The 57,671-nt window shown below is 46.5% G+C and carries 57 protein-coding genes and 1 tRNA gene (2 of these 58 only partly in view); 54 read left to right on the plus strand and 4 right to left on the minus strand.

What is annotated here, in order from left to right; translation table 11 throughout:
- A protein-coding gene (locus tag LCM20_RS13420; protein ID WP_225195987.1) for a hypothetical protein crosses the window boundary here: on the plus strand, positions 1-22 show its 3' portion. The gene continues 488 nt to the left of window position 1, outside the view; 22 of the gene's 510 nt are visible here — the last part of the coding sequence; the start codon falls outside the window, past its left edge; it ends in the stop codon at positions 20-22.
- 142 nt (positions 23-164) lie between these two features.
- Here the strand turns inward: LCM20_RS13420 and LCM20_RS13425 are convergent, their stop codons facing one another.
- A complete protein-coding gene (locus tag LCM20_RS13425) occupies positions 165-467 on the minus strand; it encodes a hypothetical protein (RefSeq protein ID WP_225195988.1) in 303 nt (100 codons plus the stop codon).
- Positions 468-570: 103 nt separating this feature from the next.
- Between LCM20_RS13425 and LCM20_RS13430 the strand changes: the two genes are divergently transcribed.
- The 12 genes from LCM20_RS13430 to LCM20_RS13485 all read left to right on the plus strand — a co-directional run bounded on the left by LCM20_RS13430 (position 571) and on the right by LCM20_RS13485 (position 11,217).
- Positions 571-1,092 carry a protein kinase gene (locus LCM20_RS13430; RefSeq protein WP_225195989.1) on the plus strand — a complete coding sequence of 174 codons (522 nt, stop codon included), beginning with the start codon at positions 571-573 and terminating at the stop codon, positions 1,090-1,092.
- Positions 1,093-1,178: 86 nt separating this feature from the next.
- Positions 1,179-1,322, plus strand: coding sequence for a hypothetical protein (locus tag LCM20_RS13435; protein ID WP_225195990.1), 144 nt, complete (start codon positions 1,179-1,181; stop codon positions 1,320-1,322).
- A 292-nt stretch (positions 1,323-1,614) separates the two neighbouring features.
- Complete coding sequence (locus LCM20_RS13440) at positions 1,615-1,827, plus strand: DUF6199 family natural product biosynthesis protein (protein ID WP_225195991.1); 213 nt, start codon at positions 1,615-1,617, stop codon at positions 1,825-1,827.
- Between the two features lie 29 nt (positions 1,828-1,856).
- On the plus strand, positions 1,857-2,042 hold the full coding sequence (locus tag LCM20_RS13445) for a hypothetical protein (protein ID WP_225195992.1): 186 nt from the start codon (positions 1,857-1,859) through the stop codon (positions 2,040-2,042).
- A gap of 17 nt (positions 2,043-2,059) precedes the next feature.
- Complete coding sequence (locus LCM20_RS13450; RefSeq protein ID WP_225195993.1) at positions 2,060-2,371, plus strand: hypothetical protein; 312 nt, start codon at positions 2,060-2,062, stop codon at positions 2,369-2,371.
- 133 nt (positions 2,372-2,504) lie between these two features.
- Positions 2,505-3,563: a hypothetical protein gene (locus LCM20_RS13455; protein ID WP_225195994.1), complete on the plus strand. Its 1,059-nt coding sequence runs from the start codon at positions 2,505-2,507 to the stop codon at positions 3,561-3,563.
- 97 nt (positions 3,564-3,660) lie between these two features.
- Complete coding sequence (locus LCM20_RS13460; protein WP_225195995.1) at positions 3,661-4,065, plus strand: ion channel; 405 nt, start codon at positions 3,661-3,663, stop codon at positions 4,063-4,065.
- 110 nt (positions 4,066-4,175) lie between these two features.
- The gene (gene fbp / locus LCM20_RS13465; protein ID WP_225195996.1) at positions 4,176-6,107 is read left to right on the plus strand and encodes a fructose-1,6-bisphosphatase; all 1,932 of its coding nucleotides are present in this window, start codon (positions 4,176-4,178) and stop codon (positions 6,105-6,107) included.
- A 438-nt stretch (positions 6,108-6,545) separates the two neighbouring features.
- The gene (locus LCM20_RS13470) at positions 6,546-7,181 is read left to right on the plus strand and encodes a methanogen output domain 1-containing protein (RefSeq protein WP_225195997.1); all 636 of its coding nucleotides are present in this window, start codon (positions 6,546-6,548) and stop codon (positions 7,179-7,181) included.
- A gap of 84 nt (positions 7,182-7,265) precedes the next feature.
- The gene (locus LCM20_RS13475) at positions 7,266-7,442 is read left to right on the plus strand and encodes a hypothetical protein (RefSeq protein WP_225195998.1); all 177 of its coding nucleotides are present in this window, start codon (positions 7,266-7,268) and stop codon (positions 7,440-7,442) included.
- A 610-nt stretch (positions 7,443-8,052) separates the two neighbouring features.
- Positions 8,053-8,892: an ABC transporter ATP-binding protein gene (locus LCM20_RS13480; protein WP_225195999.1), complete on the plus strand. Its 840-nt coding sequence runs from the start codon at positions 8,053-8,055 to the stop codon at positions 8,890-8,892.
- A gap of 261 nt (positions 8,893-9,153) precedes the next feature.
- Positions 9,154-11,217: a PAS domain S-box protein gene (locus tag LCM20_RS13485; RefSeq protein WP_225196000.1), complete on the plus strand. Its 2,064-nt coding sequence runs from the start codon at positions 9,154-9,156 to the stop codon at positions 11,215-11,217.
- Between the two features lie 47 nt (positions 11,218-11,264).
- Here the strand turns inward: LCM20_RS13485 and LCM20_RS13490 are convergent, their stop codons facing one another.
- On the minus strand, positions 11,265-11,915 hold the full coding sequence (locus LCM20_RS13490) for a haloacid dehalogenase type II (RefSeq protein ID WP_225196001.1): 651 nt from the start codon (positions 11,913-11,915) through the stop codon (positions 11,265-11,267).
- 78 nt (positions 11,916-11,993) lie between these two features.
- On the opposite strand from LCM20_RS13490, the gene LCM20_RS13495 reads away from it, so the two are divergent.
- Positions 11,994-12,560 (plus strand): zinc dependent phospholipase C family protein, encoded by a 567-nt coding sequence (locus LCM20_RS13495; RefSeq protein WP_225196002.1) that lies wholly within the window; start codon positions 11,994-11,996, stop codon positions 12,558-12,560.
- 102 nt (positions 12,561-12,662) lie between these two features.
- Complete coding sequence (locus LCM20_RS13500; RefSeq protein ID WP_225196003.1) at positions 12,663-13,547, plus strand: COX15/CtaA family protein; 885 nt, start codon at positions 12,663-12,665, stop codon at positions 13,545-13,547.
- 200 nt (positions 13,548-13,747) lie between these two features.
- Here LCM20_RS13500 and LCM20_RS13505 read toward each other — a convergent pair whose 3' ends face one another.
- Positions 13,748-16,948, minus strand: coding sequence for a DEAD/DEAH box helicase (locus tag LCM20_RS13505; protein ID WP_225196004.1), 3,201 nt, complete (start codon positions 16,946-16,948; stop codon positions 13,748-13,750).
- Positions 16,949-17,244: 296 nt separating this feature from the next.
- Here LCM20_RS13505 and LCM20_RS13510 point away from each other — a divergent pair, with 296 nt between their 5' ends.
- From LCM20_RS13510 to LCM20_RS13680, 35 genes are all read left to right on the plus strand, one after another.
- Positions 17,245-18,828: a peptide chain release factor 3 gene (locus tag LCM20_RS13510; protein WP_225196005.1), complete on the plus strand. Its 1,584-nt coding sequence runs from the start codon at positions 17,245-17,247 to the stop codon at positions 18,826-18,828.
- A 331-nt stretch (positions 18,829-19,159) separates the two neighbouring features.
- Positions 19,160-20,818 (plus strand): diguanylate cyclase, encoded by a 1,659-nt coding sequence (locus LCM20_RS13515; protein ID WP_225196006.1) that lies wholly within the window; start codon positions 19,160-19,162, stop codon positions 20,816-20,818.
- Positions 20,793-21,152, plus strand: a complete 360-nt coding sequence (locus LCM20_RS13520) for a response regulator (RefSeq protein WP_225196007.1) — start codon at positions 20,793-20,795, stop codon at positions 21,150-21,152. Before LCM20_RS13515 ends, LCM20_RS13520 begins: the two co-directional genes overlap by 26 nt.
- A complete protein-coding gene (locus LCM20_RS13525) occupies positions 21,149-24,364 on the plus strand; it encodes an ATP-binding protein (protein WP_225196008.1) in 3,216 nt (1,071 codons plus the stop codon). The genes LCM20_RS13520 and LCM20_RS13525 overlap by 4 nt, the downstream gene beginning before the upstream one ends.
- 136 nt (positions 24,365-24,500) lie before the next feature.
- Positions 24,501-26,483 carry an excinuclease ABC subunit UvrB gene (gene uvrB / locus LCM20_RS13530; protein ID WP_225196009.1) on the plus strand — a complete coding sequence of 661 codons (1,983 nt, stop codon included), beginning with the start codon at positions 24,501-24,503 and terminating at the stop codon, positions 26,481-26,483.
- 7 nt (positions 26,484-26,490) lie between these two features.
- Positions 26,491-29,367 carry an excinuclease ABC subunit UvrA gene (gene uvrA, locus LCM20_RS13535; RefSeq protein ID WP_225196010.1) on the plus strand — a complete coding sequence of 959 codons (2,877 nt, stop codon included), beginning with the start codon at positions 26,491-26,493 and terminating at the stop codon, positions 29,365-29,367.
- A 74-nt stretch (positions 29,368-29,441) separates the two neighbouring features.
- Positions 29,442-29,813, plus strand: a complete 372-nt coding sequence (locus LCM20_RS13540; RefSeq protein ID WP_225196011.1) for a YojF family protein — start codon at positions 29,442-29,444, stop codon at positions 29,811-29,813.
- Positions 29,806-30,462, plus strand: a complete 657-nt coding sequence (gene bshB2, locus LCM20_RS13545; RefSeq protein WP_225196012.1) for a bacillithiol biosynthesis deacetylase BshB2 — start codon at positions 29,806-29,808, stop codon at positions 30,460-30,462. Before LCM20_RS13540 ends, bshB2 begins: the two co-directional genes overlap by 8 nt.
- Before the next feature lie 135 nt (positions 30,463-30,597).
- Positions 30,598-31,632 (plus strand): DUF4097 family beta strand repeat-containing protein, encoded by a 1,035-nt coding sequence (locus tag LCM20_RS13550; RefSeq protein ID WP_225196013.1) that lies wholly within the window; start codon positions 30,598-30,600, stop codon positions 31,630-31,632.
- 16 nt (positions 31,633-31,648) lie between these two features.
- Positions 31,649-31,993: a phage holin family protein gene (locus LCM20_RS13555; protein ID WP_225196014.1), complete on the plus strand. Its 345-nt coding sequence runs from the start codon at positions 31,649-31,651 to the stop codon at positions 31,991-31,993.
- A gap of 411 nt (positions 31,994-32,404) precedes the next feature.
- Positions 32,405-33,343: an HPr(Ser) kinase/phosphatase gene (gene hprK, locus LCM20_RS13560; protein WP_225196015.1), complete on the plus strand. Its 939-nt coding sequence runs from the start codon at positions 32,405-32,407 to the stop codon at positions 33,341-33,343.
- Positions 33,344-33,358: 15 nt separating this feature from the next.
- Complete coding sequence (gene lgt / locus LCM20_RS13565) at positions 33,359-34,195, plus strand: prolipoprotein diacylglyceryl transferase (protein ID WP_225196016.1); 837 nt, start codon at positions 33,359-33,361, stop codon at positions 34,193-34,195.
- A 14-nt stretch (positions 34,196-34,209) separates the two neighbouring features.
- Entirely contained in the window at positions 34,210-35,163 is a 954-nt protein-coding gene (locus tag LCM20_RS13570) for a nucleoside recognition domain-containing protein (RefSeq protein ID WP_225196017.1), read from the plus strand.
- Positions 35,138-35,776 carry a pyrophosphatase PpaX gene (ppaX, locus tag LCM20_RS13575; RefSeq protein ID WP_225196018.1) on the plus strand — a complete coding sequence of 213 codons (639 nt, stop codon included), beginning with the start codon at positions 35,138-35,140 and terminating at the stop codon, positions 35,774-35,776. The genes LCM20_RS13570 and ppaX overlap by 26 nt, the downstream gene beginning before the upstream one ends.
- A 4-nt stretch (positions 35,777-35,780) precedes the next feature.
- Positions 35,781-36,305: an acyltransferase gene (locus LCM20_RS13580; RefSeq protein ID WP_225196019.1), complete on the plus strand. Its 525-nt coding sequence runs from the start codon at positions 35,781-35,783 to the stop codon at positions 36,303-36,305.
- On the plus strand, positions 36,302-36,847 hold the full coding sequence (locus LCM20_RS13585) for a glycerol-3-phosphate responsive antiterminator (protein WP_225196020.1): 546 nt from the start codon (positions 36,302-36,304) through the stop codon (positions 36,845-36,847). The genes LCM20_RS13580 and LCM20_RS13585 overlap by 4 nt, the downstream gene beginning before the upstream one ends.
- A 106-nt stretch (positions 36,848-36,953) precedes the next feature.
- Complete coding sequence (locus LCM20_RS13590) at positions 36,954-37,766, plus strand: MIP/aquaporin family protein (RefSeq protein ID WP_225196021.1); 813 nt, start codon at positions 36,954-36,956, stop codon at positions 37,764-37,766.
- 13 nt (positions 37,767-37,779) lie between these two features.
- Positions 37,780-39,276 (plus strand): glycerol kinase GlpK, encoded by a 1,497-nt coding sequence (gene glpK / locus LCM20_RS13595; protein ID WP_225196022.1) that lies wholly within the window; start codon positions 37,780-37,782, stop codon positions 39,274-39,276.
- Between the two features lie 232 nt (positions 39,277-39,508).
- The gene (locus LCM20_RS13600; protein ID WP_225196023.1) at positions 39,509-41,176 is read left to right on the plus strand and encodes a glycerol-3-phosphate dehydrogenase/oxidase; all 1,668 of its coding nucleotides are present in this window, start codon (positions 39,509-39,511) and stop codon (positions 41,174-41,176) included.
- Between the two features lie 119 nt (positions 41,177-41,295).
- The gene (locus tag LCM20_RS13605; protein ID WP_225196024.1) at positions 41,296-42,120 is read left to right on the plus strand and encodes a hypothetical protein; all 825 of its coding nucleotides are present in this window, start codon (positions 41,296-41,298) and stop codon (positions 42,118-42,120) included.
- Positions 42,121-42,332: 212 nt separating this feature from the next.
- Positions 42,333-43,517 carry an ATP phosphoribosyltransferase regulatory subunit gene (locus LCM20_RS13610; protein ID WP_225196025.1) on the plus strand — a complete coding sequence of 395 codons (1,185 nt, stop codon included), beginning with the start codon at positions 42,333-42,335 and terminating at the stop codon, positions 43,515-43,517.
- Entirely contained in the window at positions 43,510-44,148 is a 639-nt protein-coding gene (hisG, locus tag LCM20_RS13615) for an ATP phosphoribosyltransferase (RefSeq protein WP_225196026.1), read from the plus strand. Before LCM20_RS13610 ends, hisG begins: the two co-directional genes overlap by 8 nt.
- Positions 44,145-45,419: a histidinol dehydrogenase gene (hisD, locus tag LCM20_RS13620; RefSeq protein ID WP_225196027.1), complete on the plus strand. Its 1,275-nt coding sequence runs from the start codon at positions 44,145-44,147 to the stop codon at positions 45,417-45,419. Before hisG ends, hisD begins: the two co-directional genes overlap by 4 nt.
- Positions 45,416-46,009 carry an imidazoleglycerol-phosphate dehydratase HisB gene (gene hisB / locus LCM20_RS13625; RefSeq protein ID WP_225196028.1) on the plus strand — a complete coding sequence of 198 codons (594 nt, stop codon included), beginning with the start codon at positions 45,416-45,418 and terminating at the stop codon, positions 46,007-46,009. The genes hisD and hisB overlap by 4 nt, the downstream gene beginning before the upstream one ends.
- Entirely contained in the window at positions 46,010-46,639 is a 630-nt protein-coding gene (gene hisH / locus LCM20_RS13630; protein ID WP_225196029.1) for an imidazole glycerol phosphate synthase subunit HisH, read from the plus strand.
- Between the two features lie 14 nt (positions 46,640-46,653).
- Positions 46,654-47,385 (plus strand): 1-(5-phosphoribosyl)-5-[(5-phosphoribosylamino)methylideneamino]imidazole-4-carboxamide isomerase, encoded by a 732-nt coding sequence (hisA, locus tag LCM20_RS13635; RefSeq protein WP_225196030.1) that lies wholly within the window; start codon positions 46,654-46,656, stop codon positions 47,383-47,385.
- Positions 47,385-48,143: an imidazole glycerol phosphate synthase subunit HisF gene (hisF, locus tag LCM20_RS13640; protein WP_225196031.1), complete on the plus strand. Its 759-nt coding sequence runs from the start codon at positions 47,385-47,387 to the stop codon at positions 48,141-48,143. Before hisA ends, hisF begins: the two co-directional genes overlap by 1 nt.
- Positions 48,140-48,763, plus strand: coding sequence for a bifunctional phosphoribosyl-AMP cyclohydrolase/phosphoribosyl-ATP diphosphatase HisIE (hisIE, locus tag LCM20_RS13645; protein WP_225196032.1), 624 nt, complete (start codon positions 48,140-48,142; stop codon positions 48,761-48,763). The genes hisF and hisIE overlap by 4 nt, the downstream gene beginning before the upstream one ends.
- Before the next feature lie 171 nt (positions 48,764-48,934).
- Positions 48,935-49,942, plus strand: coding sequence for a tetratricopeptide repeat protein (locus tag LCM20_RS13650; RefSeq protein WP_225196033.1), 1,008 nt, complete (start codon positions 48,935-48,937; stop codon positions 49,940-49,942).
- Between the two features lie 96 nt (positions 49,943-50,038).
- Complete coding sequence (trxB, locus tag LCM20_RS13655; RefSeq protein ID WP_225196034.1) at positions 50,039-50,992, plus strand: thioredoxin-disulfide reductase; 954 nt, start codon at positions 50,039-50,041, stop codon at positions 50,990-50,992.
- Between the two features lie 297 nt (positions 50,993-51,289).
- The gene (locus tag LCM20_RS13660; RefSeq protein WP_225196035.1) at positions 51,290-51,751 is read left to right on the plus strand and encodes an NUDIX domain-containing protein; all 462 of its coding nucleotides are present in this window, start codon (positions 51,290-51,292) and stop codon (positions 51,749-51,751) included.
- Positions 51,752-51,775: 24 nt separating this feature from the next.
- Complete coding sequence (gene rapZ / locus LCM20_RS13665) at positions 51,776-52,660, plus strand: RNase adapter RapZ (RefSeq protein ID WP_225196036.1); 885 nt, start codon at positions 51,776-51,778, stop codon at positions 52,658-52,660.
- A 3-nt stretch (positions 52,661-52,663) separates the two neighbouring features.
- Positions 52,664-53,623, plus strand: a complete 960-nt coding sequence (locus tag LCM20_RS13670) for a gluconeogenesis factor YvcK family protein (RefSeq protein ID WP_225196037.1) — start codon at positions 52,664-52,666, stop codon at positions 53,621-53,623.
- A 26-nt stretch (positions 53,624-53,649) separates the two neighbouring features.
- Positions 53,650-54,606 (plus strand): DNA-binding protein WhiA, encoded by a 957-nt coding sequence (gene whiA / locus LCM20_RS13675; protein WP_225196038.1) that lies wholly within the window; start codon positions 53,650-53,652, stop codon positions 54,604-54,606.
- A gap of 127 nt (positions 54,607-54,733) precedes the next feature.
- Complete coding sequence (locus LCM20_RS13680) at positions 54,734-54,985, plus strand: HPr family phosphocarrier protein (RefSeq protein ID WP_225196039.1); 252 nt, start codon at positions 54,734-54,736, stop codon at positions 54,983-54,985.
- A gap of 92 nt (positions 54,986-55,077) precedes the next feature.
- Here LCM20_RS13680 and clpP read toward each other — a convergent pair whose 3' ends face one another.
- Positions 55,078-55,668: an ATP-dependent Clp endopeptidase proteolytic subunit ClpP gene (clpP, locus tag LCM20_RS13685; RefSeq protein WP_225196040.1), complete on the minus strand. Its 591-nt coding sequence runs from the start codon at positions 55,666-55,668 to the stop codon at positions 55,078-55,080.
- A 219-nt stretch (positions 55,669-55,887) separates the two neighbouring features.
- On the opposite strand from clpP, the gene LCM20_RS13690 reads away from it, so the two are divergent.
- The 4 genes from LCM20_RS13690 to LCM20_RS13705 form a co-directional block, all read left to right on the plus strand.
- A tRNA-Arg gene (locus tag LCM20_RS13690) sits at positions 55,888-55,963 on the plus strand.
- A gap of 283 nt (positions 55,964-56,246) precedes the next feature.
- Positions 56,247-56,447, plus strand: a complete 201-nt coding sequence (locus LCM20_RS13695) for a hypothetical protein (protein WP_225196041.1) — start codon at positions 56,247-56,249, stop codon at positions 56,445-56,447.
- 74 nt (positions 56,448-56,521) lie between these two features.
- The gene (locus LCM20_RS13700) at positions 56,522-56,755 is read left to right on the plus strand and encodes a glutaredoxin family protein (RefSeq protein WP_225196042.1); all 234 of its coding nucleotides are present in this window, start codon (positions 56,522-56,524) and stop codon (positions 56,753-56,755) included.
- A 151-nt stretch (positions 56,756-56,906) separates the two neighbouring features.
- A protein-coding gene (locus LCM20_RS13705; RefSeq protein ID WP_225196043.1) for a sugar-binding transcriptional regulator crosses the window boundary here: on the plus strand, positions 56,907-57,671 show its 5' portion. It continues 264 nt past the right edge of the window; only the first 765 of its 1,029 coding nucleotides appear in the window; the start codon lies at positions 56,907-56,909; its stop codon lies beyond the right edge, outside the window.

Consider the following 57,671-nt stretch of genomic DNA (forward strand, 5'->3'; position numbering starts at 1 on the left):
TATGCTAGATATTTTTGAATGAGTAAGCTATTTAAATATGCATAGCATGAAAATTGAAGAGCTGTGGTCCTATTGACTTTTGTAGATAATCAGGTCTTTATTTGTTTCAATTCTCACTTCATAATTGCAATAGCAAGTCTTCATCTATTGTAACGGCTCCTATATTACTCTTCTAAAACCCTTAACCAATAACTGTCCTTTGGTTCATTTAAGAAGCCGGACTCTTTAAAGGTTACTGTAACTCGTTGACCAGGCTCCAGTTTGTTGAATTTCTCAGAATCAATACTGTTGAATTCAATGACACCATTCTCGTTGTTGACTGAAGTGGAGACGACTATAAGCTGGTCGTCGATTTTCTTTTCAATCGTACCTGTAATAGTCATCAGCTGGGTGCTAACGAAATATGCGATTGACCCAATCATAACAAGGAGTACGAGTGATAAGACGGTTAGGAACTTTTTAATCATTTAAACCTCCTTTACAATTTGTGTTGAATATCATAACTCGAATTTAGAGTTGTGGCAACAAAGTGGTAAGGAAGAAGATTTTTTTCTGGAGGGCGGTGCAACGATGTCTTTACGTACGCTCACACATATTTATTATTTGGGACTTGGTTGTGGTTTTTGGAATAAGGGCGATGTGATCAACTGGTCTGATAAAGTGATTGAACAGGTCGATGAACCACCAATAGAACTGATTGACGTTTCGATGATGTCGGAATCATATCTGGAAGATGTAGAGAGGAAGCTTGTTGAATTCTGTGGAGTAATGGACAAAGAGTACAGTGTGAAGATATTATGTTCCGCTATCTTGGATAAGGTAGAAAAACAAAAGTTGCCCATTGGAAACGCCATAACAATTGTAAATAAGCTTATGGTGAATACAGAATTGTATTTGGAAAACCAATATAATCATTTATATTCATTTAAATACTGCTATGATTTAGCCTTGGATCGAGTCGTGCAGAAACAGCCTTATGAAGTTGAGTCTGAGTTTGCTGAAGAACTAAAGGCTATGTCTGTTAACCTCAGTGATTTAGAGGAAATGTATGCTGAGTTAACAGGACAATCGTGGGGAGAGAATGAAGCTTAATAGGTGTTCACCCCAGGGCTGGACAGAGCCATTAATATAAAGGAAAGTATATGGGATATAGTACCGTAATAAAGAGGTGATAGGTCATGTGGATCTTTATAATCGGCTTTTTGGTGATCTTGATCATAGGCATCATCGGTCAAAATAAAGTAGAGCGCGATAAACGATTTAGAGAGCTTGAGGAAAAGGTAGAAGAACTGGAACGTCAATTAAAGAAACAGAGCGAATAAGACTGAGAAGATAGAAATTTTGGAAGAAAGGAAAAAATAATGGGACTATTATTTTTACTAGGCTTTTTTATAATTCTTATTATCGGTTTCACAAGTGAAAAAAGGAAGAATCGAGAGGGAGACTTAGAGGACCGTTTACGAGAATTGGAAGAAAGAATAGAACAATTAGAACATAGGCAAAAAGATTAAAAGTGGCATCCCCTTTCCATTAGGGATATGCCACTTTTCATTGAAACATTTTTTGGTTGGAAACGTATAGGTATGTAGAGGAATCATATATAAAGGAGTTCTTATGTCTATTTTCATCGGAAGTGTCTTATTGTTGGCAGGCTTTGTTTTTGTGAAGTTCCCGACCTTCTTTTGGTATATCACGGTCGGCTGGAAGCTTCAGGATGCAGAGCCGAGCGGAATTGCTTTAGGCTTTAATAAAGTAATTGGATATTTGATCATCATCACGGGAGTTGGATATCTATTAGACTTCTTCTTTCCCGGAACTGGAGGTTGATCTGCTATATTGATTGAAGAGGTGTGGATATGCTGCTGTTGCTCGTTATTATTTTGTCGATCATATTAATTGTCCTTATTGGAGCGATCCCTCTTCTTGTGGATACGAATCGCAAGGTGACGAGAATCGCGAACAAGATGGATTTATTCGATATTGAGGATCGTAAGGTATCAAATGAGGAAATTGAAAATGAGCTGGAGAAACGACTGAAATAGATGAGAGGTGATGTACGTTGGAATACGTGTCATTTGGGATGAGTCTCGCTCTTCTTTTTTACATAGGTTATCGGAATCGGAACGTCATCAACAAACTTACCCATCTTCAACTGGCCACAGCGCTTCTCGGCTATTTGGTGACCGTATCGATCGGCTTCGTTTTCATTTACTACGGTGGAAACTGGCTTGCGGGCGTTTTTTCAAATGTAGTGATCAAGTACGGGGTATTTGTTTCCGTCGTCCTGGTTACGTTGTATGTCTGTAAAGGGTTGCTTGGAAAATGGCTGCATAAAGCGACAGGCGGTGTGCTGCCGAAAGAGTGGAGATAGGACGTCGGGCGTATGGCTCTACGTCTTTTTTGTCCTTACCTATTGTGTATATTTTGTGCCAATGCAGCAGGAAGGAGGTCGCCACCACCTTTTTCCAGTATAATGAAAATAAAACTGGAAAGTGGGAATGGTTATGGTTGTGCCTTTTACGTTCCAACAGCTTCACCTGAAACGAATCTCTTTCCTCTTATTATTTATTCTCGTCCCGAATTATCTTGTCATGCGTGCTGGCATCGCCGGACCGATTGATGATCGTATCGGCGTAGCCACTGCACTGGATCTCTGCCTCATTCTCCCTCTATTGTTGTACTTCTTCGGATTTCGTCAAAGAGTTTCATGGGTGTACCTGATCACGTTTATTTTCTTGGGAGCAGTGATGGCCAATCTCATGATTCCAAATCATGCAGATGGTTACTTATCTTACTTTAATCACTCCGTTATTGTGCTGGAAGCTGCGGTTATCTTTGTGGAAATCCTCGTGTTGATGATGATTGTGAAACGATTCCCGACACTTGTTCGGAATTACAAAGAGAGTAGGCGGCATCATTACCACTTTCTATCCAGCTTATCAGCGGCGGTTCAGGATACATTCACGATCAAGCGTTTCAATAAGGTGAAGATCGGTCTTCGGATCCTGGCGACAGATATGGCTGCGATTTACTACAGCCTCTTCAGTTGGAGAAAGAAGCCGGCGCAAGGCTTTACTTTTCACAAAGACGGTGGCTACTTAGGTGTGTTTTTCATGCTGGTTCATGCGATGGTGATTGAAATCATCGCCGTTCATATGATGGTCGCCCAGTATAGTCATACGGCAGCATGGATTGTCACGGCACTCGATTTCTACGCACTGTTATTCATCATTTCCGATTATCAGGCGATCCGTCTATGTCCACTGGTGGTCGATGAGAAGGGCCTCCATTATCAAAAAGGCATTCGGGAGTATGGTTCTGTGCCGTGGGACAATATCGAGGGGCTCTACAAAAACAATGAGCTTGCTGGAAAAGAAAGTGTGGAACTGGCTTTTCATGGACTGGAGAAGGAACCCTCTCCATACGTGATCAAGCTGAATCGTCCTGTGGAAACGAGGAAGATATTCGGTTTGAAGAAAACGGTTGAAGCGGTCTTCTTGAAGCTGGATGATCCAGAAGCTTTCAGAAAAGAGTTCGATCGTTACGTCAAAATGGCCGAGTGAAAAAAGGTGCTGAGCATTCCTTCAGCACCTTTTTTTCTGTTTAACATTTGTTCATTTCGGTTAGAGAAAGAGACGAAAGACAGAAGGAGGGCTTTATATGGTCAACGTACTTATCATGCTTACATTTCTCCTGATTGGAGCGAGCATCGTTTACTTTTTTCAAAATAAAACCTTCAAACAGTCTTACTTCAATGCGGCTTTATTTCTAAAGCTGTTTGTTGTCATGGCCGTCGTGCTGATCGGCTTTACTTTCATCTATTACCTACTATCCCTTCGAGGTGTCGTCCTGGTTCAATCTCTCTCATCGATGACAGTGATTGAGCCGACGCTAGTAAACCTGCTTTATTTCAGCGGAGAAACGATTTTTTCTGTCGGGTACGGGGATATGCTGCCCGTTGGTCCCACACGCTTTTTTGCGATCCTTCAGTCGATGATCGGCATTCTACTTCCGACAGCTTACTTTGCCCGGACAATCAGTGAAGCGGGGAAACATAAGCAATGAACCAAAAAGTGGCACCGACGACCTGTCCTCTCTTTATAGAATGATGTTAGAATAAGAGATAAGAGAGACAGCGTCTGTTCATCTTGGAATTTTGAAAGGGGTACATACTTGTGAACTCAAAATACTTAGATCTACTCGCTCAAAAATATGACAGTCAGGAAAAAGTAGTAACAGAGATTATCAACCTCGAAGCGATTCTGAACCTGCCGAAAGGGACCGAACACTTCGTCAGTGATCTTCACGGGGAGTACCAGGCGTTCCAGCACGTACTACGGAACGGTTCAGGCCGTGTGAAGGAAAAGATCCGCGACCTTTTCAACGGAAATATTTACGAAAGGGAAATCAATGACTTGGCGGCATTGGTTTATTATCCTGAAGAAAAATTAAAATTGATCAAAAACAGTTTTGATAACGAAAAGGATCTGCACAGGTGGTACCGCCTTACGATCGAGCGGATGATCAAGCTCGTCTCCTATGCCTCTTCGAAGTACACGCGTTCCAAGCTTCGCAAGGCGCTGCCAGACCAGTTTGCCTACATTATCGAAGAACTGCTCTACAAAACAGAGGAATCCGCGAATAAGGAGCAGTACTATACGAAAATTGTCCAGCAGATTATTTCACTCGGTCAGTCGGATAAGCTGATTACAGGACTCGCCTACAGTACACAGCGGCTTGTTGTCGACCACCTGCACGTCGTAGGGGACATCTTTGATCGTGGTCCTGAACCGGACAAGATCATGGAAGCACTCATCAACTACCATTCCGTCGATATTCAATGGGGCAACCACGATGCCCTCTGGATCGGTGCGTTCTCAGGTTCAAAAGTGTGCCTCGCAAACATCATCCGGATTTGCGCCCGTTACGATAACCTCGATATCATCGAAGACGTCTACGGCATCAACCTGCGTCCGCTGTTGAATCTTGCCGAGAAGTATTATGAGGACAACCCGGTATTCAGACCGAAAGTCCACTCAGATAAGAAACCGTCTGATCTTGAAACTTCGCAGATTACAAAGATTCACCAGGCCATTGCCATGATTCAGTTCAAACTGGAGAGCCCGATCATCAAGAGACGTCCGGACTTCAACATGTCGGAGCGGCTTGTCCTTGAGAAAGTAGACTATGAGAAAGGTGAGGCGACGATTTACGGAAAAACGTACCCACTTGAAAATACGTGCTTCGCAACCGTAAACCCGGACCAGCCTGATCAACTGCTCGATGAAGAGGAAGAGGTCATCAATAAGCTTCTATTCTCCATTCAGCATTCAGAGAAGCTCGCTCGACACATGAAATTCCTTGTGAAAAAAGGCAGTCTTTATTTGAAATACAACGGCAACCTCCTGATTCACGGCTGTATACCACTTGATCAGGATGAAAATATGGAGAGTATGAAAATCGAAGGGAATACGTACGCAGGCCGCGAATTGCTCGATGTCTTCGAGCACTACCTGCGCTATTCCTTCGCCCATCCGGATCAAACGGATGACCTGGCGACAGACATGGTCTGGTATTTGTGGACCGGTGAGTATTCGTCCTTATTCGGAAAAAGGGCGATGACAACCTTCGAGCGTTATTTTATTAACGATAAAGCTTCCCACAAAGAAGTGAAGAATCCTTATTATTACCTGCGCGAAAACGAAGAAACGTGCCGCAAGATTCTAGAGGACTTCGGACTGAACCCTGATCAGGGACACATCATCAACGGTCACACGCCGGTCAAGGAAATCGAAGGAGAGAACCCGATTAAAGCCAACGGCAAAATGGTCGTCATCGATGGGGGTTTTTCAAAAGCCTATCAATCGAAAACGGGCATTGCCGGCTACACGCTTCTCTACAATTCGTTCGGCATGCAGCTCGTCGCCCACACTCATTTCAATTCAAGACAGGATGTCCTGCAGAACGGAACGGACGTCTTATCAGTGAAACGCTTAGTAGACAAAGAGCTTGAGAGAAAGAAAGTACGGGAAACCAACGTCGGTCAAGAGCTGTTGGAAGAGCTGACCATGCTCAACCAACTGATGGAATACCGCTATATGAAGTAACACGGAAAAAGCATCCGATCCAGGGTGCTTTTTTGCTGCCGCCTGGATTGGGACAGGTATCTCCACCTTCAGGGTCCGCCAGTCCCAATTATCAAGTATCGGGACAACCTCCTTGGTGAACCAAGCTCTGCTTGTCTTGATAAATCTTTATTGGGACAGGCAGCCTCTCTCAACAGTTTCAGGTAGTCCCAATAAGCGTTTAATGAGACAGGCATCCCCGCTGAGCAGGCTTTGCTAGTCCCAATAACATTCTAATGGGACAAGCTCCCTTGCTTAGGAGCAGCTGTCAGTCCCAATCAACCTCGATTGGGACAATGACCCCGATCAAAAGGTTCGAGATTGTCCCAATTCCTTCCTCATTCTGTAACCTATTAATAGAATTCCCTTGGCTCATGCACTATACTTGAGTCATAGAGATAGACTGGGGAGGGTACTAGTATGAATGAATCGCAGAACCTGTCAGCCACCGTCTTCTTATCCAAGCTCATCACGCAATATGCCCATTTGCACGAACGAACGGTCGGGCCGAAAGCGGAGGAGTATATCCGTCAGCTCGGGATTCGGACAGGAGAATGGATCGAGTCCTTTTATGATGAAAAAGGGAATACTTGGACGCCGGATCGGTACGCCCAGGTCATTGTCGATTTGAAAAACTCCATCGGCGGTCATTTTCACATTTCAGAGGTTCATGAAGATCATGTCATCGTAAAGGCGACAGCCTGCCCTTTCGGTGAGGTGGTGAAGGATGCACCGCATTTGTGCATGATGACCTCCAGTGTCTTTGGCGGGATTGCCTCGAGGAGGATGGGGTTCGGACAAGTTTCATTGAGAAAAAGGATTGCAGTCGGGGATGCAGGCTGCGAGGTCGCGATCTATTTCAGCCCGTCAGAAGAAGAGGGGGTTGTTTACGAGAACCTGCCGATCACGCCGGATAAAGGGGATCCTTTTGACTGGGAGGAAGAAACGATCGTCGCGTTAAATGAAGAATTGAGGAAGAGTGACAACATGGTGATGGAGTTGATCGATGAACTCGAACGCCTTCAAAAAGAAGTGGATGAACTCAAGGGCAAATGACCTAAATCTGCTCAGATAGGCATATAAATCCGCCATCCGGGAATACTAATAGTGTTACACAACACATTCCTAGGAGGTATCTTTATGGTCTGGCTCGTGTTGACGGTTCTCTTAACGATGGTCGTATTTTCAATTTACTTTGAACAACATGGAAAAAGAGATGCTGAAGCCAGGGTTACCGTTAAAGATCACAAACAGTTGGAACAGGAATTCCGGAATCGCGGAGCAGTTAATGAATCAGTCAAACATGAATATCTATAGAACATAAACCAAAAGCAAAGCCTCTCCTATCAGAGGCTTTGTTTTTGGTTTTGAAAAGGTTCTGTATGAAATGAAGTGCTCCGTGGGGTGGAAAATAGCTCGCTTTCCGCCAAGAACGGGAAAGCCTTCTCGGCTCCGCCTGCGGGGTCTTTCCTCTGTTCCTTTTTTGGCAGGAGTCTCCCCATTTTCCACCCCACTTTGTGATAGCAAAGTGTACAGAACATCACGACAATCAGATTCTGCAACTGCTTCTCTCCCTTTCCCTAGAGCACATAACTTGTTTTACAGATTGCCAAATTCGGTAGAACGTTTTCTCCACATTCGTGAGTTCCTACCTTACATAACAGCACATCATGATATATTTTATGAACTGAGAATCTTTACATCGAGAGATTTCATTTCAGGATATTGGCGTTCATATCCCTCCACCACAATGCATATCATCGGTGTAGGCTCCAATCTGGGACATGTGAATAAGTTGAAAATGCTGAAAATGATTCTCAAATTCATTGACAGACAACGGTCAAGCCCATAAACTTATAAGTATGGATAGAATTCGAACGTATTTGACATAAAGTATTGAGCTGGACACTAAAGGAGAGGTCAATGAATGGATACATCATTGTTAGCAAATGACCTGACACTAGGCTATGGCGATTCGATCATTATTGATTCATTAAATATAACGATTCCTAAAGGAAAGGTCACTGTACTGATTGGTGGAAACGGCTGCGGGAAATCCACGCTGCTGCGTTCGATGGCCCGTTTACTGAAACCGAAATCAGGAGAAGTGGTACTCGACAGTAAAGACATCTCGAAGATGAAGACGAAGGACGTTGCGAAGAAAATGGCGATCCTTCCCCAAAGCCCGACCACTCCTGAAGGTCTGACTGTGCATCAATTAGTGAAGCAGGGGCGTTACCCTTATCAAGGATTGACGAAGCGTTGGTCCAGTGACGACGAGGCAGCCGTTGAAAAAGCGCTGCATGATACAAACTTAGTAGAACTGAAAGATCGTACGGTCGACTCTTTATCTGGTGGTCAAAGGCAGCGCGCCTGGATTGCCATGACGCTGGCACAGGATACAGATACCGTGCTGTTGGATGAACCGACGACGTATTTGGATATGACGCACCAAATTGAAATTCTCGATCTGCTTTTCGATCTTAACCAAGACCACGGCAGAACGATCGTCATGGTCCTTCACGATATCAACTTGGCATGTCGCTACGCGGATCACTTGATTGCCGTGAAAGATAAGACCGTTTTCGATCAAGGGAAGCCGGAACAGGTGATTACGTGCGATCTTATGCAGCACGTATTCGATATGACGTGTGATGTACGGGAAGATCCGTTGTTCGGTACACCGATGTGTATCCCTCACGGTAAAGGACGCTGCTTAATCAAGCAGGCACAAGCAGAAGCTCAAGCACAGGCACAATCTATATAACTTACAGAAGAGCAATGCGGGAATGTCTCGCGTTGCTCTTTTTTAAATTCTTAAAACCTTGAGTCGAAGGTCATGCGAAAACGGAAGAGTTTTCAAAGGATGTAAAGGTCTTGTCTAGTTGGAAACAATCAAGCCGGTGAAGTTCGAGGGAAATCTCGAATCTAAAGGAATCTATGGTGTAGAATAAAAGCATGAAATGTTATCATGAAACTGTTGTATACACATTTGTAAACGACTCAGAATAAATGAGGGGTTAAGACTATGAATCAAGTGCGAGATCTTTTTGAGAAGGGCCATATGGCTTCTAGTGAGTATATGCTTCCTTTGATGCATATGCTGATGGATGGAATTTCGGACTATATTTTTCTTATGGAAGTTACAGCTCCAAGGCGCTTTAAGTATGTACTTGTCAATCAGTCAGCCAAGGTTCGTCACATGATGCCGGGTGTTCAATGGGAAGGTCGCTTCATTGAAGACCTCGTATCAGAAGACGAAGCTGAGTCTTTGATCAATCGGTATCAATGGGTGTTGGAAAATAAAGTACCGTTCACGTATGAGGATCAAATGGATTTGGACGGGACGGCCTTCTGTGGCCACACGTCATTGACACCGCTTGAGAGCGAAGACGGAGAAGTGAAGTACATTCTGGCGATTACTCGTGATATTACGGAAACGGTACAAAAAGAGCGGGAATTTAACCGAATTAATGCGATCTACCGTTCTTTAATGGAAAATACCGCCGATGCGATTCTCATCTTCAATCGGGAACATCAACTTGTCGAAATGAACGAGGCCGTGAAACAACTTTATGGCTTTACGAAACAGGAATTCCAAAACGGTGATTTTCCTTTTGTACCTGAGGATCGAAAAGAAGAAGTTTATGAACTGATCAGGCGTGCGCTTGATGGGGAGGAGATATCAGGCTTTCAAACGGAAAGAGTAAGAAAAGGCGGGGACAAGATCGACGTATCGATGACGGTGTCACCTATTCAGAATGATGAAGGGGCCATCATAGGCGTAAGCTCCATTGTCCGCGATATCTCATCTGTGAAAAAGAATGAGCGGAAGCTTGCTGCAAGCCGCTCCCGCTATCAGTCGCTGTTTGAACACAACCCGCATCCGATCCTTACGCTTCGCTTAGATGGGAGCGTTCACAAAGCAAACCCGGCAAGTCTTGAGATGATGAACACATCGTTTGATGAGCTGTCAGGATCGAACTTGCTGGAATGGCTTCCAGAGGAAAAAGCGGCTTGGGTCAGGAAGCACGTACTCGCTCATGATGTGCATGAAGATGTCCACATTCAGACAACCGTGCACGTAGGCGGCGATCAGCGCACAGCGATGCTTTATCTTGTGCCGATTATGTACAAGGAGAAGCGGGTTGGCCTCTATGCGATCCTCGACGATATTACGGAGAAGGAACGAGCGGTTGATGCGCTGCGCCAGAGTGAGGCGAAGTTCCGTTTAATAGCAGACAACTCCAATGATCTGATTTCGGTCTTTACGCCGTTTGGAGGGTTGTTGTATGCTTCCCCATCGATTGTCGATTTCTTTGGATTTGATCCTGCTGAGCTTGCTGAAGCAGAGCTTCAGCATACCCTAGGAAACAAAGACCTTGTGAAAGTCGTAAAAGCTTTTGAAGAATGTTACCGAACCGGTGTATCGTTTACGATCGCTCTCAGTCTAATGGGACGCTCTGGTCAGCCGGTCTGGTTCGAATGTAAAGGCACACCTGTGGAGTCAGATGAGGGCCGTGTGAACCGGATCGTCATCGTAGCCCGTGATATATCGGAACAAAAGAAATACGAGGACAAACTGAAGCGGATCGCCTTTTACGATTATTTGACCGGGCTGCCGAACCGCAGACTCTTCGAAGACCGTCTGGAACAGGCGATGCTCGAAGCCGATCGCAGAGAAAAAATGTTCGCGCTGCTCTATTTGGATGGCGATGGCTTTAAACGCATTAACGATCAATTCGGGCACGACATGGGCGACGACTTCCTGAAGTTGGTTGGAGATCGAATGAAGGAATGTCTCCGTGACAGTGATTCGATCGGACGTATTGGCGGCGATGAATTTGCGATTCTGCTTAAGGATGTCGAGACTTCCGACCAGGTACGTGAAATCGCCCAGCGGATTCTCGACGAGCTCCGTGCACCTTATGAGCTGAACGGCATGGATGTCGTTTCATCCTTCTCCATCGGGATTTCCTTCTATCCCGATAACGGGACAGCGCTCGACGATCTCTTCCGGAATGCCGATCAAGCTTTATATGCAGGAAAACGAAGAGGGAAAGATCAAATTTGGTTATATGAAGATCTCTAGTAATGAGAGGGGTGGGAAACAAGGGTTTTCCACCCCTCTTTATGGTTTCATTCAGGAATTTCGTTCAAGTCCTGGATGATGTACGTAGGTTCGATACCGAGCTCGGGCCACTTCTGATCGTTTCGGTTCACCCATGCGGTGTGAAAGCCGTAGGATGCGGCACCTGTTATATCCCAGGGGTTACTGGAGAAAAAGAGAATCTCCTCTTTTTCAAAACCGAGATTATCTTGAGCGAATTGATAAGCGTCAGGGTGGGGCTTGTACACCTTCGGCTCATCGGCGCTTAGTAATCCGAACTGGTCCGTCAGGCCGTTGTGCTGCAACAGAGGCTCCAGCATGCTTTTTGTCCCGTTCGAGAAAATCGTGAACGTGTGGTTCGGATATCGTTCATGAAGACTGTTCACTTCTTCATAAGGTGACAGCTTTTCATACTGCTTCATCAAGTCCTTCACTGTATTCTCGTGGATGTCAGCTCCGCTGAAATGGAGAGCATCTCTCAGCGCCCATTCCGTGATTTCGCTGAAGGGGCGGTACCCGTTTGCGAGCTGACGGACGAGAAAGTAGTGAATCTGCCTTTGGCGCCATTCCTGGCTGATACGGCTCCCTTTGTCAGGATAGTGTTCATGTATTTTTTCCATGACGGAATGTACATCAAATAAGGTTCCGTAAGCATCAAAAACGTAAGCGTGATAGGCCATTGTATTCCCACCTTTCTAAAGAATAGGTTTCCCTTCTGTGAAACGTGATAAACTGATAGGAAAGAAAGGGGGGAGGGCATGAATACTCTGCACCATGGGTATTGGACGTTCTTCGCTGCGAGAAAAAAGAATTTCCTAGGTTGGTTCATCTTTGGGAGTGTGCTGCCGGATCTGATCTATTATGTGATGTTCATTTACCTAGCCATTGAACGGAATGCCTTGCAAGTGCTGGGGGACCCCGATCCTTTGCGGTCTTTATTCTTCTTATCTCATGATCTATTTGACTATCAGGTTGTTATTATCCTTAGACAGGTGGGGCACTCGTTGTTCGTGTGGGGCGTCTTTATGGCTCTTGTCCTCCTCCTGAAGGGAAGGGCTCTGTCGAAATGGACAGCTCTTGCTTACGGGTGGCTTGGCCATGTTGTCATCGATATTCTCACGCACGCAGAGGATGCGGTGCCGCTTTTTTATCCGATCAGCGCCTTCACGTTTCACAGTCCGATTTCCTATTGGGACGATGATCATTATGCCGGGCTGTTTAACCTAGTGAACCGGACACTGATCTTGCTGTCTCTCCTTTACCTTTTTTCCAAATGGTGCTATAAAAGGTGGAAGCAGAGGGGTTCGTTCACAAAAAGTTCATGACAAGCCAGTCCTTCCCCGTTCTCTATCCTTTGTATTTCATGATATGATTTACTGAGGAATGCTAATGCTTTTTTGATTTTTATATAGAGGAAGGGTAAGGCAATGAAGAAATTCTCTATTCTTACAACGTTTGTGACGTTCCTTGCTCTCATACTCGGAAATCTTGTCGTAGCGACAGATTCCGGAGATGCATGTGGAACATCCTGGCCATTTTGTAATGGTCAAGTCATACCAGACTTTACAGATTATCATGTAATCATAGAATATTCACACCGGCTTATGGTCCCGTTATTGGTTGTCCTGACAGGGGTCAATGCGCTTGGGGCTTTATATAAACATCGAAAGCGCCGACCGGTTTTTATTCTCGCAATTTTGAGTTTGGCTGTTCTCGTTCTTCAATCTTTAGTTGGAGGATTCAATGTCCTGCTTGGAACACCACCAGGGTTCACGACGCTTGATGTGACGTTCAGTCAGATTCTATTGATCATTCTCGTGCTGCTGAGCTTCAGTCTACATGAGAAAAATATCGCGTTACCGCGAACGAGCCGGGATTCCCTGGCGATGAGCTATAAAGCGTTTGTCATCGGGTATATTGTTTATTTTGCCCAGGTCATTCTCGGGGCGTTCTTCAAACATAGTGCCGCGAGTAACGTGATGATGAACATTCCGGCAATGGAATACCTCGTGACGAGTGAAAACATCGCCAAAGCGATCTACTCTCTGCACTGGGTGGCTACGTTTGTGATCTTAGTCGCAGCGATTTGGTTTGTCATTTATGCGACGCGATTCAAGTATCACGTTACGCTATCCTGGCTCTATTTGATCTCGCTGTTGTTAAATGCTGTCGTTGGGTTTGTGATTGTTGCTACAGGGAATGTGGTCGAAGCTTCGTCCATCCACATGCTTCTATCAACGGTTACGATGACAATCGGTGCCAGCATTCTTGGCGGATACTGGTTCAGGTTTCAGAAAAAGCCTGAAGCGTAATCAAAAAGCAGACTGGACTCCTAGCGATTCCAGTCTGCTTTTTTTGATGCGAAAAACCCGTCCTGATGATGCTTCTCACTACTATTTCGAGAGTGGAAGTGGAGTGAAATGCACATGAAGGAATGCTTCTAGACCTTTTTGGAGCATATAAACATAAAAAAGCGTGGTGAGGATGTTTCTCACCACGCTTTTCTACTATCTTATTCAAATAAATTTCGGATCTCTTCTTCACTTAGTGACGTAATCATCGATTCGCCCGGTTGAATGACTTGGTCGACGAGGTCGCGTTTCTTTTGTTGAAGTTGGTAGATGCGTTCCTCGATCGTTCCTTCTGAGATCATCCGGATGACCTGTACGACGCGCTCCTGGCCGATTCGGTGGGCACGGCCTGCGGCTTGTTCTTCAATGGCCGGGTTCCACCATAAATCGTAAAGGATGACGGTGTCGGCGCCGGTCAAGTTCAAGCCGGTTCCTCCTGCTTTCAAGGAGATGAAAAAGGCGTCTTTTTCCCCTTCGTTAAACTGTTCGACCATCTCCATACGGTGTTCGGATTTGGTACTTCCATCCAAGTAGAAGGCATCGAGTCCGATGGCCGCAAGCTCTTCATGAAGAATCTTGAGCATGCTTGAGAATTGGGAGAAGATCAGCAGGCGATGGCCGCTGTCCTTCAATTCCTGTGCCAGTTCTTTCAACTGCTCGAGCTTTCCGGAGTCCCCTTCGTAGTTCTCGAGGAAGAGAGAAGGGTGACAGCAGATTTGGCGGAGGCGTGTCAGCCCTGCCAGGATCTCGAGCTTTCCTCGCTGAATCCCTTTGGTTGCAATGGTCTCTTCAATATCATTTTGAATACGCTCCAAGTACGCAAGGTACACTTCCTTCTGCTCGCGCGTCAGTTCAGAATACTGGACGGTATCGATTTTGTCCGGCAGTTCATCGAGTACTTCCTTCTTCATACGACGCAGGATGAATGGACGCGTCATGCGCGCTACTTTCTCTGGCTTCATTTGAAGAAACTTCTTCTTGCTCGTATAGAAGCCCGGCATCAGTGTTCTGAAAATCGACCAAAGCTCGGTAAGAGAGTTCTCGATCGGCGTACCACTGAGCGCAAAACGGTGCTGGGCGCGAATGGTGCGGACAGCGGCTGCCGTTTTGGTCGTTTCATTTTTGATGGCCTGCGATTCGTCCAGGACCATAGCGTGGAACTTGAGCTCTTTATAAAACTCGGCGTCCTGACGAATGAGTGGGTAGGACGTAATCCATACATCGGCTTCCTCTTTCGATTCGATCGCTTCCTGACGAGTGAACTTGTCGCCGGATATCATCCGTACGGCAAGCCTAGGTGCGAACTTCTCGACTTCCTTTTTCCAGTTGTACAAAAGAGAGGCCGGTGCAATGATCAGCGCCGGATGATTCATCTCGCCATTCTCTTTTTCGTAAAGGAGGAAGGAGATGGTTTGGAGCGTTTTACCGAGTCCCATGTCATCGGCCAGAATGCCGCCAAGACCGTATGTCGCGAGTGTCTTCATCCATCTGAATCCGGTCAGCTGGTAAGGGCGTAAGTCGGCGTGCAGCCCTAGAGGAGGATCGACCTCAAGCGTCTGTGGATTTTTCAACCGCTCGACAAGCTGCGTAAAGCGCGCGTCCCGCTCTTTTTCCTCCGGGTTCAGGACGTTCTCCACCTGCAGGCTGCGTGCTTGAGAAACGTGAATACCGTTTTCGCTCACATCACTCGCAGATAAATCGAGTTCATCGGCAAGGCGCTGGAATCGTTCGAATGATTCGGTCGTGAGTGATAAGAGTGCACCGTCTGACAGTCGGTAATATTTCTTTCGTTCAATGGCCGCTCGTAAGGCAGCAGAGATGTCGTCCTCTTTTATGCCATCGATCGTAAAGCTGATATCGAGCCAGCTTCCGTCGCTTTCCATCTGAACAGAAGGGCGGAGTTCCTGGTCGGACTGCTCGAGCATCGACCTTACGGATGAAGATAAATACACGTCCGCTTTCTCTTTCAGCATCGGCATGTATTCGTATAGGAAGGCTTCGAGTTCCTCTTCGTCTTCGATGTAGACCATATCGCCGTCAAACTTGAATTCTGCCGCTTCGATGATCTGCATGATCGCCTGCTCAGTAGCGCTGTCCCGCCTGATAATCGTCTGGGACTGCTCTTGGTTTTTGAAAGGATCGATCGTGACATCCCCGTAGTGGAATTTGACATCGACCGTCAGCGTCCAGCTTTGGAAATCCAGATACACCTTTGCTTTTAAGTCTTCCTGGACGATTTTCTCAGAGGCTGAAGCGTCAAGCTGCACGTCGGCAACCGTTTCAAGCTCAGGCAGGACGTGTGAAACGATTCCTTCCATATCGAAGTGACTGACCGTGTGGTTGCCGTTCGAGTTATACGGAAGCAGGCTGTACAGCGTCTCAAGTACGCCTTCCTTTTCACGGTCAATCGCATAGAAGGTGGCATCCTTATATAGCAGATGGTAATCCGCGAAGTATTCATACTCCTTCAAGTGACTCATGTGCATATGAAAAAGACCGCGTTCTTCTGAAATGTAGAAGGAGAAATTCGGTGTTTCAGGCTTATACGCTAAGTAACCTGCGTATTCTCCTCTCTCCATAACGAAGGCTTCCTTTTCAGCCAGCAGGGGAAGCAGTTCTTGTGCGAGCAATGGAGACAGCTTCAAGCGCTTCTTATCGGAATAGTTCCATTGCTGGTCATAGAAATGCTCCTGTTCGAACGCATCATGCAGAAGCTTGGTAATCTTCTGGTCTTTTTCATCCAAGGTGTGCTCGGACGGATCATAGGTGAACTTCTTCGTAATCCGGTATGCCTGCTTTTTCTGCATATACTCAAGCAGCTCACGGATATCTTTTATGACGTAAAGGTAGCTCTCGCCCATCTTCAGTTCGACGCTTAAGCTTTTCGTGCCGAGCAGAGACTGGACGTGAAGCTGGTATTGGATCGATAAAGGTTTTTTCAAATCTTCGGACTGGGTCTGTTCACGACGCTCGCGGAATGTTTCGTACAACCGCATTGCAAATAAACGATCGTGGTTGGAGGTCGTCTGTTTGTCACGGATACTCCGTTCGGCAAGCTTCGGAGACAGTTCTTCCAAGGCTTTCTCACGAATCGCAATCAGCACCGCGGCGATGTGCTTGCACGTATAATACGTGTGATAAGCCGGACACTCACATGTCGCTTCCACATCATCGTCTTCAAAGAAGAAGATGCGGACTTCGTAATCATGTGTTCCCGCAACGACCGCTCTCCACGAACGGATCGCGCTGTTGTGGGAAAGACCGTACACTTTGCCGGTGTCGTAATAATGCTTTCCTCTTGTATAAAAGGACTGACCGGTGATTTTCTTAATATCTTTGGGTTGTAATAAGTATGTCTGCATCATAAGCATCCTTACTTAGAGTATTTGAAATGATCATCTTATCATTATAACTCAACTTATCTTCCAGGAAAATGCTTAACAAACCCGGAAGTTCGTCGTCTGCATGTTGATTTTAGAAGGTGGTTGTGCTATTTTTCAGAGTAGAAACCATCCGCTTGCAAACGAGCGAGCGGTTTTTTTGTGGATATAAAATATAGAAATGACAAAGGTGTTCGAGGAGTGACACAGGATGACCGCCAGAACTGCCTGTATCCTCTTCGCATAAGGATACCTTTGAACTGAAAGGGATTTGTAAAATGACGATAAAAGATGAAATGAAAAGACGCCGGACATTTGCTATTATCTCCCACCCCGATGCAGGTAAAACAACAATGACGGAAAAAATGCTCCTGTTCGGTAACTTGATCCGCTCAGCAGGGACGGTAAAAGGGAAGAAGTCCGGTAAGTTCGCCACTTCCGACTGGATGGAAATCGAGAAGCAGCGTGGAATCTCCGTGACATCCAGTGTAATGAACTTTCCATATAAAGACTATCAGGTCAACATCCTTGATACCCCAGGACACGAAGACTTCAGTGAAGATACGTACCGTACACTGACCGCTGTAGACAGTGTCGTCATGGTCATTGACGGGACAAAAGGAATCGAGGCCCAGACCCTCAAACTATTCAAAGTATGTAAAATGCGCGGGATTCCGATTTTCACCTTCATTAACAAAATGGACCGTGAAGGCCGCGAACCGTTTGAATTAATGGAAGAAATTGAAGAAACGCTGAATATCGAAACGTACCCGATGACATGGCCTGCCGGTATGGGGAAACGTTTCTTAGGTGTGTTCGACCGTGAGAACGATCAATTTGTTCAGTACACAGGGAACGAAGAAGAAACATACATTCCGTATTCTGAATTGGATCAGCACCCGGAACTGACCGAACAGGCGACTTTCCAGGAAGCACAGGATGAAATGGCGCTTGTGGCAGAAGCGGGCGATGAATTCGATATGGAAAAAGTACTGAAAGGTGATCAGACGCCGGTCTTCTTCGGTAGTGCCTTAGCTCCGTTCGGTGTCGAGACATTCTTCAACTCGTTCATCGATATGGCGCCTGAACCTGCACCTAGAAAATCGACGGAAGGCGTCGTTTCACCGGACAACGAAGAGTTTTCTGGATTCATTTTCAAAATCCAGGCGAACATGAACCCGCAGCACCGTGACCGTATTGCCTTCGTTAGAATTTGTTCAGGTAAATTCGAGCGTGGCATGAACGTGACGCTTTCACGTACAGGAAAAACGTTCAAGCTGGCACAGTCCCAGCAGTTCGTCGCTTCCTCAAGAGGTACGGTGGAAGAAGGGTATGCAGGCGATATTATCGGAATTTATGACCCGAACGTCTACCGGATCGGCGACACCATCGTGACAGGTAAATCGAACTTTGAATACGATGAACTGCCTCAATTCCCGCCGGAACTGTTCAAGAAAGTAACGGCGAAAAACGTCATGAAGTCCAAACAGTTCAGAAAAGGGCTGGAGCAGCTCGTTCAAGAAGGAGCGATTCAGCTGTTCAAACGCTATCGTTTCGAAGATTATATCATCGGAGCCGTTGGTGAGCTTCAATACGAAGTGTTCGAATACCGCATGAAGAACGAATATAATGTGGACGTAGAATTGACACCGATGGGTGAGCGGATTCCTCGTTGGCTGAGAGAAGATCAGGTGGATGAATCGATGTTTGACGAGCGGAACATGCTTGCACAGGACAGAGAAGGCAATCCGCTTGTCCTATTCAAGAACGACTTCTCGCTCCGCTGGTTCCAGGATAAGAACCCGGATATTGAATTGACGGATTTATTTGAAGTGAATCAATACAACCAAACGTTTGAATGATTAAAGAAAAACCACTACAGCAGCTTGTAGTGGTTTTCTTTAGGTTGTGAAAGTTTTGGCTCGTCAAAGTAGTGAAGCGCGATTTTGGAGAAAGGCTGTTTGGGTATTTTCTAAAAAAAGTTTCAGCTGTGCCTGTTTCTATTACCACATATCGTGACTTTGCGTCCTTTTTGCTGGATAATATTCGTGTGGAGAGAGCGCTGAATCGCAATCTATTTTATAAAACTTTTTTTAATTCGAATCACAAGATAAATTTGGTAATGGCTAGTTATTTAGTCATGGTATTCAGTATAATAAGTATAGAGAATGATAAAGTTATAGGAGTGAAAGTGTGCAGTCATTTGAAAAATATCAAAGATTGTTTTTGAGAAACATTTCGAACCGTTTAGCAGATTGGCACCTTAAGACGAGTGTGCAAGAAAAGGACATCTATAAGTTATTACATACGATTAAAGGGACGGGGGCATCAATCGAACTGCACCGTCTTTCTTCTGAGGCAGAGTCAGCCTTGGATCAATTGAATCCGGAGTCAGAACGCTGGTGGAGTGGCGAGGAATGGGCGGAGTTGTTTCAACCCATCCTATTACACGTAGAATTTGATGAAGAAGCGGACACGGTGATCCCCGAGCGGGAGGAACCATCAGACCCGATAGCGGATCAGCCTACGATTCTTATTTTGGAAGATGATATGGAATTCCTTCAGCATTTCAGAGAAACGATGGAGTCTTACGGCTATAATATCCTGATGGCGACGACAGAAGAACGGGCGTTGAAGCTTTTTTACGATGAACGTCCGAATTTGATTGTAATCGATTATTACTTAGAAGGAAAAAATGGACTTGAAGTCGTTCGAGAGATTGAGGCGCAAGCGAATAGTAACCTGACGCCGATTATGGTGATCAGTGCCGACCGGTCCAGCCAGCTTATGCGCAAAGTATATGAAACGACTGCTCTCGATTTTTTCCCGAAGCCGCTGGATTATGAACTGCTGAATATCGTTATCAAGAATCGTCTGCTCCATGTCAACTCTTTAAAAAAACAGATTACGACCGATAAATTAACGAAAGCTTATAACCGAAGCTACCTTTATGAACTGCTCGATAACAAGAAGCAGAGCTTCAAGAGAACGAAAGAGCCTTTTTGTCTGGCCATCCTTGACTTGGATAACTTCAAGCAGGTGAATGATACATATGGTCATATCGTTGGAGACAAGGTGCTGAGAAAACTTGCCGACGTTCTTCAAGAGCAGACGAGACCTGAAGATGTTGTGGTTCGTTATGGCGGTGAAGAATTCATTTTGGTGATGCCGCAGATTGGACAAAAGGCGGCTAAAAGGCGTATTGAAGATGTCCTTCAACATTTCAAGAGAGTCGCGCATACAACGGAGGGGCAAACCTTTCATCTAAGTTTCACAGCAGGCGTGGCTGAAATGGAAGAAGGCATTAAGAAGATGGAGGACCTGATTGTCCAGGCAGATACGGCGCTCTATAAAGGAAAACATAATGGAAAGGGGATCGTCGTTAATTTCAAGCAAGGGCTTGAATTGACGCCTGCTCCTTCTCTTTCCAAGCACGTCCACATTTCGGTAGTGGACGACGACGAGACCATTCGTCAAATGCTGGAGGAAAGACTATCAAAGCTCAACTTTTATCAATCAGCAACGAAAGTCTCGACTTACGGAGAAGGGGAGCATTTTTTGGAGGAGCCGCAATCAGAAGCGTATAAGCACGTCGTCTTGCTGGATGGCATGCTTCCGGGGAAGGACGGTCTGGATGTACTGGCAGAGTTCAGGGAATTCGATCAAGACTCGATTGTCATCATGCTGACTGCACGTCAAAAAGGGGAGGACATTATCCGCGCACTCGACTTGGGTGCGGATGATTACATGACGAAACCGTTCAGCATGGATGAGTTGATTGCCAGAATAAACCGGATTGTCGAACGTCACAAAGGAGGAAAAGAATATGAAGCGAATACTGGTCGCAGATGATGAAGATGTACTGCGTATGTTGATTACCGATACACTCGAAGATGAAGGATATGAAATCGTGGAAGCGGAGGACGGGCAACAGGCCCTTTCCAAGATTGAGAAGGAGTCCTTTGATTTAGTCATTCTTGATTATATGATGCCGGAATATACGGGGATCGAGGTGGCGGCTCAATTAAGTGATGAGTGGAAGCAGCAGACACCGCTCGTTATGTTGACGGCGAAGACGCAGGAGTCGGACATCCAGCAGTCGAAGGATGTCGGCATCCATTACTTCATGGCAAAGCCTTTCAGTCCATTGGAGCTGATTCAAATGGTTGAGGAAATTCTCACATGATCGGCTATTTTCAGAGGTCAATCCGAGGTAAATTTCTGCTTGCGATGCTATCTGTCATGGTTATTACTTGTGTGGCAACTTCTGTACTTTTTATGATTCAGTACTCAAATAAAGAGCAGCAGCAATTAGAAGCGATTCAGCTTGCCGAAAAAAGAGACATCTTAAACGATATAACCCTTACCTATGAATCTATGGTGTTCAAGGTAAGGGGGTACCTTGCTTTTTCTAACCAAACTGAACTTGGGGATGCCAGGCAAGACAGGGTGGCACTGAAAGCTCAGATTAAAGAAGCTAAACAAATGAATTGGAGTACACAACAACTCCAACTTCTCGATTCACTTAATGAATTCGTTGATGCGTACTGGGAAGAGCGTTTCCCACCGGTTCAAGAGCTGATCGAGAATGAGAATTATGCAGCCATTCATCAAATCGGAGTGAACTCCACCACAACCGAAATAAACAGCTTAATAAATCAATTACGCGATATATCTCGCCAATCCCAAATTGAATTGAATGACACGAACGCGGCATTTTTAAGTCGTGTAGAAAATATTTCATACTTGATGTTCGGTTTGTTGGTCGTCGTTTTATTGATTTTGTCATTAACCTTTCGTAAACTCAGTCAAAACATCGGCAAGCCATTGGTTGAGTTGTCCGAGGCCTCTGAAGCTCTGGCTAAAGGTAGTTACCACGAGCTCCCTTCTTCGAAAAGCCATGATGAAATCGGCAAGTTAACGAGGTCGTTCCGTCATATGGCTGAACAAATTGCAGAACGAGAAGAGAGTTTATCTCAGCAAAACGAAGAGTTGGTCGCGCAGCAGGAGATGCTTGAATCCTATGTGAATGATTTGCGCTACAAAGACCTTGCTCTCAATGAATCCTCCATGGTCGCCCGCCTAGACAAAGACGGTTGGATCGTTTCTTGCAATGGCTACTTAGCAGACCTTTCGATGTACAGGGAGCGTGAACTGGAAGGGCGTCACTTCTTAAGCTTGATAAAAGGACAGGAAACAGAAAACCCGACAAACATCCAGAAAGCATTTCCTGGTTTGGAACAGGGGCGTGTCTGGAAAGGGGAGCTGACTTGTCTTCGTAAAGATGGCGAACCGTTCTATGCAGATACGGCGATTGTTCCACACATCAACGAAGAGGGTGAAACGGAGCAGTACATCGTCATTCAGCAGGATATTACAGAACGTGAACAAACATCGAAAAAGCTTAAGCAGACCTTGATGGAAATGGAAGAAGCAAAAGGAAAAGTCGAGAAAATGAATACACTGAACCACGACTTATCTGCGACGATGGATTCACGACAGCTGCTTGACGTGGTCATTCACCGCCTTTCCTACTTGTATCCATTTGAGCACGGCATGTTTGTTGTCTTGGATAGTGGAGAGGCGGCTACAATTGGTATGGGCGAGTGGAATCGTAATAAATATTCGAAAGACACGTTCGCTCACGTCATTGAACGCTTCAACGAGCACCAGAACTTCTACCTTCGTGAACGGAATGTAACCGCGGAAGAGCGGGGCTATCTTCCAGAAGGGACCGCCGCGTTTGATTTGCACGTACCGTTGTATAACTCCAACAAAGAGCTCATTGCCCTGTTCGTGGCAACACGTATCAGCAAAGGGTTTGAACAAAGAGAAATGGAAGAGATTTATACGATTCTGGAACGTGTATCCTTGTACATTGAACGGATTGAGTCCTATGAACAGACTGAAATCAATCGTCAATTGAACCAAGATATTATCGATAATATTAATGAGGGGATACTATTTGTGGATGATGAAGGCAGCATCATTCAGTACAATCAGAACTGGCTGCAATTCTTGAATATCCCAATCTATGAATCCCTTCAAACGTTGACGATTCACGACTGGATTAATAAAGTCTGTCATCATATTGTCGACTGCGAGTCGTTCATCTCCTTTTTCAAAGGAATGGTCTTCTCCGACGCCACCCCTTCCAACACACACCGGTTTGAAGTCGAACTGGAAGAAGAGAAGCGCGTGCTTGAGCTTTATGGTGAACCGATTTTCCATCATGAGGAGAAAGAAGGGACGTTATTCGTTTTCCGTGATATTACGACCGAGTATGAAGTGAACGAAATGAAAACAAACCTGGTCAGTACGGTCAGTCATGAATTGAGGACGCCGCTTGCGAGTGTGCTTGGCTACACAGAGCTGATGATTCACCGCGACCTGTCTGAAGACAGGCGGAAGAAATATCTTAATACGATTCATAGTGAAGCGAAACGTCTGACGAACCTAATCAACGATTTCCTTGATCTGCAACGGATGGAAGCAGGGAGAGAGACGTTTAAGAAAGAGCTTCTGAACTTGAATGAAGTGTTGGACTCGGTTACAGATAACCTTCAGGTCAGTAATCCAAAGCATAAAATCACGCTCTGCGATCAGGCGGCGAACGCTGTGGTGCAGGCGGATCGGGGTAAACTGATTCAGCTGTTCACCAATCTCATCGGGAACGCCATTAAGTTCTCCCCTGATGGTGGGGAAGTGGTCGTTGCACTGAACAATGATCACGATCAAGTGTATGTCCACATCTCAGATGAGGGAATAGGCATACCTGAACATGAGCTGCCGAAGTTGTTTACGAAATTCCACCGAATCGATAATTCGAGCCAACGGAAAATCGGAGGCACAGGGCTTGGTCTCGCCATCAGTAAAGAGATTGTCGAATCTCATAAAGGGCGAATTTCTGTTCACTCTGAACTTGGAGTCGGCAGTGTCTTTTCTATCATCCTTCCTCTTTTTGAACCGAAAAAAGGAGGGGAAAAGCAGACCAGTCATGCTCCTCAAGTCGTATTGATCGAGGATGATAAGACGCTCTCTGATTTAATCGTCGATGAGCTGGAAGATATTTCGATCAAGGTATCGCTGTATAACGAAGGTGCCACTGTATTAGAATCACTGGAAAATATGAAGCCGGATGCATTCATCGTCGATTTAACACTCGCCGATCAAGTCAGCGGGTGGGATGTCATCGAAGCAATCAAGACGAAGGATCACTTGAAAGATGTTCCGATTTTCATTTCAAGTGCGCTCAGTGAAACTGACCGGGCGACGGAACTTGAAGTGGAAGGGTATCTTGTTAAACCGTACCCATTGAGAAAGCTTTCAACCGTGATTCTCCAAACCATTTTCCATAACAAGAAAAACGGTCAAATCCTTATAGCGGAAGACCAATAGTAGGTAAGAAAACTCCTGAGATATCATCCCAGGAGTTTTTTTACATTCAAAAAACCGAATGTTTGTTCGTTAGAGGTTAGAATGGTAAGATAGTGTGGTAAACTAATGATGAAAAGTCTGAACGGAGGTTTTCGTCGTGGATCATAAATTCGAATTAGTCTCTCAATATTCACCTCAAGGCGATCAGCCGAAAGCGATCAAAGAGCTTGTCGATGGTATTAATCGAGGAGTTAAACACCAAACATTACTTGGTGCAACAGGTACAGGTAAGACGTTTACCATGTCCAATGTAATTCAACAAGTGAATAAGCCGACGTTGATTATCGCGCACAACAAGACGCTGGCTGGGCAACTTTACAGTGAGTTCAAGGAATTCTTCCCGAACAATGCTGTTGAATACTTCGTCAGCTATTATGACTACTATCAGCCGGAAGCGTATGTTCCATCATCTGATACGTTCATTGAGAAAGATGCGAGCATTAACGATGAGATTGATAAATTAAGACACTCGGCTACCTCTGCCTTATTCGAACGGAACGATGTCGTCATCGTTGCCAGTGTCTCATGTATTTACGGCCTCGGTTCCCCAGAAGAATACCGCAGTCAAGTTCTATCCATAAGAATGGGAATGGAAAAGGACCGCGACCAGCTTCTAAGAGACCTCGTGGATATTCAATATGCACGGAACGATATTGATTTCCAGCGCGGTACGTTCCGCGTACGGGGAGATTCTGTAGAGATCATTCCTGCTTCCCGTGAAGAGCATGCGATGCGTGTCGAGTTTTTCGGAGATGAAATTGACCGGATTCGGGAAATCGATGTTCTGACAGGTGAAGTAGTGGGAGATCGTGAGCATGTGGCTATCTTCCCGGCATCCCACTTCGTTACCCGTGATGAGAAACTGAAAAAAGCCATTGAGAATATTGAAAAAGAAAAGGAAGAGCGCGTCGCGGAGCTTCGTGAGCAGGACAAACTGTTGGAAGCCCAGCGCCTTGAACAAAGAACCAATTATGATTTGGAAATGATGAGGGAAATGGGCTTCTGCTCAGGCATCGAGAACTATTCCCGTCACCTGACGTTCCGTGAAGAGGGAGCAACGCCTTACACCTTGCTTGACTATTTTCCAGACGATTTTCAAATCATCATTGATGAATCTCACGTTACACTTCCTCAAATTCGGGGGATGTATAACGGAGACCGTGCCAGAAAACAGGTGCTCGTAGACCACGGATTCCGTTTGCCTTCAGCAATGGACAACCGTCCTCTGCAGTTCCCCGAGTTCGAAAAGCACATCAACCAGATTACGTATGTATCCGCAACGCCGGGTCCATATGAAATCGAGCATACTCCGAAGATGACCGAACAAATCATCCGCCCGACAGGACTACTTGATCCGGAAATCGATGTACGTCCGATCCACGGTCAGATCGATGATCTCGTCGGAGAGATTAATAAACGTAAAGAACAGAACGAACGTGTGCTTGTCACGACACTTACGAAGAAAATGTCCGAAGACTTGACGGATTACTTGAAAGACCTCGGAATGAAAGTGGCCTATCTTCACTCTGAAATCAAGACGCTGGAGCGGATTGAAATCATACGTGATCTGAGGGTCGGGAAGTACGATGTTATTGTCGGAATCAACCTGCTGAGAGAGGGACTCGATATACCTGAAGTCTCACTTGTCACCATTCTAGATGCCGATAAGGAAGGCTTCCTGCGCTCGGACCGATCGTTAATCCAGACCATCGGACGTGCTGCCCGTAACGAAAATGGACGGGTGATCATGTATGCCGATAAGATGACGAAGTCCATGCAGTTCGCGATTGATGAAACATACCGAAGAAGAGAAGCGCAGATTGCCTATAATGAGAAACACGGCATTACGCCGAAAACAATTATTAAAGAAGTTCGAGATGTCATTAAAGCAACGGCAGTTTCCGAGGAAGACGGTTCCTATGAAACAGAAGGTAAGCGTCCTTCCGAAATGACGAAGAAAGAGCGTCAGGAGCTGATCGATAACCTCGAAACAGAAATGAAACAGGCTGCGAAAGATCTCGACTTCGAGCGTGCAGCTGAACTGCGAGATGCATTACTTGAGCTGAAAGCGGAGGGATGATGGAACGATGGCCAGTAAATATATCAGTATTCGAGGGGCAAGAGCCCACAACTTGAAAAATGTCGATATCGATATTCCGAAAAACAAGCTGGTTGTAATGACTGGACTTTCCGGATCCGGAAAGTCTTCCTTAGCCTTTGACACCATTTACGCAGAAGGTCAACGTCGATATGTTGAATCCTTGAGTGCGTATGCGAGACAGTTTCTGGGTCAGATGGATAAGCCGGACGTGGATGCGATTGAAGGACTATCACCAGCCATTTCCATCGACCAGAAAACAACCAGTCGTAACCCTAGATCCACAGTCGGTACCGTAACAGAGATTTATGACTATCTGCGTTTGCTATATGCGCGTGTCGGAAGGCCGACCTGTCCGAAGCACGGGATTGAAATCAGCTCGCAAACCGTCCAGCAGATGGTCGACCGGATACTGGAGTATCCAGAGCGTACGAAGCTGCAAATCCTTTCTCCTGTTGTTTCGGGACGTAAGGGTGAGCACGTAAAGGTGTTCCAGCAACTTCAAAAAGAAGGATACATCCGTCTTCGTGTCGATGGCGAAATGCGGGAAATTTCCGAGGAAATAAAACTCGATAAAAATAAGAAACACTCGATAGAAGTCGTGGTTGACCGGATCGTCGTCAAAGAAGGCGTCGAAGGCCGCTTATCAGACTCATTGGAAACGGCGCTTCAATTAGGTGGCGGACACACACTTGTGGACGTCATTGGAGAAGAAGAGCTGAAGTTCAGCGAGCACCATGCCTGCCCGGTTTGTGGTTTTTCTGTGAGTGAGCTCGAGCCTCGTATGTTCTCGTTCAACAGTCCATACGGAGCCTGCAGCCGCTGTGACGGGCTGGGGACACAGCTTGAAGTCGACCTTGACCTTGTGATTCCGGACTGGTCCAGAAGTTTGAGAGATCACGCCATTGCGCCGTGGGAGCCGCAAAGCTCACAGTATTACCCGCAGCTTCTGCAAAGCGTTGCCGACCATTACGGAATTGATCTGGATACACCCGTTCAGGATCTTCCTGATGATCAGATGGAGCGGGTTCTGTACGGAAGCGGAGACGAAAAGGTGTATTTCCGTTATGAAAATGACTTCGGAAAAGTCCGTGAAAATGAGATCTATTTCGAAGGAGTCATTCCGAATATCTCCCGTCGTTACCGAGAGACGAGTTCAGACTACATCCGTGAACAAATGGAGAAATACATGGCGCAAAAGCCGTGTCCGAAATGTAAAGGGAACCGCCTTAATGAAGAAGCGCTGGCTGTTCTCATTAACGGGAAGCATATCGGAATCACGACTGATTACTCCGTTACAGAAGCGAAAGAATTCTTCGAAAGTGTAGAATTGACGGAAAAAGAAGAAGCGATTGCGCGTATGATTTTGAAGGAAATCTGCGAGCGTCTCTCCTTCCTTGCGAACGTCGGCTTGGATTACTTGACGCTTTCACGCTCAGCTGGAACTCTTTCCGGCGGGGAAGCTCAGCGGATTCGTCTGGCGACCCAGATTGGTTCTGCGTTGACAGGTGTTTTATATGTTCTCGATGAGCCGTCGATCGGCCTTCACCAGCGGGACAATGACCGCTTGATCAGCACGTTGAAACGAATGCGTGACCTGGACAATACGTTGATCGTCGTTGAACACGATGAAGATACGATGCTTGCGGCTGATTATTTAATTGATATCGGACCCGGCGCAGGAGCCCATGGGGGCGAAGTCGTCACACAGGGAACGCCGAAACAGGTGATGAAGAGCGGCAAGTCTTTGACTGGTCAGTATCTGTCAGGGAAGAAATTCATCCCGCTGCCGAAAGAAAGAAGAAAGTCTGATGGTCGCTCCTTGAAGATTAAGAAAGCTGAAGAGAACAACCTGAAGAAAGTCAATGCTGAAATTCCGCTTGGATTGTTTACCGCTGTAACGGGTGTATCGGGTTCAGGGAAAAGTACATTAATTAATGAGATTCTTTACAAGTCCCTATCCATGAAGCTGCATAGAGGGAAACAAAAGCCGGGTAAACACCAGGGGATCGAAGGAATGGAGCAACTTGAAAAAGTGATTGATATCGATCAGTCTCCGATCGGGCGTACGCCTCGCTCCAACCCGGCCACCTACACCGGCGTCTTTGATAACATTCGGGACGTATTTGCCCAGACGAACGAAGCGAAAATCCGTGGTTACAAAAAAGGACGGTTCAGCTTCAACGTAAAAGGCGGCCGTTGTGAAGCATGCCGCGGAGACGGAATCATCAAAATTGAAATGCACTTCCTGCCTGACGTCTATGTACCTTGCGAAGTTTGTAACGGCAAGCGCTACAATCGTGAGACGCTTGAAGTGAAATACAAGAACAAGAGTATCGCAGACGTTCTTGAGATGACGATCGAAGAAGCGTTGGACTTCTTCTCCAATATTCCGAAGATCAAACGTCGCTTACAGACGGTCGCGGATGTCGGATTGGAATACATCAAGCTCGGCCAGCCGGCGACTACTCTATCCGGAGGGGAAGCTCAGCGTGTGAAGCTTGCGAGTGAGCTTCACCGAAGGTCAAACGGCAAGTCGTTCTATATTTTGGACGAACCGACGACCGGTCTTCACGTCGATGACATCTCTCGTTTGCTTAAAGTATTGCAGCGTCTCGTTGAGAATGGGGATTCGGTCTTGATCATCGAGCATAACCTCGATGTCATCAAAGAAGCCGACCACATCATTGATCTCGGACCTGAAGGCGGAGAAAAAGGCGGTCAAATTATTGCCAGCGGTACGCCTGAACACGTAGCGGAGCAAAGCGGTTCTTACACAGGTAAGTACTTGAAGCCCGTTTTAGAACGTGACCGGAAGCGTATGGATGAAAAACTGAAGACGAAAGAAAAGGTGACCAGTAAGTAAATGTTTTGACACGCTCCCGCCTATTTCGTAACCTGTACTTCGAAGACAAAACGCTATAAAGGGGGATATGCGATATGAAAAAAATCGAACAAGAAGCTGTACAAAACAAAATTGACGCACTTGCAAAGAAAGATGTATATATCCACCTCGAAACGACAAACGGGGCGTATGCCAGTCATTTTGACGAAGAAGCTTACAATGTAGGGGCGTTTATCCGGAATGCGAAGGTCCGTTACCAACACGGGAAAATCATCAGTACGGGTGGCTCTTACCGAGTTGGACTGAAACTGGATATCGGCTGGGTGTATGCAGAAGGTGTGACCGATTTTGAAGTGGATGACAAAGGGCGTCTGCTGATGGCCGGTCATGACCGTGAAGGGCGTTTGATGGTCGCTCTTGAAATCAGTGAAACACCTTTCTCACATGAGGCGGATTTAGATGACTAAACAACATGTTGTTGTCATCTTCCCGCACCCTGACGACGAATCGTTCGGTGCATCTGGAACCATTGCGGAGTTTCGCAGCAAAGGGGTGCCGGTCACCTATTTATGTGGCACCCGCGGTGAGATGGGACGCAATATGGGGAACCCTCCCTTTGCGAACCGCGAGACACTTGCCCAGTTCCGTAAGAAAGAACTGGCTGATGCCGCTAAAGAACTGGACATCGAGGTAGAGTACCTGGGATACCGTGACAAGACGCTGGAATTCGAATCGAGGGAACAAGTAGCCAAACATTTGAAACGACGGATTTCCGAGCTTGGTGCTACGACTGTCATCACGCACTACCCGGGCTATGCGGTACACCCGGACCATGATGCCCTTGGTGCAGCCGTTGTAGAAGCCGTTCGTTTGATGGATTCGGATCAACGTCCTGAAATTTTGATGCATGCCATCACGAACAATCACGAAGAGGATCTTGGTGAACCGCACATTGTCCATGATATCACCCCATACTGGGATAAAAAACTTGCAGCCATCAAAGCCCACCTATCCCAGGCAGACGGGATGATGAGTCTTATCAAAGGCCAGGATCAGCACGCAGAACAACTGGAGCGTTTGAAGACCGAACGATTTTACAAATACAAATTTTCTTAATAAATGGTTCAATGAAAGTAGAGGTAAATCCACTTTCATTGAACCATTTTTTTCTACTTCATAAAGGGGGTTCGTTGTTTTTCTGTAAACACGATGGGGAATGATGAATATAGAAGGAAAAGGAGGGATCTTGTTATGGAAGATGAACGGATGAAGATACTTAAAATGATTGAACAAGGAATTATCTCAGCTGAAGAAGGAGCTGAGTTATTGAAAGCAACCTCTGATGCTCAGTCCCATACGCAGACTGGTGACTCGAAAAAATATGGGATTCGTCATTTCTTTGACGACGCAGTAGAAAAAATAAAAAACGTAGACCTGGACTTTAAATTCGGCGAGTCGGTGCAATTCGACACGACGATGGAACTCGAGCCTGGTGAGATCAAAGATATGGACTTATGGATTGCTAATGGTTCATTAAAGTTGGTCCCTACAGATCAGGAGAACGTTCAAGCGAAGTACCGAGTCAAAGTGTATCAAGTTCAATCCGAACGAGAGGCTAAAGAACGCTTTCGAGATGACGGAGAATTTTCGCTTCAGTCCGGTCTTTTGAGACTTGCAAGTCCATCAAAGCAGGTAAAAGCAGACATCGAACTGAAGGTTCCGAATCAGTCCTACGAATTTATTAAAGCGCATTTGACGAACGGACACTTGGAATCCTCGTCCTTAAAGAGTCACCACCTTCAAATTAAAACCTCTAACGGAAAAGTCGAGCTGCAGGACATAAGGGGAGAAAGCTGTAAGGTCGAAACGGGTCATGGTGCTGTATCGATTCGTAAAGCGGACCTTGAAACGTGTCATGTGGAAACTGTACATGGTGAAATTACGCTCGACGGACAGATTGGAAAAAGTGAAGCTTCCGCCATTAGCGGCCTTGTGACCGTGAATCATGTAGGGGATCGTGCTTATCAAGGCTACTATAAGGCTTCAACAGGTCAGGTGCAGGTCACAGTACCAAGTCAAAAACAGATCAATGGAGTGCTGCGCTCTCATTTAGGAAAGCTCAACTGTCGACTTGAGGACCATGTAGTCTTGAAGCAGAAAGATGAATTTATGAATAAACTTGTAGAGTTCGAAGCCTTTGCCGAATTTGAAAACTCGTTCCACTTGGAGGCAGAAGCTAAAACGGGCTCTGTCACCGTAAATACAGGAGATAAACAATTCAGCTAGGAAGTTGGTGGTCTGTATGAAAAGTTGGTTTCTTCACATTATCGTTAACGCTATTGCTATTATCGCAGTAGGAGCGCTGCTTGACGGCGTGCAGATTTCGGGGATCGGAGGTGCACTGCTGGCGGCTTTCATTTTGTCGATTCTGAATGCGATTGTCAGACCGATTCTCGTGGTGCTCACCCTGCCCATTACGATTCTATCGCTTGGGCTGTTTCTATTCGTGATCAACGCCATTACGCTTGGTTTGACCGATCTATTACTTGGCAGCACGTTCGAAATGGCAAGCTTCGGTATCGCCATCCTCGCCGCCATCATCATCTCCCTCATCAACCTTGTGCTCAATAGTTTGATCAAGGAGTAGGAGTTTTGGGGAGGGGTCTGTATCAGGTGAGGAGAATCGTGGGGTGGGAAACAACTCGCTTTCCATGGGCGTGTGCCGAGCTTCCTCGCTCGCTTCGCTCACTGCGGGATGCACGGACCACGGCGAGATCCTAACTAAAGTAAACAAGGATGTTCGAACTAAAACCGCCATGTCCTATGGCAACGTCGAACGACCCAACGTCCTGTTGGGCCGCGGAAAGCGAAGTGTTTTCCAGCCAGCTGCTCTCTGCATTATGAAAACAGAACAAACCATCCTAAGGTCGAGTAAGCTGATGCTTATTCGACCTTTTTCGTGTTTCCGGAGGTTTTTGGATTTAGACAGAAGGCTCGGTATGGAAAATATGCTACAATAGGGGCTAGTGATTGACCAAGATCAAGGAGGCAGACGTGAATGAGTAAGGTTCGAACTGAAGATTTGCTTGAACAATTTGCTTTGGAATTAGTTGCAGGTGAGGATGGAATTCACCGTGAAATACATACAAGTGATATTTCCAGACCTGGAGTAGAGATGACAGGTTACTTTAAGTTTTATCCTAAAGAACGACTTCAACTGCTCGGCAAAACCGAAATGTCCTACTTCAATGAGTTATCAAAAGAACAGCGTGAAGAACGTGCAGCTAAATTGTGCACGGATGTGACACCAGGAATTGTCATTACGAGAGGAATGGATATTCCGGCCGAGCTGCATGAGGCGGCTCGTGAAGCGGGCGTTCCTTTAATGATCTCTCCTTATAAAACGACGCGGGTGATCAGCCGTTTGACGAACTTCTTAGAGACGAAGTTTGCCCCGTTTACAGCCATCCACGGAGTACTTGTGGATATTTACGGAATTGGTGTACTCATTACAGGGCAAAGTGGTGTTGGTAAAAGTGAAACAGCGCTTGAACTTGTGAAGAGAGGGCACCGCCTTGTAGCGGATGACAGCGTGGAAATTCGTCAGGAAGACTACGATACGCTGATCGGAAACAGCCCGCCTTTGATTGAGCACCTGCTTGAGATCCGTGGACTTGGCATCATTAATGTGATGACATTGTTCGGTGCGGGAGCAGTTCGCAGCTATAAACGGATTACGCTTGTGATCAACCTGGAGTTGTGGGATAAGAACAAGCAATACGACCGTCTCGGCCTTGAGGAAGAAACGATGAAAATCATGGATGTTGAAGTGCCACAGGCGACCATTCCAGTACGTCCGGGACGTAACTTAGCTGTCATTATCGAAGTGGCAGCCATGAACTTCCGTCTGAAGCGGATGGGTGTGAACGCGGCAGAAGAATTTTCTGAGCGCCTCACGAAAGTCATCGACCAAGATCAAGATCAGCAAGATATATAAAGGAGGGCCAGAGCCATGGCTTGTTCAACGGAAGCATTAGACCGGGTATTTTTGCAATTAGGTCCGATATCGATTTATTGGTATGGCCTGATTATTGCGACAGGAGCGTTTCTAGGGTTACTTCTTGCCACGAAAGAATCGGAACGTCTCGGTCTTAAGAAAGATTATATGATTGACATTGTCGTCTATGCGATTCCCGCTGCGATTATCGGAGCGCGTCTTTACTACGTTCTCTTCGAGTGGGATCGATATATCGGCGAAGGTCCGTGGTGGGATGTGTTTGCCGTCTGGGAAGGCGGAATCGCGATTCACGGTGCCTTGATCGCCTCTGTTTTAACAGCATACATTTACACAAGAGTCCGTAATATCTCATTCTGGCAGATTGCGGATATCGCAGCACCGAGTATCATCCTCGGTCAAGCGATCGGCCGTTGGGGGAACTTCATGAACCAGGAGGCTCATGGCGGTCCTGTTTCAGAAGCGTTTTATAATAATTTCATGCAGTATCTGCCTGGTTTCATCAACCAGCAGATGTGTATCGGTGGAACGTTATATCACCCTACGTTCTTGTATGAATCGGTATGGAACATTATAGGATTTGCACTTCTTCTAGTATTGCGTCACAAGTTTAACCCGCGCCGTGGTGATGTGTTCTTAAGCTACGTCATTTGGTACTCTGTCGGTCGTTTCTTTATTGAAGGAATGCGGACGGATAGTTTATACGTAGTCGGACAGCTTCGTACAGCCCAGTTGATTTCCGTTCTTCTTGTCATTCTGGCAGTCGGACTGATGATCTATCTTCGTAAGGCTGGATATGCGAATCGACATTACAACGGGAAAAAAGTGAAATAAAGGAGAATAGCATCATGAAAGGGATCATACTAAGAGGAGGAAAGAAAGGGCTTGAGTTAACGTGGACGCTCGGAAAGGTCATCTTTCCTGTGACCTTGATCGTGACCATTCTCCAGTACACGCCGTTTCTTCCTTTTGTGATGGAGCAGCTGGAACCGTTCATGAGTTTGATCGGATTATCCGGAGAGGCAACGGTGCCGCTTGTCATCGGTAATTTTCTCAACTTATATGCCGGAATCGGTGCGATCTTATCGTTTGAGTTTACAGTGAAAGAAGTGTTCATCCTTGCCATTATGATGTCCTTCTCTCACAACCTGATCATCGAATCGACGGTTGCGAAACGCGTGGGTGTCAGCTGGTGGATCGTCGTCGGTGTCCGTCTCGCCCTTGCTTTCATCTCTGCTTTTGTCATCAATCTGTTTTGGAAAGGTGGGAATGAGATCGCCAAGTACGGTCTCGCTCCTGCTAAAACTACCGATCCAGATGGCTGGACAGAGATTGTACTGCAAGGCTTGCAGACGGCTTTCATGGGGATCGTGCAGCTGGCCTTGATCGTGATTCCTTTGATGGTGTTCATGCAATACCTTCGTGAAAAAGGGTGGCTGGATCGATTCTCTGGATGGGTGGCTCCGGCGACGAAGTTTCTCGGGATGGAGCGGAATACGTCGATGACCCTGGTAGCAGGTCTCACCATCGGTCTAGCTTATGGTGCAGGGTTGATGATCCAGGCCGTAGAAGAGGACGGCGTATCCAAGAAGGATATGTATCTCGCCGTTCTGTTTCTCGTCTCCTGCCATGCGGTCGTCGAAGACACGCTGGTATTCATTCCGCTCGGGATCCCTGTTTGGCCGCTATTGATTATCAGACTTCTGACAGCCATCGTCTTAACGGCGTTAGTCGGATTGATTTGGAATAAGTTACAGCATAGAAAGGAAGTCGCAAATGAGCATTCGTACCATTCTCTTTGATTTAGACGGAACATTAATCGATACCAACGAATTGATCATCGCCTCGTTTCAACATACTATCCGCCAATACGGGGATCGCGAATACAAGCGGGAAGAGGTGCTTGATTTCATAGGGCCTCCTCTTAAAGAGAGCTTGGAGAAAATCAACCCTGATCGTGTAGGAGATATGATAGAAACGTACCGCACGCATAACGTCGAGCACCACAATGAATATGTCAAAGCGTATGACGGAGTAGTCGAGACGGTAAAAAAATTGAAAGACGCAGGCTTCAAGCTGGGCATCGTAACGACAAAAATGCGCTATACGGTGAACATGGGTCTTGAGCTTACAGACCTCGATGGACTGTTCGAAACGGTCGTCACCTTAGATGACGTCGAGCATGCGAAGCCCCATCCAGAGCCGATCGAAACAGCTTTGAAGGCGCTTGGATCAGAACCTGCTGAAACCATCATGGTCGGGGATAACACCCATGATATTGAAGCGGGACAGAACGCCGGCACGAAGACAGCGGGCGTTGCCTGGACCGTCAAAGGCCGTGAGGTGCTCGATCGACTGGAGCCTGATTATATGCTTGAACAGATGAGTGACCTTTTAGCCATTACAGGGAGCTGAAACCATGAGAAACACAGAGCGCTATCCGGTAAAGGGTGCCAACTCGCTCTGGCACATTTATAAAACAGTCCCATTTTTCAAAGTCGTAAAGAACTTCATCGTCATTCAGCTGGCACGCTATACGCCACTGCTCGGAATGAAAAATTGGTTGTATCGCACCTTCCTCAGAATGAAAGTCGGAGATCAGACGGCATTTGCCCTGATGGTGATGGTCGACATCATGTTCCCTGAACGGATCCAAGTGGGGAGAAATACGGTGATCGGCTACAATACGACCATCCTTGCCCATGAATACTTGATAAACGAGTATCGCTTGGGGGATGTTATCATTGGTGATGAAGTCATGATCGGAGCGAATACGACCATTCTCCCCGGGATTACAATCGGAGACGGTGCTGTCGTATCGGCAGGCACTCTTGTCCATAAGGACGTTCCCCCTGGTGTGTTTGCCGGTGGGAACCCGATGAGGATCATTTATACGAAAGAAGAGATGGAAAAGCGAATGAGCAAGGAGGAGAAGCTGATATGAGCATTGAACAGTCTGTCCTGCCCGCTGTGAAATCGATCAAGGACTTTGAATCCCTGCTTGAGCGCGATACAGAATATATCGTTCTTCTCGAAACACGTCTCGGGCTGCTTCGCAAATTGGTGAGAGTGGCGCACAAGGCTGACAAGAAAGTGCTGATTCACATCGATCTTGTGCAGGGCTTGAAAGCCGATGATTATGGCATGGAGTATATTGCCCAGGAAGTGAAGCCGGACGGGATCATCTCGACAAGAGCGCATATTATTAAACTGGCGAAAAAACAAAAAATGCTGTCGATACAGCGGCTATTCCTCATTGATAGTCAAGCTGTCGAGCATAATCTGAACATCATTAAGAAGACGCAGCCCGATTATGTGGAAGTTTTACCAGGACTATTGCCGGGTATGATAAGAGAGATAAAGGATCAAGTGGGTGTCCCTGTTATTGCAGGCGGTCTCATTAGGAAACCTGAAGAAGTCTCTCAGGCATTCGAGTCCGGAGCTTCTGCTATTACGACTTCACGCTCTGAACTATGGTCATTTTAAGCCGGTGGTACATAACGGTTAACGTGAAGCGGGCAGAAGCCACACAGTAGACCACTGTGTGGTTTTTTACTGCGCAGATCCGTACAGGAAAGGGGTCCCTTTTTACATGAGTGAATTCATGGGGGAACTGATAGGTACAATGATTCTCATCATACTCGGTGGAGGTGTCATCGCCGGGGCGAATTTGAAAGCTACGAAAGCTGAAGGGAACTGGGTGCTCATTACGTTAGCCTGGGGACTTGCGGTGGCCATGGGTGTGTATGCGGTCGGAAATGTAAGCGGTGCCCATATTAACCCTGCTGTAACACTCGGCTTTGCCGCAATCGGAGATTTCCCGTGGGCGAAGGTACCGCTCTACATTACAGCGCAGATGATCGGCGCCTTTGTCGGAGCGACGATTGTGTACTTTCATTACCTGCCGCATTGGAAGGATACAGAAGACCAGCTTGCCATCAAGTCGATCTTCTGTACAGACCCTGCCATCCGAAGTCCGATCTCCAACCTAGTGAGTGAGATGATCGGGACGTTCGTACTGGTCATGGGGCTCTTGTTTATCGGGGCCAATGAATTTACAGACGGATTGAACCCGTTCATCGTTGGTTTGTTGATCGTGGCCATCGGGATGTCTCTCGGTTCTACGACTGGTTATGCCATCAACCCGGCTAGGGACTTGGGTCCGCGAATCGCACACGCGGTGCTCCCGATTCCAGGTAAGGGGGGATCAGACTGGGGTTATTCATGGATTCCGGTGCTGGGTCCTGCTCTTGGCGGTATTTACGGCGGTCTGTTTTATCAGGCGGTCTTTCAAGCGAGTCCGAATGTATGGTTCTGGATTGCGACGATTGTTGTCATCGCAATCTTACTAGCATCGATGAGAAAAGAGTTAAGAAAGGCAAGTCTATCACCTAAATCTTCATGAGGGAGTGGAAATAATGGAGAAATACATTTTATCAATTGATCAGGGGACGACAAGCTCAAGGGCGATTTTATTCAATCATGACGGTGAAATCGTGGAAACCGGACAGAAAGAATTCGAACAGCACTTCCCTAAACCGGGCTGGGTCGAGCATGATGCCAATGAGATTTGGACGTCTGTTTTGTCGTGTATTGCCGACGTGCTGAGAAAAGCAGATGTAGAAGCACGCCAGGTCGAAGGAATAGGAATTACGAACCAGCGCGAAACGACGGTCGTCTGGGATCGAAATACAGGAAAGCCGATTTATAAAGCGATTGTGTGGCAGTCCCGCCAGACTCAGGAAATTTGTGATGAATTGAAGGAGCAGGGACATGAGGACTTGTTCCGAAATAAAACAGGGCTGCTGCTCGATCCTTATTTCGCCGGAACCAAAGTGAAGTGGATTTTAGATAACGTGGATGGTGCCCGTGAGAAAGCGGAAAATGGCGACCTGATGTTCGGGACCATCGACACGTGGCTGATCTATAAGCTTTCAGGTAAAGCTGAGCATGTCACAGATTACTCCAATGCATCCCGGACTCTTATGTACAACATCTTCGATTTGAAATGGGATGACGAGTTGCTGGATATTTTAGGGGTACCGAAGAGCATGCTGCCTGAGGTTAAGCCTTCGTCTGAAGTATATGCTCATACAGTGGATTATCACTTCTTCGGACAGGAAGTTCCGATTGCCGGTATTGCCGGAGACCAGCAGGCTGCTTTATTCGGTCAGGCCTGCTTTGAAAAAGGGATGGCGAAGAATACGTATGGAACCGGTGGCTTTATGTTGATGAACACAGGTGAAGAAGCCGTGAAGTCAGATAACGGTCTGCTGACGACAATCGCCTGGGGAATCGACGGCAAAGTCCACTACGCACTGGAAGGAAGCATCTTTGTTTCAGGATCCGCTATCCAATGGCTGAGAGATGGCCTCGAAATGATCAAGAGTGCGCCGGAAAGTGAAGAGATTGCCGGTGAAGTCAGCTCTACGGACGGCGTCTACGTCGTACCAGCCTTCGTCGGATTAGGCACTCCTTACTGGGACAGTGAAGCGCGTGGTGCTGTTTTTGGATTAACACGTGGTACGAAAAAAGCACATTTCGTACGTGCGACGCTGGAATCACTCGCTTATCAGACGAAGGATGTTGTCAATTCCATGGTTGAAGACTCAGGTATCGAATTGAAAACGTTACGAGTTGATGGTGGAGCAGTCAAAAATAATCTCCTTATGCAATTCCAAAGTGACCTGCTGGATGTCACAGTTGAACGACCAGAGATTAACGAAACGACAGCACTCGGTGCCGCTTACCTGGCTGGGATTGCCGTCGGGTTCTGGAAGGACCGTGAAGCGATCGGCAGCCAGTGGAAGCTTGAGAGAGAATTTGATCCTCATATGAACGAAAATAAGAGCGAAGATCTGTATAAAGGCTGGCAGAAAGCAGTTGAAGCTACAAGAGTATTTAAGAAATCCTAACCTTTTGACATCTGCCTCAATACTGATATAATAAAGGTAAGTTAATATTTGGTCGGAGATGAGGAGAGACTGCGTACCTTTATGCATATAGGCATGAAGTGTATCGTGGTCTCTTTTTTTATCTCTTTAGGCAGGAAGAATCAAAACTAAAAACATTCAGGCACATACTTCCTTGGAAGAATGGGAATAAACCTATTAGGCGAATGGATTCTAATGAAGGAGAGATATAATGATGAATAAGTTCTCTAGCTATGATCGCAAAGCACATTTTGAAAAGTTAACACAGGAAGAGTGGGATGTCCTCGTCGTTGGAGGAGGCATCACAGGCTCTGGTATTGCACTGGACGCTGCCAGCCGCGGTATGAAAACAGCCGTCGTCGAAATGCAGGACTATGCAGCAGGAACATCGAGCCGTTCTACGAAGCTCGTGCACGGTGGTTTGAGATACTTGAAGCAGTTTGAAGTGAAGATGGTTGCAGAAGTCGGGAAAGAACGTGAAATCGTATATGAAAATGGCCCTCACGTAACGACTCCGGAATGGATGATGCTTCCGTTCCACGAGGGTGGTAACTTCGGACCGCTTTCTACAAATGTCGGACTTCGCGTCTATGACTATCTTGCCGGTGTTAAAAAATCAGAACGACGTACAATGTTCTCTCCAGAAGAAGCGATTGAACGTGAACCACTTGTGAAGAGAGAAGGATTGAAAGGGGCAGGCTTCTATGTAGAATACAAAACAGATGATGCCCGCCTGACTCTTGACGTCATGAAAAAAGCTGTCGATTATGGTGCCCTTTCTACAAACTACGCAAAAGTTGTAGACTTCATCTATAATGAGCAAGGGAAAATCACTGGTGCGAAGGTGGAAGATACAGAGTCCGGTGAACAGTACCACGTGAAAGCGAAGAAAATCATCAACGCTGGTGGTCCATGGGTGGACGACCTACGCGAAATTGATGGCTCGAAAAAAGGTAAAACGCTGCAGCTGACAAAAGGGGTACACCTGGTCTTTGACCAAAGTACGTTCCCGCTTAAGCAGGCGATTTATTTTGACAGCCCGGACGGTCGCATGATCTTTGCGATTCCACGTGATGGAAAGACGTATGTTGGAACAACTGATACGACGTACGAAGAGGAAATCGCTCATCCGACTATGACAGAGGCAGACCGTGATTATATCTTAAACGCCATTCACACGATGTTCCCAACTGTCGAAGTAACAGCAACGGACGTCGAGTCGAGCTGGGCTGGGGTAAGACCGCTGATTCACGAAGACGGAAAAGACCCATCTGAAATTTCCCGTAAAGACGAAATCTTCGTTTCCGATTCTGGATTGATTTCCATGGCCGGTGGTAAATTGACAGGTTACCGTAAGATGTCCCAACAGGCTGTGAACCTAGTTCGTGATCAAATCGCTGAAGAGTACGGCATCCGTTACTCCGATTCCGAAACGAAAAAGCTTCCTATCTCAGGTGGTGAAGTCGGCGGATCGAAAGGGTTCAAGAAATTCCGACTTGAGCGCATTCAAATGGGTACAGCACTTGGACTGGACGAAGAAAAAGCTTCCCAACTCGTACAGCTTTACGGATCCAATGTAGATAAAGTGTTCGATATCTACAAGAACCGTCAAGACGATGCCAAAGAAGCTGGTGTAGATCCGGTTGTATTCGCGCAGCTTGTGTACGGAATGGAGCACGAATTGACGTACAAGCCGGTTGACTTCTTTATCCGTCGTACCGCTGCGTTGTTCTTCAACATTCAGTATGTAAGAGATCACAAAGAATCGGTGATTGATTACATGGCGAAAGAACTGAACTACAGCGATGAACAGAAGAAAGCATATACGGAAGAGCTCGAGCAGCTTATGGAAGAAGCCGTGAAACCAATCGAATACGCATAAATTGAAAAAAGTTCCGATCATCGATGTGGATGGTCGGAACTTTTTTTATTGAACGATTTAGAGGGAAAATGAAACATAATGAAGAGAGTATACGTATAGAAGGAAGGAGGTGGAAAACCATGCAGAACGTACAATATATGATTCAGTCTGACGGGAAGAAGCAGATGATCACCGGAGGCGCGTTGATGGCGGTATCTGCTTTATTCCTTGCCGGGCTTTTGTTCAATTTTACATTAGGGACATTTTTTAATGTTATTTTTGTCGTACCTTTTACCATCAGCGGCTTGGTCTTAATCGTGACCGGCTACAGTGACTGGTTGAAATCGCAGAAAGCCTTGACGCTTTCAAGAGATATGTCGACAGAAACGGTTGCCGCTCTTCCGCCGAGAATGTACTTAGGAGTGAAATGGAAGGACCGTCAGCAGGTGAACTTATATGATTTATCCGGAAAAGCTCATTATTACGGGACTGAGCAGTTCAACGTGAACTATAAGGGACTCGCTTTTCTAAGCCAGTTTACATCGGACGGTGTGATCCGACCTGCTCAGTACACCGTCCATGGAGAGGACGGTCAGCCACTTTACGAAGTTGAGAAAAAAGGCGGCTTTACAACGAAGAGCTATGTGAAAAACGGTGATGGAAAGTACGTCGCCTATACGGTGCGTACAAAGAACAAAACGACGGGGCAGCAGATTTTCCACTATGTTGAGCGTAGTGAAGAACGCTGGACGGCTGAGGGAGACTATTATATCGGCCATTACACGGTGAAAGATGCGAGTGGTAAGGTGTGGGCTGTCATCAAGCGTGGAGCGATCATGAAAGACGCACCTGAAGAATTCCAGAAAATGTCGACAGGATATGCTGTGGAGTGGGTTGAAAAAGAAGACGTACCGGTTTCTCTGATCACTTTCCTGTTTATTGTTCAATCTCACGACAATACGTAATAGAAAGATGTCGAATCTTGATGTAGAATAGTAGTTAGAATTTTCTAACGTAATTTCAGCGCGGCCTTTTTATAAGAGCCGCTTTTTTCATATTCATAACCCTTGTTTTAAGGCGCCGGGAGAGGGAAGTATAACTGAAGAAACGATTTGACGAGGTTTCTTTATTTTGTTAGCATATTAGCAAGCTAAAGGATTTGTGGGAGGTTGTACGGATGGCAAAACGGTTAATGTTCGAAAAACCACTGGGAATGCGGGATACGCTTCCTTTTTTCTATAATCAAAAACAAAAAGCTGGAAAGCGATTGTCGGACTCGATCCTTTCCTATGGGTATTCCTTTATGGACACCCCGTTGATGGAATATCACGAAACGGTCGGGAAGGTGAGTGCCACACTTGATCAGCAACTGTTCAAATTGTTGGATCAGCAGGGACACACCCTCGTCCTTCGCCCGGATATGACGGCACCGATTGCACGTGTGGCGGCATCGCAATTGAAGAGTTCGGAGTTCCCGCTCCGCCTCGCTTACGGTGGACCGGTCTTCCGTGCCCAGCAGGCAGAAGGCGGCAAACCTGCCCAGTTTGAACAAGTCGGGACCGAATTGATTGGAGACCATTCTTCTTATGGAGACGCTGAGGTCATCGCACTTCTTGTCGAATCATTGAAGTCAGCAGGTCTTGATGAATTCGTCATTACCATCGGTCATATCGGTTTTGTAAAAGCGTTCTTCCGTGACGTATTAGGGGAAGATACGGAAACGACCGAGCGCCTGCTGCAGTACTTATATCGTAAAAATTATGTTGGATACCGTGAAGCTGTGAAGGTGCTCACGGTTGGAGAAGACAAGAAGTCAGCTCTTCTTCAGCTGCTCACGCTGCGCGGGGGAGAAGAAATCTTTGAATCCAGCCGTTCGCTTGCGCGCAATCAGACGTGTATGCAGGCTGTGAATGAACTGAAGCAGTTATTCAGGTTATTGAAAGACTATGAGGTTGAAGGCTTTGTACAGTTTGACTTGAATCTGATCAGCCACATGGATTATTACACAGGCATCCTGTTTGAAGGGTACGCCCCGAATCTAGGAGCGCTGCTCTGCAACGGCGGTCGTTATGATGCACTCCTTCCTTCTTTCCAACTGAATGCCTCTGCGACAGGGTTTGCGATTCACTTAGAACGCCTTGTCGAAGCATTGAATGAACAGGCGGATGAGGACAAGCGTATCGGAATCATCGTCGATAACGATTCGTATGCAAAAGGGATTAAGAAGGCGAAGGAGCGGCGTGAAGAGGGACATTCCGTTCTTCTGCAGCACCGTGATCAAATTCCAGATGTCGAAGCTTTTCGATCACAGTTATCGGAAACCATTGATTTAACGGTCGAAGGAGGTGCGGGCGATGAGTAACCCACTAACGATTGCCATGCCGAAGGGACGTATCTATGAAGAAGCGGCAGAATTGATGAAAAAAGCAGGCTATGATCTGGGAGCGGACTTGGACGAGTCCAGAAAGTTGATCCTCGATTTTCCGGAGCAGAACATCCGCGTCATGATGGCGAAACCGATGGACGTTGTGACCTATGTCGAATACGGAGCGGCTGATATCGGCATCGCGGGGAAAGATGTACTTCTTGAGCAGGATCGTGACGTTTATGAAGTGCTCGATCTCAAGATCAGTCCTTGCTATGTAGCGGTTGCCGGGCTGCCGGACCAACCCCTCAGTCGGATTGCACCGAAGATCGCTACGAAGTACCCGAAAGTAGCGTCTGATTATTTCAGAGAACAGGGCGAACAAATTGAAATCATTCCCCTGAACGGCTCTATTGAACTGGCGCCGATCATCGGCCTCGCCGACCGGATTGTCGATATCGTGTCCTCAGGCCGCACGTTAAAAGAGAATGGACTTGTCGAATATGAAAAAATCACGGATATCACGTCGAGGTTAATCATCAATCCTGTCAGCTATCGTCTGAAAAACGTAGAAATTGAGGAAATGGTTTCGAAGCTCAGTGATGTGATGGAGGAGGTCAACGCATGAAAATCATACAAAAATCAGACCGCCCCTCCTTAAGAAGAAGTGTCGATCAGGGGACGGAAGAACAGCGTAAGGCGGTCCAGTCCATCATTGAAGATGTGAAGCAGCAGGGGGACGAAGCGGTGTTTCGTTACACGGAGCGGTTCGATGACGTTTCCCTTTCCAGCCTTCGCGTCACAAAAGAAGAATTCGATGCTGCCTATGATCGGATGGAGGGAGAGTTCGTCACGATTTTGGAAGAGGCGTCAGCGAATATTCGTTCATTTCACGAAAAGCAGCTCTCAACTTCCTGGTTTGATACATCGCCGGACGGAACCATCCTCGGGCAGAAAATCACACCCCTTGATGCTGTCGGGGTTTATGTACCAGGCGGGACAGCCGCTTATCCGTCTTCTGTTTTCATGAACATCATTCCGGCTCAAGTGGCCGGGGTCGACCGGATTGTGATGGCGACACCTCCAGGGAAAGATGGAAGCGTACCGGATGGCGTACTCGTTGCAGCCCGCATTCTTGGCGTTTCGGATGTTTACAAAATCGGAGGAGCCCAGGCTGTAGCGGCACTGGCCTATGGGACGGAAAGCATCCAACCCGTCGACAAAATTACCGGTCCCGGGAATGTGTTCGTAGCTTTAGCGAAGCGAGAAGTGTTCGGAGATGTGGATATTGATATGATTGCAGGGCCGAGCGAAATCGCGGTCTTAGCAGACGAAACAGCCAGAGCGAAAGAAGTAGCAGGAGACCTGTTGTCTCAGGCTGAACACGATGCCCGTTCTTCGAGCGTCCTCATTACGACGAGTGAACAGCTCGCCAAGCAAGTGCAGGAGGAAGTGGAAGTGCAGCTTCAGACACTGCCTAGGGAAGATATTGCTCGTAAAAGTGTGGAAGACTACGGAATGATCCTCATGTGTGACACATGGGAAGAAGCACTCGACACGGTCAATGAAATCGCCCCGGAGCACTTGGAGGTCATCAGTGAAGACCCGTTCCAAAGCCTCGCGAAAATCAAGCACGCGGGTGCTATTTTCTTAGGACCATACAGCAGTGAGCCGGTTGGGGACTACTTCGCAGGACCGAACCACGTCCTGCCGACGAATGGTACAGCCCGCTTTTCAAGCCCGTTGAACGTAGACGATTTCGTCAAAAAATCGAGTGTGATTTCGTACAGTCAGCAGGCATTGAAAGAGCATTCAGATAAGATTGCCCGTTTTGCCAGGTTAGAAGGACTAGAAGGACATGCAAGAGCGATTGAATCACGCAAGGAGAGATGGACATGACAAAAGAGCGAAAAGCACAATTAACACGAAAAACGCGCGAGACGGACATTGAGTTGGCGTTCTCTGTAGATGGACAGGGGAACGCTGACTTGGACGTCCAGACGCCGTTTCTCAGCCATATGCTAGAACTGTTCACGAAGCACGGCTTGTTCGATTTGACGCTGAAAGGCCATGGGGATGTCGAGGTGGATGACCACCATTTGACGGAGGATATCGGCATTGTGCTTGGACAGGCTTTCCGTGAAGCGATCGGCGACAAATATGGAATGGAGCGCTATGGTTCCATGACGCTTCCGATGGACGAAACGCTCGTAACCGTAGCGGTCGATTTGAGCGATCGTCCGCATTTGGAATGGCGTGCGGAACTCCCGAAGGACCGCGTCGGTACGTTTGACACGGAGAATGTTCACGAATTCTTCTGGAAGTTTGCACTCGAAGCAAGAATGAATTTACATATCGTTCTGCATCATGGTCACAACACACACCACATTATCGAAGCGATGTTCAAAGCGCTTGCCCGGGCCCTTGATGAAGCGACTCAAATCGACCCCCGCGTAAAAGGGGTGCCGAGCACGAAAGGAAGTTTGTAAATGATCGGTATCATTGATTACGGCATGGGAAACTTATTCAGCGTCTCGAAAGCACTCGAACGATTGGACGTGCCTTACAAGCTGGGCGACCGTCCGGCTGATTTGGAAGGGTGCGACGGATATATCCTTCCGGGTGTCGGCGCTTTTCCGGATGCTATGAAGGCGCTGAAGGAACACGGGTTCATCGAGTTCATCCAGTCCAAAACAGCAGCAGGCGTTCCGCTTTACGGCATCTGTCTCGGCATGCAGCTTTTGTTCGAATCCTCTGAAGAGGGCGGCGAAACGAAAGGACTCGGATTATTTCCTGGGAAAATCGTACGCTTTCCTGGTGTAAATGAAGAAGGGAAGTCCTACAAAGTTCCGCATATGGGCTGGAACCAGCTGGACGTCCATCAACCGGATCAGCCTTTGTTGAAAGGCGTCGGCAATGAGTATGTCTACTTCGTCCACTCTTTTGTCGCTCAAACGGACGATTCATCGGTTTTATATGCGACGGCTGACTACCATTTGGATGTACCGGCGATTGTCGGACAAGGAAACGTCGTGGCGAGTCAGTTCCACCCAGAGAAAAGCGGGCAGCCAGGCATGAAGCTGCTTGAGAATTTCTGCAAAGTAATGGTTAAACAGTGAGGAGTCTATAAATTATGGCATTTACTATCTACCCAGCGATTGATATGAGAGGCGGAAAGTGCGTCCGCCTTGAGCAAGGAGATTTCAATAAAGAAACGGTGTACGGAGAGAATCCTTTTGAAGTAGCTAAAGAATTCGCAGAGGCAGGGGCTTCCTGGATTCATATGGTGGACCTGGACGGAGCAAAAGAAGGTTCCAAGCAGAATGCGGAGCACGTGCTGCGCGTAGCGGAAGAACTGGACTGCCGCGTTCAAATTGGCGGCGGGATACGGAAAGAAGAGGACGTCCGCTATTACTTAGACCGCGGCGTTGACCGGGTGATTATCGGTTCGTTGGCAGCCCGTGATCCCGAGCGGACGAAAGACCTGTTGAAACAGTTCGGTGGAAGAATCGCCATCGGCTTAGATGCAAGAGACGGGTTCGTGTCGACAGAGGGATGGTTGGAAGCGTCTGAAATTAAAGCGGTTGACCTTGGCCGCGAATTGGCAGAAGCCGGCGCCCAAACGTTCATTTACACCGATATTGCTAAGGACGGGATGCTGGAAGGACCGAATGTTAAAGAAATCGTTCGCCTTGCAGAAGAAACGAAGGTGGACGTCATCGCTTCTGGTGGAATTAAGGGGCTTGAGGACTTACAGGAGCTGAAGCAGTATCAGACGGAGCATGTTATCGGTTCTATCGTTGGTAAAGCTCTTTATGCCAACCGATTCACGCTGAAAGAAGCGCTCGAAGTGGAGGAATCGTAATGCTGTCAAAACGAATCATTCCGTGTCTGGATGTAAAAGATGGCCGCGTTGTGAAGGGAATTCAGTTCGTTGAAATCAGAGACGCCGGGGACCCTGTAGAGCTTGCGAAAGTGTACGATGAACAAGGGGCTGATGAGCTTGTGTTCTTAGACATTTCAGCAACGCATGAAGGGAACAAAACGATGATTGACGTCGTTCGCCAGGTAGCCTCCGAGCTTGCGATTCCTTTTACTGTCGGCGGGGGAATCCGTACACTTGAAGATATGAAGGAGACGCTCAGGAACGGTGCGGACAAAGTATCACTCAATTCTGCTGCTGTCAATCGACCGGAGCTCATCACAGAAGGAGCGGACTACTTCGGGAGTCAGTGTATCGTCGTTGCGATTGACGCGCGGTATGATGAAGACCGTGGAACGTGGGTCGTGTACACACACGGTGGCCGTAAGCCGACGGAATGGACGGTGACCGACTGGGCTGCAGAAGCGGTTCGGCTTGGAGCGGGGGAGATTCTGCTCACATCGATGAATCAAGACGGAGAGAAAACAGGGTTCGACCTCCCACTCTTGAAGGCCGTCCAGGAAGTTGTAACCGTCCCGGTGATTGCTTCTGGCGGCGCCGGATCCAGCGAGCACTTCTATGACGTGTTTACCGAAGTGGATGCAGATGCTGCGCTTGCCGCTTCCATTTTTCACTACAAAGAAACATCTGTTGAACGCGTGAAGCGTGATTTGAAGGAGAAGGGAGTCGTCGTGCGATGAAGATAGATGAAATCAAATTCGATGAGCAGGGACTTGTTCCGGCCATCGTACAGGATGCACAATCGAAAGCGGTTCTGACGCTTGCTTATATGAATGAAGAGTCCTTGAAAAAGACATTGGAATTAAGAGAGACGGTATTCTACAGCCGCTCAAGGCAGGAGTTGTGGCATAAAGGGGCAACATCCGGAAATCATCAGAAGGTGACGGATATCCGCTATGACTGCGACCAGGATGCGCTGCTCGTTCAAGTGCTTCCCGAGGGACCTGCCTGCCATAAAGGAGACTACAGCTGTTTCTCGGATTCGCTGGTTGAAGGTACGTCCGAAGTGAAAGATCATCGTTATGCGATTCTTGATCAGCTTCAGGAAGTTCTCGCTGAGCGGAAGGCTACCCAGCCGGAGGATTCCTATACGGCTCAACTGTTCCAGGAAGGCGTCGACCGCATTGCGAAGAAGATCGGAGAAGAAGCTGGAGAAGTCATCATAGCTGCAAAAAATGATGATCCGGAGGAAATGGCGCTCGAGTCGGCGGATCTACTATTCCACTTACTCATGCTTCTGACGGATCGTCAAGTTCCGCTTGATGATGTGCTGTCCGTACTGGAAAAAAGGCACTCATAAGGAAATGGAGCATCCTTGGTGATGCTCTTTTTCTTGGTCTAAAGGAAGCAGGGGAATGCTGTACAATGTATGTATGATGAGACGAATGATATAATTTTTCCTATTTGTAAAGGAGAATTTATGTTATACTCCTTTATTAGTGAGATTTGTAACGGAAATAGGGGGACAGTCATGACTACATCATTAGACAGCCCGAAACAATCGAACATCATACCCTTCGTGCCGACAGGACATTTTTATTTCACACGTGGCATTCAAGCCTTTAAAAAACGCAGGTTCGATGCTGCGGTCAAATGGTTGAAGAAAGCGGTGGAGATCGACCCGGAAGAACCACTGTATGCCTGCCAGTTATCTGTCATTTATACAGAACTCGGGTCCTACCATGCGGCCAATCAGGTGTTGATGGATGTGTTAGCGAAGTTCGGTGATGAGTATGTCGACTGCTATTATTTAATGGCAAACAACTACGCTCATTTAGGTTTGTTAAACGATGCAAAAAAATACGCGGATGTTTATTTAAGTCATCAACAAGACGGTGAATTCAAAGAAGCGGCTGAACAGCTGATCAGCATGCTGGATTCTCTTGATGAGGACGAAGGTGAAGATGAGTGGGCCTTTGACGATGAAGACGATTTGCTCATCTATCAGGAAACCTCTTTCTATCATTTAGAGCATGAAGAATGGGAAGAAGCCATTGCCGTCCTGAGGGAAATGATGGAGCTTTTCCCAGAGTTCACGCTAGCGAAGCATAAGTATGCCTACGCGATGTTTATGTACGGAAATGAAAAAGAGGCGATTGAAATCGAGCGCACGCGTCTTGAGGAAGAGCCTTCAAATATCCATTGCCATGTAAACTTGGCAACCTTTTATTTAGAACAGGGAAAAGAGGAAGAGGCTGCTCCGCATATCGATCGCCTTCGTAATGTATTTCCTATGCACGAACAGCAAAAGCTATCGGTAGCTGAAACACTAGCTCGGGCCGGACATTATACCGAAGCAGTGGAACGGTTCCGACTGTTAAAAGGGAAGCAGGTCATGCAGCGACGCGTATACTATAAGTGGTACAGCATCGCTTCTTACCATACGGGAAACCCTTCAAAAGCCTTGAATTTGTGGGAACAAGGGTGCCAGAACTTTCCTAAGCTGAGTCATGAAGGTGGACCTTGGAACAGCCACTAATGGCTTTCAAGCACATTGATGGACGTGATTTAAATGATTTACTATGATATGAACATGAGAACAGTCACTGTACTGTACCACAAGGAGTGATAAACCATGACGGAAGATCGCATTTATGACGTAATCATTGCGGGTGCAGGTCCTGCAGGTATGACAGCTGCTGTTTATACGTCTCGTGCCAATCTTGATACGCTGATGTTGGAACGTGGAGTTCCGGGCGGTCAAATGGCCAACACGGAAGACGTAGAGAACTACCCAGGGTATGAAAGTATCCTTGGACCTGACCTTTCTAATAAAATGTTCGAACACGCAAAGAAATTCGGTGCTGAATACGCATACGGTGACATCAAAGAAGTCATCGATGGAAAAGAATATAAAACAGTCCGTGCCGGAAACAAAGAATACAAGGCACGTGCTGTCATCGTAACAACAGGTGCTCAATACAAGGAATTAGGCGTTCCTGGTGAAAAAGAATTAGGTGGCCGCGGTGTATCCTACTGTGCGGTATGTGACGGTGCCTTCTTCCGTGATAAAGAGCTTGTCGTCGTAGGTGGCGGTGACTCTGCTGTTGAGGAAGGTGTCTACTTGACGCGCTTCGCAAGCAAAGTGACCATCGTTCACCGTCGTGATGAGCTGCGCGCTCAGAAAATCCTGCAAGATCGTGCCTTTGACAATGATAAAATCGAATTCATTTGGGATACGGTCGTTAAATCCATCAACGATAAAGATGGTAAAGTAGGGAGCGTAACGCTTCACAACAATAAGACGGATGAAGAGTACGACTTCGATACGAACGGTGCGTTTATCTATATTGGTATGATTCCATTAAGTAAACCATTCGAAAGCCTTGGCATCACAAACGAGCAAGGCTATATCGAAACAGATGAAAGCATGGAAACGAGCGTACCAGGCGTCTTTGCCGCAGGTGACATTCGGGAGAAAGAGTTACGTCAAATCGTAACGGCAACAGGTGATGGTAGTATCGCTGCTCAATCTGCTCAGCACTATATCGAGAATCTATTGGAAGAATTAAAAGCGGTCGAAAAGTAATTCCTTTTTAACGCTGTTGTAACACGCGTGCAACATTTATTCGTTACAATGGAACTGATTAATTGACCCCCTTTTAATAGATAGATCTCTATTGAGCACAGGTGCCATCACCTGTGCTTTTTTTTGGGGTTTTATGCTGTTTGAAAGAAGAAATTCAAGCCCATCTCCATACTATTTATCAAAGCATTCGGATGGCAGAAACCTGTATAAGAATTGAATCATATTATTGTAGCAGTTTGCATATTCATTGTATAATGGGATGAAGTGTCCTCTATACAACAAATGAGGTGACAATCAGTGCAACGTGTAGCGAATTGTATTTTAAGAGTTGATGATAAAGTACTATTATTGAAAAAGCCGAGACGTGGCTGGTATGTAGCTCCAGGTGGAAAAATGGAGGCAGGCGAAAACGTCAAAGACTCGGTAGTCCGTGAATTTTGTGAGGAAACGGGACTCAGCATTGAGAACCCGGAACTTAGAGGCTCCTTCACATTTATTATGCGGGAAGAAGAAAAAACGGTACAAGAGTGGATGATGTTCACTTTTTACTCCACAAGCTTTTCCGGAACGTTACTAGAGGAAAGTGAAGAAGGTGAACTGGAGTGGGTTCCGGTTGATGAAGTACTAGATAAACCAATGGCAGAGGGAGATCGATTTATCTTCGACCATCTGCTGAATACTGAGGGCCAGTTGTATGGAACATTTGTCTATACGACAGATTTCAAACTGATCGACCAGGACTTGAATCCATCCAATTGATCTGAAAAACGGGGAGCGATCCAGATGTCTGAAGCGAAAGCAAACACACAGTTAGTCATTATTACTGGAATGAGCGGTGCAGGGAAAACGACAGCCGTACAGAGTTTTGAAGACATGGGGTTCTTCTGTGTCGATAACCTTCCCCCTGCACTTTTACCGAAATTCTTGGAGTTGATGAGAGACTCTCGCAACAATATCGAAAATGTTGCCTTAGTGATGGACTTACGTGGTCGTGAATTCTTTGATTCATTATTCGATTCTCTGGATCGTCTAGGGAAAGAAGATTGGGTGCAGGAGCACATTCTTTTCCTTGATGCAGAAGATCAAGCACTCGTTTCAAGATATAAAGAAACGCGTCGTTCCCACCCACTCGCGAAAGATGGGCTGCCGCTTGAGGGCATCCGTAAAGAGCGCAGAATGTTGGACGAGCTGCGTGGACGCGCCCAGACGATTTTCAATACGACGACGTTGAAACCGAAAGAGCTTCGGGAACAAATCATTGAACGATACCGAGAGCAGGAACAGCAAGTCTTTTCGATCCAGGTCGTATCCTTCGGCTTCAAGTACGGCGTTCCGATTGATGCAGACTTGATGTTCGACGTGCGCTTTTTACCGAACCCGCACTATGTGGAACACATGCGTCCGTTGACAGGACTGAATACAGAAGTATCCTCTTACGTATTCAAATGGACGGACACGCAGAAGTTTCTTGAGAAACTGAAGGACCTGCTTGAATTCATGCTTCCTCAGTATAAGAGGGAAGGGAAGAGCCAGTTGGTCATCGGAATTGGTTGTACCGGTGGACAGCACCGCTCCGTCGCGCTTTCGGAGCATTTGTCCGAACATTTCTCGAAAGATTTTTATACACATGTAACACATCGAGACATTGATAAAAGAAAGGGTTTGTAATGGATGGGGAATAAAAGAGAACCTCGTGTCGTCGTCATCGGCGGAGGAACGGGGATGCCGGTTTTACTTCGAGGCCTGAAAAATTTACCGATCCATTTATCAGCCATCGTTACAGTGGCGGACGATGGGGGCAGTTCCGGACGTCTCCGGGACGAGCTTTCCATTCCAGCACCGGGTGACATTCGAAATGTAGTCGCTGCGCTTTCCGATGCGGAGCCGATGTTACTTGAACTTTTCCAGCACCGTTTTTCACAAGGGAACGGGTTGTCCGGTCATTCGATGGGGAACCTGCTTCTAGCTGCGATGACTTCGATGACAGGTGACTTCTACCGTGGGATCAAAGAGATTTCTCACGTATTGAACGTACGTGGTTCCATCTACCCCATCGCCAACCATTCCATGAATCTTCATGCGGAAATGGAAGATGGGAGCATCGTGACTGGTGAATCACGCATTCCGATGCAAAACAAGAAGATTAAAAAGGTATTTGTCAGTCCGACACCTGTTCAACCGCTTCCTGAAGCGGTTGATGCCATTAAATCAGCAGATTTGATCGTCATTTCACCCGGAAGCTTGTACACAAGCATCCTGCCGAACATCATCATTCCTGAAATCGGACAGGCATTACGGGACACGAACGCGGCGACGACTTACATCTGCAATGTGATGACGCAGAATGGGGAGACGTCTGGTTACACTGCAGCTGACCACGTTCAGGCGCTGTTTGACCATATCGGAAACGACGTCATTCAATCGGTGGTCGTGCATAATCAGCCGATTGAGCAGAAATATAAGAAGGCTTATGCCAAAGAACAAGCAGAACCTGTCATTTACGATATCGCCCGCTTGAAATCCATGGGGGTTAAAGTAATTGAGGAGGATATCGTCGATCATAGTCAGGAGATGCTGCGACACGATACAGCGAAACTTTCACAATTGATTCATTCGATGCTTCAAAAGTGAGTGTTTAGATTAGGGGGTGTACATCTATGTCTTTCGCATCAGAAATCAAAAAAGAACTGACGAATGTAGAAGCAGATACGTGCTGCATGGAGTCAGAACTAGCTGCTCTCATCCGTATGAACGGGACCTTCTCACTATCCAACCGGGAATACATCTTGGATGTGCAGACTGAGAATGCAGCGATTGCAAGACGAATCTATATGTTGATTAAGAAACTCTATCCTTATCCAGTTGAACTTCTAGTCCGGAAGAAAATGCGACTCAAGAAGAACAATGTTTATATCGTCCGAATGACTGAACAGGCTAAGCTTGTGTTAGAGGACCTTGAAATTCTGAACGGGCCGCTGTCGATCAACCCGAATATTCCGGAGAAATACCTAAAGGAGACGTGCTGCAAGAGGGCTTATCTTCGAGGGGCGTTTCTTGCGGGGGGATCGGTCAACAATCCGGAAACTTCTTCGTATCACCTTGAAATTTATTCTTCTGATGAGGAACACAACGAAGCGTTGTGTAAGCTGATGAATGAATTCGGTCTTCACGCCCGTACGCTTGAGCGTAAAAAAGGGTATATTACGTATTTGAAGGAAGCCGACAAGATCACGGATCTGATCAGTAACATCGGAGCGCACCAGGCTCTGTTCAAGTTCGAAGATGTCCGTATTGTAAGAGATATGCGGAACTCCGTGAACCGTCTGGTCAATTGCGAAACGGCGAACTTAAACAAGACCATCGGGGCAGCCTTCAGACAAGTCGAGAACATTAAGTTCATTGATCGTACGGTCGGTTTACAGGCATTACCGGACAAGCTGAGAGAGATTGCTTCTCTTCGCCTGAAGCATCAGGACGTATCCTTGAAAGAGCTTGGGGAGTACGTATCCGGTGCAGCGATCAGTAAATCCGGCATCAATCACAGGCTGCGAAAAATTGATGAATTTGCCGATAAAGTACGCAAAGGCGAAGTTACGGAAAACAGCAGAAATTAATGTTATCTATAGCCAATTCATGCTATAATGGTATCAATTCCAGCGCTTTCTTTATTCGAAAGCGTTTTTTCTTAAATTCATTGAATGCGCTTTCTATTGAGGGTGTCAAAGGAAAGGAGAATGATAAGTGGTAGAACGTTCAGTCACCGTAGAACTGGAGACAGGATTGCAGGCGAGACCCGCTGCACAATTCGTCCAGCAAGCCAATAAGTTTACAGCTGACATTTTTATAGAAAAAGAACAGAAGAGAGTCAACGCGAAGAGCATCATGGGTCTAATGAGCCTTGCCATCGGAATGGGAGAAGAGATTACGCTCATTACAGATGGTTCCGATGAAGAAGAAGCGTTGAAGTTTCTTGTGGACTATGTAACAAATTAAACCATTATATGTGAAAAAATGAACGTACCGTTGAAACGGACATTTCTATACATGAAAAAAACCGCTGCCCAATGCAGCGGTTTTTCAACATCTTATTTATCTGAGTTCTTCTCCATAACCTTGTCGATCAGTCCGTATTCTACAGCTTCGTGTGCAGACATGAAGTTGTCACGGTCTGTGTCGCGTTCAATGACTTCGATTGGCTGGCCTGTACGCTCAGATAGGATTTGGTTCAGCTTCTCGCGCATCTTGATGATACGTTTAGCATGAATTTCGATATCTGTCGCTTGACCCTGCGTGCCTCCAAGTGGTTGGTGAATCATCACTTCACTGTTTGGAAGGGCGAAACGCTTCCCTTTCGTACCAGCGTTTAATAGGAACGCACCCATAGAAGCTGCCATACCTGTGCAGATAGTAGATACATCAGGCTTGATGAACTGCATCGTATCGAAAATGGCCATTCCTGCTGTGATGGAACCACCTGGTGAGTTAATGTACACGGAAATGTCTTTTTCCGGATCATCAGCCGCTAGGAACAACAACTGCGCTACAACAGAGTTCGCAATGTTGTCATCAATCGGGCTGCCCAGCATGATGATACGGTCTTTAAGTAGGCGGGAGTAAATGTCATATGCGCGCTCTCCGCGGTTCGTTTGTTCAATTACTGTAGGGACTAAATTCATAGTTTTTCCTCCTTATCATCATTTAATGATGGAATACATTTATCATACAATTATGGTCAGGAAAGGTCAAACAAAAACGGTCGACCTTTTCTTGCAATTTCCTTCTACCATCATTCCCTTATAGAATTGGAATAAACGTCGACTCTTTAAATTTTTCCTTGGAAACCCTCTTGCTTTTTATACCCCCAATCATTATAATGAAATATGCATGTCACTTTTGCGCCCGTAGCTCAGTTGGATAGAGCGGTAGATTCCGGTTCTACGTCTGTCGGGGGTTCGAATCCTCTCGGGCGCGCTACAACAGAGAAGAAAGGCATCCTTTTCAACAAGGATGCCTTTTTCTTTTACATGTACATATTATATTGATATAATGAATGGAGTTATTTAGATAACAGGAACGATAACAATGATTGAAACAACAACTGACGTTACTTAACATTTTACCGCGTCATTGTGTAAATTTATCCGAATTCTCATTCAATGTTGGAAATGTTTATGATATAATGTAGGAAGATGTCACGTACTTTCGTTTCTACGATAGAAAAGGGGTATATATGACAAACCTTATCCGTTACAAAATGTTGTCAACCGAACAGGTTTCAGAAGACAGACGGATCCATGTGTTCGATATGCAGGAGCAGCAGAAGCTTTCGTTCAATTACGAATCGTTGAAACGAACACCTAAGAACTATGCCGGGGAAGAATTGGCTGATTTCCTTCACAAAAGGAAACTTAAAATTGATAACGGTTTCTATGACAATAAGGGGCATGCGTCCTAAGGCATGCTCTTTTTTTGTTTATTATTTTTCAATTCGGTTAAGGTATAATATAGAGGACGAAAGGAAGAATAACTGTGAATGATCTCATTCTCTATGTAAAAAAGAACTGCCCGCTTTGTGATGAAATCACGGCACTTATTGAATTGTTTAAGTCAGACTATGAAATGAAATTCGAAGAGGTTGATATCGAAACTGATGAGAAACTTTTAGAGCGATACATGCTTGAAGTGCCCGTGCTCTATGTCAACGGCGAGGAACTGGATTATCGTTCGATTGATTATCTTTCTATAGAAAAACGCTTACATTAAAAAACGACATCTTATGACTTGCGCGGCTTATGCGACACTGTTAATATTAAAGCTGAAAAAAGATATTTTTTTGCTCCAAGCGGGACAGAATATGACTAGCTGGGACATAATCATCCCAGATGGTCGAAATTCAAATGAAGGAGCTTTATTCATGCGAGCTTTCATCGACCTACAGAAAAAGTTATTCCCTGATGTACTTGACGTTATGCAACGGCGCTACCAACTGCTTTATCATATTTCGATCATGCAGCCGGTCGGTCGTCGAGCCTTAGCGGAAAACATTGAACTGGCTGAACGGACAGTTAGGAGCGAAGTTGATTTTCTCAACAAGCAAGGTGCTGTCGAAGTGACATCAAGAGGAATGCACCTCACCTATGAGGGGCAGAACATCCTTGAACAATTAGCCGAGTTCATTAAGGAAGTTAAGGGCATCAAGGTTTTAGAACAACAATTAAAGGATACATTAAACTTAGACTATGTCGTTGTTGTTCCAGGGGATAGCGATGAGCTTCAATGGGTTAAACAAGAGATGGGACGAGCATGTGTTCAATACTTGAAAAAACAGCTGTCTCCTAATCAAGCCATTGCGATTACCGGAGGTACTACGATGGCTTCAGTCGCCGAAATGATGAGCCCGTTCAGAGATGCCGAACAATGTCTTTTCGTTCCCGCACGAGGTGGACTAGGCGAACGGGTGGAGAACCAGGCGAATACCATTTGTGCTGAAATGGCGAAGAAAGCAAATGGTGATTACAGACTGTTGTATGTCCCTGATCCTCTAAGTGAGGAATCCTACCAAACCATTATTGAAGAACCTTCCATCAAGGAAGTGCTCGATATCATCCGAAGTTCCAAGTTCGTCATCCATGGTGTCGGAGATGCTATGACGATGGCTGAACGTCGGAAAACTTCCCAG

It is taken from the genome of Halobacillus litoralis, from assembly GCF_020171725.1.
In the GTDB taxonomy this organism is placed as follows: Bacteria; Bacillota; Bacilli; order Bacillales; family Halobacillaceae; genus Halobacillus; species Halobacillus litoralis_F.

What these genes read in the sequence shown, in the direction of transcription:
- uvrA (WP_225196010.1), top strand. Translation starts at nt 26,491, where the DNA reads ATGGCCAGTAAATATATCAGTATTCGAGGGGCAAGAGCCCACAACTTG.
- LCM20_RS13570 (WP_225196017.1), top strand. Translation starts at nt 34,210, where the DNA reads ATGAAAGGGATCATACTAAGAGGAGGAAAGAAAGGGCTTGAGTTAACG.
- hisB (WP_225196028.1), top strand. Translation starts at nt 45,416, where the DNA reads ATGACAAAAGAGCGAAAAGCACAATTAACACGAAAAACGCGCGAGACG.
- LCM20_RS13585 (WP_225196020.1), top strand. Translation starts at nt 36,302, where the DNA reads ATGAGCATTGAACAGTCTGTCCTGCCCGCTGTGAAATCGATCAAGGAC.
- LCM20_RS13695 (WP_225196041.1), top strand. Translation starts at nt 56,247, where the DNA reads ATGTTGTCAACCGAACAGGTTTCAGAAGACAGACGGATCCATGTGTTC.
- lgt (WP_225196016.1), top strand. Translation starts at nt 33,359, where the DNA reads ATGGCTTGTTCAACGGAAGCATTAGACCGGGTATTTTTGCAATTAGGT.
- LCM20_RS13650 (WP_225196033.1), top strand. Translation starts at nt 48,935, where the DNA reads ATGACTACATCATTAGACAGCCCGAAACAATCGAACATCATACCCTTC.
- LCM20_RS13500 (WP_225196003.1), top strand. Translation starts at nt 12,663, where the DNA reads ATGAAGAAATTCTCTATTCTTACAACGTTTGTGACGTTCCTTGCTCTC.
- LCM20_RS13475 (WP_225195998.1), top strand. Translation starts at nt 7,266, where the DNA reads ATGGTCTGGCTCGTGTTGACGGTTCTCTTAACGATGGTCGTATTTTCA.
- LCM20_RS13670 (WP_225196037.1), top strand. Translation starts at nt 52,664, where the DNA reads ATGGGGAATAAAAGAGAACCTCGTGTCGTCGTCATCGGCGGAGGAACG.
- LCM20_RS13480 (WP_225195999.1), top strand. Translation starts at nt 8,053, where the DNA reads ATGGATACATCATTGTTAGCAAATGACCTGACACTAGGCTATGGCGAT.
- LCM20_RS13505 (WP_225196004.1), bottom strand. Translation starts at nt 16,948, where the DNA reads ATGCAGACATACTTATTACAACCCAAAGATATTAAGAAAATCACCGGT.
- LCM20_RS13485 (WP_225196000.1), top strand. Translation starts at nt 9,154, where the DNA reads ATGAATCAAGTGCGAGATCTTTTTGAGAAGGGCCATATGGCTTCTAGT.
- LCM20_RS13540 (WP_225196011.1), top strand. Translation starts at nt 29,442, where the DNA reads ATGAAAAAAATCGAACAAGAAGCTGTACAAAACAAAATTGACGCACTT.
- LCM20_RS13520 (WP_225196007.1), top strand. Translation starts at nt 20,793, where the DNA reads ATGAAGCGAATACTGGTCGCAGATGATGAAGATGTACTGCGTATGTTG.
- LCM20_RS13590 (WP_225196021.1), top strand. Translation starts at nt 36,954, where the DNA reads ATGAGTGAATTCATGGGGGAACTGATAGGTACAATGATTCTCATCATA.
- LCM20_RS13435 (WP_225195990.1), top strand. Translation starts at nt 1,179, where the DNA reads ATGTGGATCTTTATAATCGGCTTTTTGGTGATCTTGATCATAGGCATC.
- LCM20_RS13460 (WP_225195995.1), top strand. Translation starts at nt 3,661, where the DNA reads ATGGTCAACGTACTTATCATGCTTACATTTCTCCTGATTGGAGCGAGC.
- LCM20_RS13555 (WP_225196014.1), top strand. Translation starts at nt 31,649, where the DNA reads ATGAAAAGTTGGTTTCTTCACATTATCGTTAACGCTATTGCTATTATC.
- hisG (WP_225196026.1), top strand. Translation starts at nt 43,510, where the DNA reads ATGAGTAACCCACTAACGATTGCCATGCCGAAGGGACGTATCTATGAA.
- LCM20_RS13605 (WP_225196024.1), top strand. Translation starts at nt 41,296, where the DNA reads ATGCAGAACGTACAATATATGATTCAGTCTGACGGGAAGAAGCAGATG.
- LCM20_RS13495 (WP_225196002.1), top strand. Translation starts at nt 11,994, where the DNA reads ATGAATACTCTGCACCATGGGTATTGGACGTTCTTCGCTGCGAGAAAA.
- hisF (WP_225196031.1), top strand. Translation starts at nt 47,385, where the DNA reads ATGCTGTCAAAACGAATCATTCCGTGTCTGGATGTAAAAGATGGCCGC.
- LCM20_RS13510 (WP_225196005.1), top strand. Translation starts at nt 17,245, where the DNA reads ATGACGATAAAAGATGAAATGAAAAGACGCCGGACATTTGCTATTATC.
- hisIE (WP_225196032.1), top strand. Translation starts at nt 48,140, where the DNA reads ATGAAGATAGATGAAATCAAATTCGATGAGCAGGGACTTGTTCCGGCC.
- hisA (WP_225196030.1), top strand. Translation starts at nt 46,654, where the DNA reads ATGGCATTTACTATCTACCCAGCGATTGATATGAGAGGCGGAAAGTGC.
- LCM20_RS13455 (WP_225195994.1), top strand. Translation starts at nt 2,505, where the DNA reads ATGGTTGTGCCTTTTACGTTCCAACAGCTTCACCTGAAACGAATCTCT.
- LCM20_RS13440 (WP_225195991.1), top strand. Translation starts at nt 1,615, where the DNA reads ATGTCTATTTTCATCGGAAGTGTCTTATTGTTGGCAGGCTTTGTTTTT.
- trxB (WP_225196034.1), top strand. Translation starts at nt 50,039, where the DNA reads ATGACGGAAGATCGCATTTATGACGTAATCATTGCGGGTGCAGGTCCT.
- LCM20_RS13525 (WP_225196008.1), top strand. Translation starts at nt 21,149, where the DNA reads ATGATCGGCTATTTTCAGAGGTCAATCCGAGGTAAATTTCTGCTTGCG.
- hisD (WP_225196027.1), top strand. Translation starts at nt 44,145, where the DNA reads ATGAAAATCATACAAAAATCAGACCGCCCCTCCTTAAGAAGAAGTGTC.
- glpK (WP_225196022.1), top strand. Translation starts at nt 37,780, where the DNA reads ATGGAGAAATACATTTTATCAATTGATCAGGGGACGACAAGCTCAAGG.
- LCM20_RS13430 (WP_225195989.1), top strand. Translation starts at nt 571, where the DNA reads ATGTCTTTACGTACGCTCACACATATTTATTATTTGGGACTTGGTTGT.
- ppaX (WP_225196018.1), top strand. Translation starts at nt 35,138, where the DNA reads ATGAGCATTCGTACCATTCTCTTTGATTTAGACGGAACATTAATCGAT.
- LCM20_RS13445 (WP_225195992.1), top strand. Translation starts at nt 1,857, where the DNA reads ATGCTGCTGTTGCTCGTTATTATTTTGTCGATCATATTAATTGTCCTT.
- LCM20_RS13470 (WP_225195997.1), top strand. Translation starts at nt 6,546, where the DNA reads ATGAATGAATCGCAGAACCTGTCAGCCACCGTCTTCTTATCCAAGCTC.
- LCM20_RS13580 (WP_225196019.1), top strand. Translation starts at nt 35,781, where the DNA reads ATGAGAAACACAGAGCGCTATCCGGTAAAGGGTGCCAACTCGCTCTGG.
- LCM20_RS13490 (WP_225196001.1), bottom strand. Translation starts at nt 11,915, where the DNA reads ATGGCCTATCACGCTTACGTTTTTGATGCTTACGGAACCTTATTTGAT.
- clpP (WP_225196040.1), bottom strand. Translation starts at nt 55,668, where the DNA reads ATGAATTTAGTCCCTACAGTAATTGAACAAACGAACCGCGGAGAGCGC.
- whiA (WP_225196038.1), top strand. Translation starts at nt 53,650, where the DNA reads ATGTCTTTCGCATCAGAAATCAAAAAAGAACTGACGAATGTAGAAGCA.
- LCM20_RS13600 (WP_225196023.1), top strand. Translation starts at nt 39,509, where the DNA reads ATGAATAAGTTCTCTAGCTATGATCGCAAAGCACATTTTGAAAAGTTA.
- hisH (WP_225196029.1), top strand. Translation starts at nt 46,010, where the DNA reads ATGATCGGTATCATTGATTACGGCATGGGAAACTTATTCAGCGTCTCG.
- LCM20_RS13550 (WP_225196013.1), top strand. Translation starts at nt 30,598, where the DNA reads ATGGAAGATGAACGGATGAAGATACTTAAAATGATTGAACAAGGAATT.
- bshB2 (WP_225196012.1), top strand. Translation starts at nt 29,806, where the DNA reads ATGACTAAACAACATGTTGTTGTCATCTTCCCGCACCCTGACGACGAA.
- rapZ (WP_225196036.1), top strand. Translation starts at nt 51,776, where the DNA reads ATGTCTGAAGCGAAAGCAAACACACAGTTAGTCATTATTACTGGAATG.
- hprK (WP_225196015.1), top strand. Translation starts at nt 32,405, where the DNA reads ATGAGTAAGGTTCGAACTGAAGATTTGCTTGAACAATTTGCTTTGGAA.
- LCM20_RS13610 (WP_225196025.1), top strand. Translation starts at nt 42,333, where the DNA reads ATGGCAAAACGGTTAATGTTCGAAAAACCACTGGGAATGCGGGATACG.
- LCM20_RS13425 (WP_225195988.1), bottom strand. Translation starts at nt 467, where the DNA reads ATGATTAAAAAGTTCCTAACCGTCTTATCACTCGTACTCCTTGTTATG.